Origin of the sequence: Pedobacter sp. ISL-64 (assembly GCF_018613605.1) — a bacterium.
GTDB lineage: Bacteria > Bacteroidota > Bacteroidia > Sphingobacteriales > Sphingobacteriaceae > Pedobacter.
On record NZ_JAGGPU010000018.1, the window covers coordinates 1 to 57,671 of the forward strand.

A 57,671-nucleotide genomic window follows, 5' to 3' on the forward strand; every position below is an offset into this window, starting at 1 on the left:
CGACGTCAACCTGATCGGAGCGAGCATCCCGATTCTTCATCGGGATAAAGCGGAGAGGTACTGTCTTTAAAAGCAAATAAAAGTTGATAAAAATTTAGCTTCTGAGAAGCATTAATTTAAATGGCTTCCATTTGTAAAACAGTACAATAACTTTACCTTTGTTTTAGTGAAAACTTCCTTCTGGAATTTTATCATGTGTAGCTCTGGATTTTTCTGGAGCTATTATTTTTTTCTAAAAAGGTGAATTGGGGATTGTATCTCTGCTCATTTTTCCAAAGATGGTACATCATTACCAATAATTTTTTTTGTACGGCAACATAGCCTTTCATCTTAAATCCTGTTCGCTCAACAACTCTTTCATAAAGACTTTTAAATTGTGGCTGGTCATCCCTTACCGCACAAAATGCTGGCATAAATAGAATTCTTCTGATCCGGGAATTTCCCTTTTTTGATATTTTTGTTTTTCCTATATGCTTGCCTGATTGGTTTTCTATCACATCGTAACCTGAATATTTCACTAAAGATGCCGAACTTTTAAATAATGTAAACCCATTGGTTTCAGCGACAATTACACAAAATGATAGCAGACTAACCCCTTTTATTGCTGTAATATTTTCATAATGAAGATTTAAAATCTTGTCTGTTTTAACAAGCTTTTCCATTGCTTTTTCCATTTCTAATACTTGTTGCTCAAGCAGTCTTATTGTTTTGTTCAGTTGCTTTATAACTTCCCTGCTTTGGAACTGAGCATGGTTGAGTGCCTCAAGCTGGTTACCCATAACATTGATGGTCTCTTTTAGGTTTTGATGCTGACGGGTATAGTGCCTAAGTTCATATAATTTCTCACTTCCGGGTGTCCAGGGCTCCAGGTTCTTTTCTGCGCCAATTTTAGCAAGACCGCGGGCATCTATACTGTCATTTTTAGAGTTTGCTCCGTCTGCCTGTAGGTACTTCTTAGCCTTATTTGGCAATAAAATACTTAACACTAAGCCTTTGGAATGCAGAAACCACGCAAGTTGTTCATGGTAGACCCCAGTGGCTTCCATTACAATGCGCAGGGGCAGCTCTTCTTTCTGGTGCTGTTTGATCCATGCCAAAAACTCTTTAAAACCGCCAGGGCTGTTGGATAACTTACGGCTGGATTTTACAGTTACTTTCTGGCTGCTGTCTATGACCGACAAACAGCAATGAAAATCCTTTTTTGAAACATCAATTCCGATAGAATACTTTAAGTTCATCATACCTTTATTATTTAGATTGAAATAATCAATAATCTCTCTTAGCTTTTGCTCATGGTATAGATGATCCAAATACAGCGAAATGGTCAATAGGTACTGTTCAAACTTTAAGAAATAAAAAAAGGGAGGGTTATCCTCTCACGACGGCATCGATTAATTTTCGTGTCTTGCGGGACTACAAGTTTATCTCCCTCTTTTGATTATTTTTATTATAAAGGTAAAGATATGAGCGGGAGTGCAGCCCTCAAAAAGCGCTGAACTGCTCATTTCCCAATCCTAAATGTTGATATTTTGATTTGAAAACGTATGGTTTGCCGTTCTTAGGTGGGGTTCCGTCCTGCCATCCACTTTATCCCGATGAAAAATCGGGATGCCCGTTCCTGTCAGGTTTATAATGAAAGGCTTGCTCCTGACATGTTGCCACAAGCACCAGCACTTTGTTACTAAATCCGATCGCAGTGGTCCCGACTTTACGTCGGGAGGAACGGAGAGCGGGAGTGCAGCCCTCAAAAAGCGCTGAACTGCTCATTTCCCAATCCTAAATGTTGATATTTTGATTTGAAAACGTATGGTTTGCCGTTTTTAGGTGGGGTTCCGTCCTGCCATCCACTTTATCCCGATGAAAAATCGGGATGCCCGTTCCTGTCAGGTTTATAACCGAAAGGCTTGCTCCTGACATGGCTCAAAAAGGATTTATTTTTTGCACCTAAGCGCTATAAAGGCACTCTTAACTTTACTTCTGAATAAAGCCTATGACGGGCTACAGCTGCCATAAACCATTTCCTTACATTTTCCTGAAAAAACGAACTAAATAATGTGGTTTTAGATTTGAATTCCATTACAATAATATTAGCTTTGCACAAAAAAAATATTGATACATGAGCGTTTTAGTAAATAAAGATTCTAAGGTTATCGTTCAGGGTTTTACCGGAAACGAAGGAACTTACCACGCTGAGCAGATGCTGGCCTATGGTACAAACGTAGTTGGTGGTGTAACGCCTGGCAAAGGTGGGCAATTGCATTTAGATAAGCCTGTTTTTAATACTGTTAAAGATGCCGTTGATAAAACGGGTGCAAATGTATCTATCATTTTTGTGCCACCAGCTTTTGCTGCTGATGCAATTATGGAAGCTGCCGAAGGCGGTATTAAAGTTATTGTTTGTATTACTGAAGGTATCCCAACTAAGGATATGATTCAGGTTAAAGAATATATTGCTGACCGCGATGTTACGCTTATCGGCCCTAACTGCCCGGGTGTAATTACTGCTGATGAAGCTAAAATCGGCATCATGCCAGGTTTTATCTTCAAAAAAGGTCACGTAGGAGTGGTTTCTAAATCAGGAACCTTAACTTACGAAGCGGTAGATCAGGTTGTTAAAGCTGGTTTAGGTATTACAACGGCTATCGGTATCGGTGGTGACCCAATTATTGGAACACCTACTGTAGAAGCGGTTAAATTATTAATGAACGATCCTGAAACTCATGGTATCATCATGATTGGTGAAATTGGTGGTGGAATGGAAGCAGAAGCTGCCCGCTGGATCAAAGAACATGGTACTAAACCAGTTGTTGGTTTCATCGCTGGTCAAACTGCGCCTCCGGGACGTAGAATGGGCCACGCTGGTGCTATTGTTGGTGGTGCTGATGATACTGCAGCTGCTAAAATGAAAATCATGCGCGAGTGTGGTATCCGTGTAGTAGAAAGTCCTGCTGAAATCGGTGCTGCAATGGCAGAAGAATTAGCTAAATAAGATTTAAAAATCTCGTTATAGAAAAGCGTTTCGATTAGGTTCGAAGCGCTTTTTGTTTTTTAACCACAGAGAGCGCAAAGAAAAGGCGCAAAGTGCACAGAGCAGGGCTTATATTCCTGTCTTTTTTGTTTTCATTCCGTCATTCCCGCGCAGGCGGGAATCTTAATGCTTAACTAATGGGTTAAATGAATCTACACCGTCATGGTGGATTTATTTCATGAAGACACAACTATACTATGAACTATAGGTTAAAAGCACCTACTTTGTATCCTTCTCCTCCAGGAGAGGGATAGCGCTACAGTACAAACCCCACAAACTTTGTCAGGGTGAGGTAAACACTACTCCATTCCTCTAAACCTGCAAACCAAAACAGAATCTATAGCGTATATTGAGGTATGAAAACGATGTTAAATAAACTATTTTTGGTTTCTGCTGTTGTTTTAATAACAGGTATTTCTGCTTGTGCCCAAAAGCAAGATAAGAAAGCCGTAAAACAATCGAAGGAAACAGAACAAATCATACCAAAAAAGAAAATGAACTGGAATCCATTAACACCCGAAGAAGAAAGAGTAATTGTAAATAAAGGTACAGAATACCCTGGTACAGGTAAATATGAACATACAACAGATAAAGGAACTTATACCTGTAAACGTTGTAATGCGGCCTTGTACCGTTCGGAAAGTAAGTTCGATGCACACTGCGGCTGGCCTGCTTTCGATGATGAAATTAAAGGTGCTGTAAAGCGTATTCCTGACGCCGATGGTTCCCGTACAGAAATTGTTTGTGCCAACTGTGGCGCGCATCTTGGCCACGTATTTTTGGGCGAAGGATTTACCAATAAAGACACCCGCCATTGTGTAAATTCGATCTCAATGAATTTCGTGCCGGATCAAAAATAAGGTGGATGTAGAAGGGTTAGGTAGAGGCGTACGGCGATTAGCTGTACGCCTTTTTTAATGCACAAAATGGAGCTGTTTTTCTACAAATTGTTGATTATAAACTAAATGCTTATATTTGCAGGCTCGACAAAGAAAATTTAGCCTATGAAGTATCTGCTGTTATTAAGTTTTTGTTTCCTGTTTTTACAGAGCAATGCACAGAATTCTGATTCATCAAATGAACCGGATAGTATTAAAAAAACAGTTCTCGCAACTTATTATCACAGAAAATTCGAAGGCCGCCGCACCACCAGTGGCGCCAAATACCGGGCAAAAAAGCTAACAGCTGCCCATCGTACACTGCCATTCGGCACCATGGTTACAGTAACCAATCCAGATAACGGAAAATCGGTAGTAGTAAAGGTAAATGACCGTGGTCCTTTCTCTAAAAGATTGGCGATAGATCTATCTGAACGTGCTGCAAAACAGATCGGTATCTTCCGTAAAGGCATAGCTAAAGTAAGCCTCAGTTATACGGTTGAATGATACTCCTCTTGGCTCTATTTGGAGCCAATTATACCCCTTAAATTTAAGTTATTAACACTCATTTTGGTTTGCTAAGCCCTTGAAAAGAAACGATTAGCTTTTTTTTCGCTTGAAAATGATATTCGACTGATCGTTTTTCCCCAGCAATTGAACAGGGTGTTAACAACTTTGGTTCACAAAAAAGGGCCACCGTATATATATTTGTTATAACAAAGTTCTTTAACTTCTTGCGCTTGAAAACAAATATAAAAGCTTAGTTTTTAGTAATTTATACGTACATCACCTGATTGCAATTTTAAATTTTCCCTAACTAAAAACTCAGTTGTTTGTCAGGCAATAGGGTTAGCACTTTCACAACAGCGTTTTGATAAAAGACATTACAATCATCATATAAAATTGATGGATGCGTGCCTTTGTCGGCTCTGTTAAAAAAATAGAATTAAAAACATCAGCGTATGGAACAGGAATTATTACTACAAGAAAACAAAGATAGATTTGTGCTTTTGCCGATTAAGTATCCGGCAATTTGGGAAATGTATAAAAAGACCGAAGCTAGTTTTTGGACTGCAGAAGAGATTGATCTCTCTGACGACCAAAAACACTGGGACAATTTAAATGATGGCGAAAGGCATTTCATTTCTCACATCCTTGCTTTCTTTTCTGCTAGTGATGGTATCGTGAACGAAAATCTTGCAGTTAACTTCATGAGTGAGGTTCAATTGCCGGAAGCACGTTGTTTTTACGGTTTCCAGATTATGATGGAAAATATTCATGCTGAAACCTACGCCCTGTTAATCGATACCTATATTAAAGATCCTGAAGAAAAAGACCGTTTATTCCACGCTATTGATACTGTTCCTGCAGTAAAAAGAAAAGCAGAGTGGGCTTTGCGCTGGATCGACAACGGAACCTTTGCCGAACGTTTAGTGGCTTTTGCTGCTGTTGAAGGTATTTTCTTCAGCGGAAGTTTCTGCTCTATTTTCTGGTTAAAGAAACGTGGCTTAATGCCGGGATTAACCTTCAGTAACGAGTTGATTTCGAGAGACGAAGGTTCGCACTGCGAATTTGCTTGCTTGTTATATAGCATGTTGAGCAATAAATTAAGTGAAGAAGCAGTTCAAGGCATTATCAGCGATGCAGTTGAAATTGAAAAGGAATTTATTACCGAAGCATTACCAGTTGCCTTAATTGGTATGAATGCAAAATTAATGAGCCAGTACATTGAGTTTGTTGCCGATAGATGGTTACAGGAGCTGGGTTACAAGAAAATATACCATGCAACCAATCCTTTCGATTTTATGGAAATGATTTCGTTGCAGGGTAAAACCAACTTCTTCGAAAAACGTGTTGGCGATTATCAGAAAAGTGGTGTATTAACCTCAGCTGATAATAATAAACAGGCGTTTTCTTTAGATGAAGACTTTTAAGGTAGAAGGCAAAAGGTTTTAATCTTGATACTTGTTACCTGCTACTAGATACTAATAAATAAATAACAAAAATACAAAGTGATGATTAGGTCTTGATACTTGATACTCACGACTTAATAATAAAACTTAAATCTCATAAAATATGTTCGTACTAAAAAGAGATGGCCGCAAAGAAGCGGTGCAATTTGACAAAATCACAGCCCGCATTCAAAAGTTGTGCTATAGTTTAAATTCAGATCTGGTAGATCCAATCGATGTAGCCAAAAAGGTTATCGAAGGTTTATACGATGGTGTAACAACATCTGAGTTGGACAACCTTGCTGCAGAAACTGCTGCCTCGTTAACAACAAAACACCCTGATTACGCTTTGTTGGCATCGCGTATTGCGGTTTCCAACCTACATAAAAACACCACTAAATCATTCTCGGGTACGATGAAAATGTTGTACGAATATTTCGACCCGAAAGCGCAGAAAGCGGCTCCGCTTATCGCTGATGATGTTTATGAGATTATAGAAAAAAACAAGGATATTTTAGATAGTTCTATCATTTACGACCGCGATTTCGGTTTCGATTATTTCGGTTTTAAAACTTTAGAAAAATCTTACCTTTTAAAAGTTAACGGTCAGATTGTAGAGCGCCCTCAACATTTGTTTATGCGTGTTTCTGTTGGCATCCACAAAGAAGATATCGATAGCGCAATCAAAACCTATAACTTAATGAGCGAGCGTTGGTTTACACATGCTACACCAACTTTGTTTAACGCAGCTACACCAAAACCTCAAATGTCGTCATGTTTCTTGTTAACCATGCAGGATGATAGCATCGAAGGTATTTATGATACTTTAAAACAAACAGCTAAAATTTCGCAAAGTGCAGGTGGCATTGGTTTAAGTATCCACAACATCCGTGCAACAGGATCGTATATTGGTGGTACAAACGGTACAAGTAACGGTATTATTCCAATGTTACGTGTATTTAACGATACTGCACGTTACGTAGATCAGGGTGGAGGTAAACGTAAAGGTGCTTTTGCTATTTATTTAGAACCTTGGCATGCAGATGTTTTCGAATTTTTAGATCTTCGTAAAAACCACGGTAAAGAAGAAATGCGTGCGCGCGATTTGTTTTATGCCCTTTGGATTAATGATTTGTTTATGCAACGTGTTAAAGATAATGGCGATTGGACATTATTCTGCCCGCACGAAGCACCAGGTTTGGCAGATTGTTTCGGTAAGGAATTCGAAGAATTATACGCTAAATACGAAGCAGAAGGCCGTGGCCGTAAAACCATTAAAGCACAAGAGCTTTGGTTTGCTATCTTAGATTCGCAAATTGAAACCGGTACGCCTTATATGTTGTTTAAAGATGCAGCGAACAGCAAATCTAACCAACAGAATTTAGGTACCATTAAGAGCTCTAACTTGTGTACCGAAATTATCGAGTACACCTCTAAAGATGAAGTTGCGGTTTGTAATTTAGCTTCATTGGCATTGCCTCGTTTCGTAATCAATGGTGCTTTCGATCACCAAAAATTATACGATGTAACTTATCAGGCTACTTTAAACCTGAACAAAATCATCGATCATAACTATTATCCAGTACCAGAAGCTGAAAACTCAAACATGCGCCATCGTCCCGTTGGTTTAGGTGTACAAGGTTTGGCTGATGCCTTTATCTTATTGCGTTTACCTTTCGAAAGTGATGAGGCTAAACGTTTAAATAAGGATATTTTTGAGACGATTTATTTCGCTTCTATGACGGCTTCGCACGATTTGGCTGTGAAAAATGGTCCTTACCAAACGTTTAAAGGTTCGCCATTATCTAAAGGTAAATTCCAGTTCGATTTATGGAATGTTACGCCTGATAGCGGCCGTTGGGACTGGAACGCATTGCGCAAAAAAGTAGTTAAAGATGGTGTGTACAACTCATTATTGGTTGCACCAATGCCAACTGCATCTACTTCTCAGATTTTAGGTAACAACGAATGTTTCGAGCCATATACTTCTAACATTTACACCCGTCGGGTATTAAGTGGAGAGTTTGTAGTGGTAAATAAACACTTATTGAAAGATTTAGTGGCATTAGGTTTATGGAACAACGATATGAAAAACCAGATCATATTGGCTAATGGTTCTGTTCAGGCAATTGATTCGATTCCAGATTACATTAAAGAATTGTACAAAACGGTTTGGGAGATCAAAATGCGTAATATCATCGATATGGCTGCAGATCGCGGTGCCTATATCTGTCAATCGCAATCGTTAAACTTGTTTATCAATGCACCAAATACTTCAAAATTAACTTCAATGCACTTCTATGCATGGGAGAAAGGTTTGAAAACCGGTATGTACTACTTACGTACTCAGGCAGCTTCTCAAGCAGTTAAATTTACTGTAGAGAACCAAGGGGGTAAAGCTATTGAAGCGGTTATCCCAGCTGAAATGACACAAGATCAGGTTGCAGAAGAAATCGTTGACGGACCAGTTTGTTCAATGGAAGAAGGATGCATTAGTTGTTCGGGTTAGACTCGCGCAGTCGTCATGCTGAATTTAGTTCAGCACTTGTATAATATAGATCCTGAAACAAGTTCAGGATGATGAATCTAATAATATCGTAAGGTTTTGGGCAAATGCTCAAAACCTTATTTTTTGTTTATACTTTTGTATATGTCTTCACACATTCATAGCGCTAAACACGAAATCATTCCTTGCGAGCGATGTAATGGAGCTATTGAGTGCAAGGCAAATTCTTATACCAAGTGCCAGTGTAGCGTGGTGCAGTTAAGCATTAATGAAGTACAGTATATCTCTGAACTGTATGATGGCTGCCTGTGTGCAAAATGCCTATTCGAACTGCAGCAAGAATATCGTGTAGAAATAGGCGTGTAAAACCCTGGGCCTCTGTGATGCAGAGGAACTAAGCATTTGTTTCATCGGTAGCGAGCGCATTAAGATTGCTTCATCCAATCAAAAATTAGCTTCAATGACGGAGTGCCTAAACGCCTGCTGTATCTAAACCCGATCGGCGTGAAAAACCCACAGGGCCGATTCTTCATCTGCACGAGGATTTGGAACAAAGAGCGGGACTGAAAACCGCCAAGCACACAGAACTGTTCATTTCCTAAAAAGAAGTAATAACCATAAAATAATACAGGTTCTTTTTTATGAAAACGTATGGATAATGGTTAATGGCTACTGTAGTCCTGCCATTCACTTTAGTTCCGATGAAGGATCGGAAGCTGCCGCTCCTGTCAGGTTTAATACCGAACAGATCGCTTCACTTTCACGCAATTCCACACGCTTTCGTTTCAATAACGTTCCATTGCAGTCAGCATTAAATTATCAAGCAAATCATTCTTTACTATAGCTTATAGCAGAGTACCTATAAAAACGACAAATAAAAGTGTTCAGTAAAACATAATAACGTATGGCAAAATAGTCACTTTGTTTGAGTATAAAAGAGGACATCTTTTTTGTCTTTTTGTAACATTAGTCTTTTTACCAAAACCAAAGTATTTATTCGAAGTCCGAAGTCACGCCTTGCCTCTTTTTAAGCGTTAGGTTAAACGATTTAACAAAATATCAAGTGCAGATGATGTTCGGGAAATCAGACGGCTTAATCAATCTCTGAGGCCTTAGGTTCAAAGTAAATATTCTTTCAGAATAGCCTTAATAAGCTGGCATTGAGCACGTGGTTTGCTATCAATTGGCAGACTGATGAATGGTTTATCAGGTACAAAAAAAGAAAAAAATATAATTATGGAAGCGCTCATTTCTAATTACTGGTGGGTTTTAGTGGCACTGTTGTGCATCATTTTATACAAATATATTTTACGTTTCTTATTCGGGATGGTCATCGTACCTGAAGATAGGATCGGGTTGATTACTAAAAAATTCGTACTCTTTGGTTCCGATCGGGAGTTGCCCGATGGCCGCATTATCGCGGTTAAAGGCGAAGCCGGTTTTCAGGGAAAAACACTGGCGCCAGGATTGTACTTCGGGATGTGGTTTTGGCAGTACAGCGTAACGATGGAACAATTTACCATCATCCCAGAAGGGAAAATCGGACTGATTATGGCCAAGGATGGTTCGGAAATCCCGACGGGAAATATCCTTGGGCAAAGGGTAGAGTCTGATAATTTTCAGGATGCAGTGAAGTTTCTCGAAAATGGTGGTCAGCGAGGCCGGCAAACGTCTTACATTACCTCGGGTTCTTATCGTATCAATACGATGCTGTTTCAGGTTTCTGTTACGGATATGATTCGCATTCAGGAAAGCATGGTGGGCATTGTAACCACTTTAGATGGTTTACCGATTGAGGCCAATCAGATTGCGGGCAAGCTTGTTGATGGACACAACAATTTCCAGGATTTCGATGCCTTTATAAAACAAGGTGGTAACCGTGGTTTGCAGCCCCAGGTAATTTTGGCAGGCTCTTATAACCTCAATCCATGGGCAATCCAGTTAGAGGAAATTCCGATGACCGAAATTGCAATCGGTTATGTTGGTGTTGTAATCTCATTTATTGGTACCGACGGAAATGACCTAACCGGTGCAGACTTTAAACACGGTAATATTGTTGGCAAAGGCTCAAAAGGTGTTTGGTTAGAGCCCCTTGGTCCTGGTAAATATCCAATTAACAAATACATTATGAAGGTAGAGCTGGTACCAACAACCAATTTGGTGTTAAACTGGGCATCGGCGCGAAGTGAGGCGCATAATCTGGATAAAAACCTATCAACCATTACCGTACGTTCAAAAGATGGTTTCCCCTTTAATTTAGATGTTGCGCAGATTATCCACGTACCAACTACAGAAGCGCCTAAAGTAATTGCACGTTTTGGTAATATGGTGAACCTGGTTTCGCAGGTTTTAGAACCCACCATTGGTAACTATTTCCGTAACTCGGCACAGGGAAGTGATGTGATTGCTTTCTTAAGTACCCGTAAGGAGCGTCAGGAATCGGCTAAAGAACATATCCGTAAAGTGCTTGATGAGTATAACGTAAATGCGGTTGATACGTTAATTGGTGACATTGTTCCGCCAGAGTCGTTAATGAAAACCTTAACCGACCGTAAAATTGCAGAAGAACAAAAGGTTACTTACGAAACCCAGAAACAGGCACAGGAAACGCGTCAGGGGATGGAGAAAGAAACCGCGATTGCCGATATGCAGAAAGATATTGTGAAGGCACAACAAAGTGTAGAGATTGCCGAACGTACCGCAAGTGCAACGGTAAAAAAATCGGAAGGTGATGCGGCTGGTGTAAAACTCGCAGTGGGAGCAGAGGCTGAGGCTACAAAAATGAGGGCTCATGCTGAGGCTGAAGCAACCAAAGCCAGAGCGCAGGCCGATTCGGAAGCGATAAAGTTAAGGGCATCGGCAGAGGCTGAACAGATTTCGTTAACCGGTAATGCAGAAGCAGGTAAAATTTTAGCGGTAGGTAAATCAACCGCCGAAGCTTACGAACTTGCAGTGAAAGCTCTGGGCGGCGAAAACTTTACCCGTTACAAAATTACCGAAGAATTATCAAAAGGTAATGTGAAACTGATCCCTGATGTACTGATTGGTGGTAGTGGAGGTAACCACGGCGGTTCAGCAATGGATGGGCTGTTGGGATTGAAGTTGATGGAGTTGATGGACCCAGCACAGCGGAAAGAAGTGGTAGCGGTTGCAGAAATTGTAGAAACAAAAGCAAAACCTAAAAAGGACAATATTAATCCTTAGTTTGATTTTGAGTTAGAATGGAAAGCCTCGATGAAAATCGGGGCTTTTTATTTGGTTGATTTTGATCGTAATTTTCGATCTTTATTATGACTAAAATAAAAATGAATAATAAGAGAGATATTTTTTTAATTGCTTTGTTGATTGTGATCTGCGTGTTTTTAATTTTATATCCACTGAAGTTTGATTTATACGAATGCGTTAAAGCCAAAAGAATAATCGACATGCTAGCTCTGCCATTAAGTATACCAGCTCTTGTATATTTTATTTATCGCAAATTTAAAAGTGGCAATTACATTATATGGGGGTCCATGTTGAAAACGTTATTGATGTGCGGAATCGTTTACTTTTTTATAGTACGCAGTTTGTTTGGGTGTGGAATAACGTTTATAAACTCAATATTCGGAAGAAATGAAGTTGTTAAAATTAAGGGTGTAGTAACAGGGAAAATTCAGCGAAAAGGTGGTTACAAGTCTGTTGGCCTATACGAGCTGACAATCTTGGAACAGGGTGGACGGGAAATTATCTTAGATACTAAACTAGACATAATTAAAAACTATTCTACAAATGATAGGATTGAGATTGTAATGAAAAAAGGGATCTTAAACCTGTTGTATAAATAAGCATTAAAAGAGAAGAATCTGGTTCTATATACATCTGCTTTTCAAAAACAATTACACAATTATGCCGTTTTACTTTTAAACAAAATAGTAACTTTGCAGCCAGATTTAGAATGATAGAATTTTGAATGACTGAATGGCTTAATAATTCATTCATTCCATCATTCGCTCATCCAATAATTTTAAAAAATGAAGAAAGTAAAAGTTGGCTTGGTACAAATGAGTTGTACTAAAGATAAACAAGAAAATTTAGATAAAGCGATTGTTAAAGTAAGGGAAGCAGCTGCAAAAGGTGCACAGATTGTGTGTTTGCAAGAGCTTTTTACTTCTTTGTATTTCTGCGATGTTGAAGATTACGACAATTTCGATTTAGCTGAAGCTATCCCTGGCCCATCTACTGATGCTTTGCAAGTGGTGGCCAAAGAATTAGGCGTGGTAATTATTGCCTCTTTGTTTGAGAAACGTGCTGAGGGATTATACCACAATACAACAGCTGTTTTAGATGCTGATGGTTCATATTTAGGTAAATACCGTAAAATGCATATTCCTGATGATCCGGCTTATTATGAAAAGTTTTATTTCACCCCAGGCGACTTAGGCTACAAGGTTTTTCAAACCAAATTTGCTAAAATTGGTATCCTGATCTGTTGGGATCAGTGGTATCCAGAGGCTTCACGTATTACCGCTTTAATGGGTGCCGATATCATGTTCTATCCAACTGCTATTGGCTGGGCTACCGATCAGGATGAAGAAACCAATCAAGATCAATACAATGCCTGGCAAACCATCCAGCGTTCACATGCGGTTGCAAATGGTGTGCCCGTAGTAAGCGTAAACCGTGTAGGCTTTGAGCAAGATGGTGCCATGAAATTCTGGGGTGGAAGTTTTGCCACAAACGCACAAGGCAAAATACTTTATTTAGGTTCTCACGATCAGGAAGAAACCAAAGTAGTTGAGCTGGATTTATCAGAATCTGATTTCTTCCGTAAGCATTGGCCATTTTTAAGAGACAGAAGGATTGATTCTTACCAGCCGATTACGAAAAGATATATTGACGGGGACTAAGCAGAAAGGTTAAAGACCAAAACTTAAAGCGAAAACCACACATGGGTGTCATCCTGAGCCTGTCGAAGGACTTAACATTTCGACAAGCTCAATGTGACACCTTTAAATTAAAAGACTACACGAAATGTCAAACTTTCCTCCAAGAAAAGATTTAAATATCAACCAATTTGATTATTCGCCGAAACAACAAGGTTATGCTTTTCCTGCCGAGTGGACTAAACATGAGGCAACCTGGTTAAGCTGGCCACATAAAGAGGAGAGCTGGCCTGGTAAAATCGAAACCATTTACGAACCATATTGCCAGTTTATCAAAGCAGTTGCCGAAGGCGAAAAAGTACGCATCAATGTGAAAGATGAAGAAATGAAAGCTTTTGCTGTTTCTGAATTAACAAAGGTAGATGCGGATTTAAGTCAGATCGAATTTTATTTTAATGAAACCAACGATGCCTGGTGCCGTGATCATGGGCCTGCATTTTTGCTAAAAGGAAATGAAAAAGCTGTGGTTGATTGGGGTTACAATGCCTGGGGCGGAAAATATCCGCCATTTGACCTGGATGATGTAGTTCCGACAAAAATTGCCAAACATTTCGATTTACCTTTGTTTACACCAGATATTGTGATGGAAGGAGGTTCAGTAGAATTTAATGGCGCTGGAACGGTTTTAACCACTACTGCCTGTTTGTTAAATGAAAATCGTAATCCGCATTTAACCAAAGCGCAGATTGAACAATATTTGCTTGAATATTATGGTCAAGATCAGGTATTATGGTTAGGAGATGGAATCGTTGGCGACGATACAGACGGCCACATTGATGATATTACGCGTTTTGTAAACGAGGATACGGTTTTAACTGTTGTAGAAAGTAATCCGCTGGATGAAAATTATATCTTGTTACAAGAAAATTTAGAGGCCTTAAAAGCCATGAAGCTGAAAGATGGCAGATCATTGAATATTGTTCAATTGCCGATGCCATCGCCAGTTATTCATGAAGATACTCGCTTGCCTGCATCTTATGCAAATTTTTACATCGCCAATGCGGCGGTAATTGTGCCAATTTTTGATGATGTAAACGACCAGAAAGCTTTAGCTATTATTCAAGATTGTTTCCCTGATCGGAAAGTGATCGGTATCAATTCAGTAGATATTATTTGGGGTTTGGGAAGCTTTCATTGTTTGAGCCAGCAAGAACCAGCTGTTTAAGTTTGGAGTTGGCAGTCAATCTTTTGTGGTTGTCATCCTGAGCCTGTCGAAGGACTTTTTGTGGTGTTTCGACTGGTTAGGCATGACATCTCTAGCGAGAAATAATTTTTTGTAACTTTAAGCTACTAAAAAGCTTTCATGGCGAAAATACATAATTACTTTGTTTATATATTGGAGTGTTCGGATAAAAGTTATTATGTTGGCGTAACAAATGATTTAGAAACTAGACTTTCGCAGCATAATGCGGGTGAAAATGTTTTTGCTTATACCTTTTCAAGAAGGCCTGTAGTATTAAAATATCATCAAAGATTTGACTAAATAGAAGATGCAATAGACTTGGAAAAGCAAGTTAAAGGCTGGGGCAGAAAGAAAAAAGAAGCTTTATTTAAAGAAGATTGGAACGAAATTGTAAGATTATCAAACTATAAAAATAAATAACATGTTCGGTCTTCGACACTTCGGCAAGCTCAGTGCAGGCTGAGCTCAGACTGACAAACAATAAAAATAACAAATGAAATTATTAGAAGGAAAAACAGCATTAATTACAGGCGCATCTAAAGGAATCGGCCGTAAAATAGCTGAAAAATTTGCCGAACAGGGCGCTAATGTAGCTTTTACATATTTATCATCAGTAGAAAAAGGTGAAGCTTTAGAGCAGGAATTACAAAGCTTCGGAACAAAAGTTAAAGGTTACCGTTCTGATGCTTCTAAATTTGCCGAAGCTGAACAATTGATCAACGATATCGTAGCCGAATTTGGCACAATTGATATCGTTGTAAACAATGCGGGGATTACCAAAGATGGTTTGTTAATGCGTATGAGCGAAGAAAACTGGGATGATGTGATCAATATTAACCTTAAATCGATTTTCAACGTAACCAAAGCAGCTTCTAAAGTAATGATGAAAGCCCGTAAAGGTGTTTTTATCAATATGGGGTCTATTGTGGGCACTACAGGTAATGCCGGACAAGCAAATTATGCTGCATCTAAAGCTGGTATCATTGGTTTTACCAAATCAATTGCTAAAGAATTAGGTTCGAGAAATATCCGTGCAAATGTTGTTGCACCAGGATTTATCCGCACCGAAATGACAGATATTCTTGATCCGAAAGTTGTTGAAGGATGGGAAAAAGATATTCCCTTAAAACGTGCCGGAGAAACTGAAGATATTGCCAATGTTTGCGTGTTCTTAGCCTCAGATATGAGTGCTTACGTAACTGGCCAAACTTTATCTGTTTGCGGCGGGATGCTGTAGGAGGTAGAAGGCATAAGGTTTAAGGTGGAGGGGTTTCTTTCTAAAGCCATAAAATAGTAAAGGCGTAAGGCGGGTAATAACCCTAAACCTTACGCCTTTTCCTTATTTAAAAGCAGAACTTTACAACATTCCAACCTTAACATTTCCACTACTTCACAACATATTTCCCATTTACCTCACTTACATTAGCTTGGTTTTTATTTTTCTCAAACGCTGAATACCCTAGCTGCAACGACTTCCAGAAACTGGCCTGTGTAGGAAATTGAGCAACATATTTCTTCATATTTCCATCTGTCATTTTAAAAGGATAGATGTTAACCGGAATCTTTTCCTGGCCTGCATTTCTGGCCTCAACCCCTAAAATATAAACTTCTTTAATTTTTTCGTCGGTTAAAGGAATGCAGCCTACGGTTACACAATTACCATGGATGTAAATATCGCTTCCAGGTCTTCTGCCCTTTCCAGTTCGGGCATAATCTGCAGCGTTTGGATAATTCACACCTAACGATAGATGGAAATTACTCATCGGGTTAAAAACGTTAATGTAATAAAAACCTTCCGGTGTTTGCCCATCTCCTTCAATCACTTTTGGACCAATGGTGCCAGAATGTGCACAGAAATCATATGTTCTAAACAACGAATATGTTTTAGCCGAATTATTCTTTAACCAAATCTCTAGTTTTCCTTCAGTTTTATAGGCATTGATCAACATCGAAAACTGATTACCATAGCCAGCTGCCAGAACAAATTTTCTCAATGTTTCCCATTTTTCATTATAGGCCTTTTCTACTCTTTCAAATTTAATTTGAGTGGCTTTAAAATTATTTTGGGCATTTACCATAAGGCTTAGAGACACTAAAAACGTTAAACAGATTAATTTCATAAATTTTGATTTGGTTAAAGCTAATGAATTTATAATTTTTTACCGCAAAGGGCCGCTGAGATTTCCTTATTACCTTAACGCAAAGAACGCTAAGTTTAGATAATTGCAGGATGCACATCGTCTTAGCGATACTTTGCGTAAATTCTTTGTGTGCTTTGCGGTTAAAAATCTTGAAAATTTCCCCAAAATTACCATCTTTATAAAAGTATGAACAGTTTTTTTTCGGGTACATCTATTTTGTTTTTTCTCGGTTGCTTGGCGTTAGGCGCGTTGTATGCCTGGTTGCTGTATCGCGGCAACAAAAATTTGGATAAAAAGCTTCAGTATGGTTTAACAGCATTACGGATTATCGTAGTGACTACCATTGCGTGGTTAATATTTGCACCACTCATCAAAACATTAAATTATACTTTAGATAAACCCGTAATCATTATCGGACAAGATAATTCTCTTTCTGTAGGTCAGGTTAAGGCAGTTGGTTTCGACCAAAAATTATACGAAAATAACCTTAAAGCTTTACAGGATAAATTATCAGATAAGTACGAGGTAAAAACGCTTCACTTTGGCGATCAGGTTGCAGATGGTTTCGATTTTAAAAATCAGGGAAAATTAACAGATGCCTCGGCTTTTTTTCAGAAAGTTAGAGATGAATATACCAATAGAAATGTTGGCGCCATTATTTTAGCCACCGATGGTATTTTTAATCACGGTGGAAATCCGCTGTACAGCGTAAATCAGATCAATGCCCCGGTTTATACTATTGCCCTGGGTGATAGTATCCCAAAGCGCGATGTTTTAATTTCGAACGTAAATTACAATAATATTGTGTACCTGGATGACGATTTTACGATCGAAGTTCAGGTTCAGGCTTTTCAAAGTGATGGCGAAAGTACTTCTTTAGCGGTGAGCCAAAACGGCGCTAAGGTTGAGCAACAGAATATAGCCATCTCCGGCAGTTCGTTTGTTAAAACGATTCCCGTAAAAATCCATGCGGGTAAAATTGGCGTCCAAAAGTATACTGTTCAATTGAGCGCTTTAAAAAATGAGATTACTACGCGGAACAATATTCAAACTTTCTATATTGAGGTTATTGACGGTCGGCAGAAAGTATTATTGGCTGCAGCTTCACCACATCCCGATTTAAGCATATTAAAGGAAGCCATTTCACTCAATAAACATTACGAAGCTAAACTAGCCCTTGCTGATGATCTGAATGCGGCAGATCCTTCTAAATTCGATTTAATCGTATTATATCAATTGCCAGATGCGCAAAATATTTCGTCGGATTTTTTAAAGAAATTAATTGGATTAAAGAAACCGATCTGGTACATTTTGGGCGCTCAAAGCAATGTAAATGCTTTTAATCAGATCCAAAACCAGGTGAACTTAGGCGCTGCCAATGGTTCTATTCAAGAAGTATATGCCGATTTTGCCAATGGATTTACCAGTTTCAATCTCACCGAGGAAGATAAAAAACAAATTTCTGCCTTCGATCCCTTGCTTAGTCCATTTGGAAGGTTAACCGTAAATGCAGGCGCAACACCTGTTTTTAATCAACGTATCGGCAAAGTAAGCACGCAGCAGCCATTACTGTTCTTCGCGAATGAAAATGGCTTAAAGACGGGTTATTTGATAGGAGAGGGGCTCTGGAGATGGAAACTTTCGGAAGCTGAAAATGAAAGCAATCAATCGGTTTTAAACGATCTGATTTCAAAAACAGTTCAATATCTTTCTGTTAAAGATGATAAGCGGAGGTTTAAGGTGTTTACTTCAAAGTCTGCTTACGATGAAACTGAAACCATTCAGTTTAACGGCACCCTTTATAACGATAGCTATCAGCCTGTAAATGAGTCGGAAGTTAATCTTCAGGTTAAAAACGAAGCGGGCAAAGTGTTTAATTATATTTTTTCTAAAACCGAAAATGCTTATCAGCTAGATGCGGGAACCATGCCTGCAGGGAATTATTCTTATCTCGCCAATACAGCGCTGGGTGGAAAGAAATTTACGGCTACAGGTAGTTTCTATATAAATGCGTTGATTGCAGAATTTCAGCAGACAACAGCTAATCACCAGCTTTTAAATACGATGTCTAAACAAAGCAATGGTAAATTGTTTATGCCCGAAAACCTGCTCAAAATAGCTGATGAGATTGCTAAAAACGAAAATATTAAAACCATTAGCTACGAGGACCGTAAATACGACGAACTGATCAGTATGAAATGGCTATTCGGCTTAATTTTAATTTTGCTGGGAGTAGAGTGGTTCTTAAGGAAAAGAAATGGGGAACTCTAAGGTTGGAGTTTGGTGTTCTGAGTTTGGAGTACATGGTGCCGATTTAACCACAGAGTTAGTAGGGAAAAAGCACCGAGTACACAAAGCGTTGCCGTTTTTATCGGCGTTATTTAAGTTCGTCATGCTGAATTTATTTCAGCATCTTTTTAGGATGAGAGACCCTGAAATAAATTCAGGGTGATGACCGCCTTAATAAAAAGGCTCTTTAACTTCACAAAATCAGCATCAAAAAACTGAACATCAGTTAATAAATTCTTTGCGAAAACCTAGCCTTCTTTGTGGTTAAACTTCAGACTCCCAACTAAAAACTCCCAACTCAATCAGTGCCATTCATCACGATAAACGAACTTAGGCATGTGCCATTCGAAGCGGATAGAAAGTAATCTTAGGGCTAATCCAACTACGGCTGCTAAAATAGTAGCCAGCATCTCGCTTCCGTGAAAATGCTCTATGCCTATATAAACCGCGCCGGTAACTATCGCTGCGCTGGCATAAATCTCTTTTCTAAAAAGAAATGGAACTTCATTGCAGAGTACATCACGAAGCACCCCACCGGCACAACCGGTAATCATTCCACTAAAAAGTACAATTAAATAAGGTAAATGGATTTCCTGTGCAACCTGACAACCAATAATCGTGAAAACCACCAAACCTAAAGCATCAAGATAAAGGAAAAGCTTTTTGAGTTTAGTCATAATCGAGGCAATAAACGCTGCCAGTAAGGCTGCTACTGCGGTGATTACCAAATATTCGGGATGTTCTACCCAGCTCATTGGGTAATGGCCAAATAGTACATTTCTAACCGTCCCGCCGCCTAATGCTGTAACCCAGGCAATAATGCAAACACCAACCCAATCCATATCACGTCTTCCCGCAGAAAGTGCAGCAGTCATGGCTTCGGCTGTTATGGCGATAATGTAAAGGATGTGGAGCATTAGATTGGTTAACTGTTTGAGTGGTTAATCGCTTAACTGGAAGAGAATTGTTTTATGGTTTGATTGTTAACTCAAAACTGTAAACTTTTAACTGAACACTGTCTACTGAAAACTAATCTTTCTTCTCTTCCTGAATAATCACGAAAACATCTTCATTGTCTTTTTTCATGAAGTATTTTTCGCGGGCAAATTTTTCAGCCGTATTCAGATTGGTATTCAGTTCGTTTAAATCTTTTTTAACCTGGGCGGTTTCTTTCTCGAAATATTCTTTTTCTTCCTGCAGTTTATTGGCCTGACTGCGGTACTCGTATTGCGACATCATATCGTTTTTGTCGAAAAATAGCATCCACATCGCAAAAGCGACAGTAGCAAGGAAATATTTATTTCGGAAAAGATCTATTAAACGTTTCATATATTGATATGAGATTTTAGATGTGAGATTTGAGAAAACCCAAATCCAACAAACAAATATAGTATTAAAATAAAAACATCCGAAGATTTAAAATCTCCGGATGTTTCACAAATAAGTTTTTCAACTTGTTAACATTATAGGATTGGGTTTAAACCCAATCCTATACATTATTTTTTAGCATATTTAAATTTTGAACCGATGAAACGAGCGTTTTCACCTAATTCTTCTTCAATACGTAATAATTGATTGTATTTAGCAATCCTGTCTGAACGTGATGCAGAACCAGTTTTAATCTGTCCGCAGTTTAATGCAACAGCTAAATCAGCGATCGTAACATCTTCAGTTTCGCCAGAACGGTGACTCATTACCGAAGTGTAGCCATTGTTTTGTGCTAAAGTTACCGCATTGATGGTTTCAGTTAAAGAACCGATTTGGTTCACTTTTACCAGGATCGAGTTAGCAGTAGCCTCATCAATACCACGTTGTAAACGGGTTACGTTAGTTACAAATAAATCATCACCAACCAATTGAACATGGTCACCAATTTTATCGGTTAAGCTTTTCCAGCCAGTCCAATCGTTTTCATCCATACCATCTTCAATAGAGATAATTGGATATTTTGCAGAAAGATCAGCCAAATATTGTGCCTGCTCTTCGCTAGAACGAATTACTCCAGTAGCGCCTTCAAACTTAGTATAGTCGTATTTACCATCTTTGTAGAACTCAGATGATGCACAGTCTAAAGCTAAACAGATTTGAGAACCTGGTTTGTAACCTGCAGTTTCAATTGCTTTTAATACCGTTTCAATTGCATCTTCAGTACCGTCAAAAGTTGGTGCAAAACCACCTTCGTCACCTACTGCAGTAGATAAACCTCTATCGTGAAGAATTTTTTTCAAGCTATGGAAAACTTCAGTTCCCCAACGTAAAGCTTCAGAGAAAGAAGGTGCGCCAACTGGCATAATCATAAATTCCTGAAAAGCGATAGGCGCATCAGAGTGTGAACCACCGTTGATGATGTTCATCATCGGAATTGGTAAAGTGTTAGCGTTAACACCACCAATGTAACGGTATAATGGTTGACCGATTTCATCAGCAGCAGCTTTAGCAGCAGCCAAAGAAACACCTAAAATTGCGTTAGCACCTAAGTTACCTTTGTTTTCGGTACCATCCAGGTCTAACATGATTTTATCAATTGTATTTTGCTCAAAAACATCAATACCTCTTAATGCATCAGCAATTTTAGTATTTACATTTTCTACAGCTTTTAAAACACCTTTACCTAAATATGTAGATTTATCTCCATCACGTAATTCAACAGCCTCATATTGTCCAGTAGATGCACCGCTTGGTACAGCTGCACGGCCAAAAGCACCTGCTTCTGTTACAACTTCTACTTCTACTGTTGGATTGCCTCTCGAATCGAGAATTTGTCTGGCATGGACATTAACGATTATGCTCATTTTTATTTGATTTTTTATTGATTTTTTAACCTGCTTAGTGTATAAAGTACAATTACTAAGTGCAACATCAAAGTTAGTATTATTTTTAAATAAATAAAGCGTTTTAAGGGTTAATGTTACGATAGTTGTTCAAGTTAACCAGCGGTTAATTTTAAGTTAATATTGGTCGGTAAGCCAGTGTATGGCAAGAGGTATTTAGAAGCGTAGGTACATTAATACTTTTTTGAAAAGCAATTTCAGTAATACGTCGGTTTGGGCTGGTCCCGCTCATTTCAAGTCCTCACTCGTTCCTCGTTCCGGGCTTTCATTTCAATCGTGTTTAAATTACTTAGGTTCTGTAATTCTTAGGAGGTAAGCCAGATCTGATTAAGATATGCTATCGGTCGGTGTCACACCGACCGAAACATTACTTTTTATTTCTTTGCTTCAGCCAAAAGTTCTGAGTTTAAGCGTACATATTCATCAACTTTTTGCACTTTTGCGGCATCAATGCCTTGTTGTGCAGTAGCTGTTGCGCCAGCTTTATCGCCCATTTTTAATTGAATACGGCCTTTCCAGTATTTAAACCAGGGTGCTTTCATGTCAGATTTTTCTGCCTCAGTCATCCATTCTAATGCGGTTTTTAAATCTTTTCCATTTTGATAATAATACATTGCAGCATTAAAATAGGGCTTTTTTTCGCCTTTCATCGCCTCAGCAATGTTTGCCATTACTTTTTCATCAATGGAAGTTGTGATATTGATTGAGTACGCACTATTCTCCCACATCATATTTAGCTGCGCCGAAGTTTCGTTAACAGCCGAAAACTGCATGTTAAGGGTTTCTACTTTATCTTTTAAAGCTGTTGTTTTTACTTTTACACGAAGCACATCATCACTTTCCTTATATTCGTAAGCACCCCATTGATCGGCTATTTTATTAAAAATAACCGTCCACTCATTTTTGCCAGGGATACTGAACAGACCGTATTCGCCTGCAGGTAAATCTTTGCCTTCAATTTTAACGGCATCGGTAAATTTAATACGTGTGGCTGCATTTGCCCCGTTACGCCAAACTACGCCCATTGGCTCCATACTGCCAAAAATTTTGCGGCCTTTAACATTCGGGCGAGAGTAGGTTAAAGTTATTTTGCCTAATCCAAAATCCTGGATAATGGTTTGTCCGCTACTCGGTTGCGGGAATTTGGCTCCCTGGGCATTTGCGAAATCTGCTGCACCTAAAAGCGCTAGAAACAGCACTACTGATTTGATCGATAATTTCATTGCTTTGTTGTTTTTGGTTTCCACGAATTTACGCAATAAGCTCCGAGTTTAACAAAATGTTTTAATTCTGTTCTTTGCTTAGCTGATGTTTCCTAAATCCAAAAATCAATTCATCAAAATATTCTCCATTTTTAAAAATAGTACCTTTTAGTGCTGCCTCGAAAATAAAGCCTGATTTCTTTAAAACCTGCTGCGAGGCCAGGTTGGTATGTGTAGTCCGTGCGAAAATTCTTTCAATATCGAAGGTGTCGAAACCATATTTAAGCATTTCTTTTATGGCAAGCGGAACAATGCCTTTACCCCAAAAATCTTCAGCAATCCAATAGCCCATTTCTGCACTTTTGCTGTAAATATCGGCCAGTTGATGCACACCTATGGATCCAATTACTTCACCGTTTAGCACAATGGCCTTGATCTGTAAGGGATCATGACTTAGTGCGAGTTGAATAAAAGCTTCGCCATCTTTTTTCTCATAAGGAACAGGAAATTTATTGGTTAAATATTTCGAAATATTGAAATTGTTAGCATGTTTAACCAAACTTTCAACATCACTTGGTTGGTAAGGGCGTAAAATTAATTGCATCGTATATAATTTATCAGGATGAATAAGGTCTGTAACTTTTCATTAAAACTAAAGTCAGAAATAAAATCCTTTTATGTTACACTTCAGTCAATTTGAAAAATCTTATTTCGATCATCTTGTTTTAAAGATAGATAATATTAAAATTCCTGAAGGTGTTTTCTGGATAAAAGGAAGTAACGGCTCAGGAAAAAGTACCCTGTTGAAAGCAATTGCAGGGATATTATCTTTCGAAGGTGATATAGCAATAAGTACTATTTATATAAAAAACCATGGTGTTTCTTATAGAAAGCTTGTAAACTTTGCCGAAGCCGAGCCGCTATTTCCTGAATTTTTAACCGGATCAGAGATGATTGCACTATTTGCCAAAGCCAAAGGTACAATTTCAGGTCAGGCAGAGGCATTAATCACCGATATGGGAATGAAATCTTATATCAATAATCCATTGGGATCTTACTCTAGCGGTATGCTGAAAAAGCTATCATTGGTATTGGCTTTCTTAGGACAACCTAAACTGATCTTATTAGACGAACCTTTAAATACAATCGATGTAGAATCGTTAGAAATATTATACCGATGGATCAGTGAGAAACACCAAAATGAAAAAATCAGTTTTTTACTATCCTCACATCAGCCATTGGATGTGGAAAAATTGCCCGGACTTAAACAGATCAATATCGAGGATAAAAAATTAACGCTAAATTTTTAATGTTTTCACTTTCAAACGCTGCCTTAAGAAAAATATTTGTTGATGGATTTTACCGTATGCATGCAGGTATGTTGGTATTCATCTTTGTGATATTGATGAGTTATTGTTTGTTTATCAATACCCTGGGTACGGTTCTGCCAGACCAGATTGATTTCTGGCAATTTTTTTTTACCATTAGTTTGGTGAGTAATCCACTAATGATGACTTTCTATCTTATAGGCAGTTCGTTATATGCTTACAAGAGCTTAAAATATGTTTTGAGTCAGCTTGCTTTGCCCCAGCAGGAGTTTTTGTATTATAGTTTCACCTCATCAACCAAAAAACAGCAGTTTGTGGTCTGGTGTGCGGTGCAGACCTGCATATTTATCCCTATATTGTGTTATACGCTGTACGCCATAACCATTGGAATTGTATTTGGGTATTATCTTATTTCTATTGGGATCTTGCTATTTCAGGGTCTTTTGATTGTGCTCAGTGCTTATATCTGTTTAAAAGAAAGTAACCGTTTAATCGAGGCCAATAAACCAAATTGGTTGATCAGGATCTGCGGAAAATGGAACAAACCTGTTTTCTTGTTGTATACTTTTCAGGTTTTCAATCAATCGAAGTTGGCTTATGTGCTCGCAAAACTGCTTTCGTGGGTTTTGATTTCGAGTGTGTTTTTGGTTTTTACAGATCTTAAAGATAATTCGCGCTTGTTAATGCTTATTACCTCCTGTATTGTGGTGGCGCATGTGGTGCTCATTTATCAGGAAAAGATTTTTAATGATCGATACTTATCCTTCTTGCCGAATTTTCCTTTTACCAAAAAAAAGATTTTTTTTAGCTTTTGTTTAAACTATCTCGTTTTATTACTGCCCGAAATCTGTTGGATATTTACCAACTTTGGTGTTTTAACATCGTTTGGGTTAATCGCATTTGCCTTTTCTGCGATTCTGTTATTTAGAAGCCTGCTTTTGTTAAATGCGATGCAGATTAAAGGGTTTTTGATACGGGTTTTTAGCCTGTTTCTCCTTTTTTATGTATTTATCATGTTTGGCTTCGGATTAATCCTTATTCCGTTGAATCTTATTGTGGCTTGGATATTGTTCAGGAGAAATTATTTGAATGATAACTGCATTGGTATTTGAAATGAAGGATTACCTACTACAATCGTCATGCTGAATTTATTTTACAAGTAGAAATAGTATTTTCAACTGTCTTGTAGCTACTACGTGGTCAGCATCTTTTTTGTTATTAAGACCCTGAAATGAATTCAGGGTGACGGCACGAATGATAAAATGTATATTATTAACCAAATAAAGTAGTGGTTTTAAATATTCGAAAACAAAAAGTTTAATCTTGTAAGTTCTGTTTTTACCTGGTTCATACCGATTAAACCTCCAGACATACCGCTCGACTGCTGAAAAACATTTACAGTAAGTTCGTTTTCAGTATTTGGCGACATGGTTGCACTAAATTTATAATATGTTGCAAATGCGCCTAATAAAAGCCGTTTTGTTCGGCTCCCTTTCTCTAAAATTAAATTTCCATATTGATGGTCGAAGACTTTATAGCCTTGTTGTTCCATGAGACCGGTAATTTTTTTAGTCATTTCTTCAATAGAAACGTCTTTATATAAATTCGAAATCAATCCATCAACAGTTTGCAGGTTTTTTATAAAATGTGCCATACTTTTTATATCAATTGGTTTTTATTTGAGTTCATCCAATACTTTAAACAATTTTTTATTAATTCCGCTTCCGCTATAGTTATTGATGTTAATAACGATTACATATTTATTCCCTGCAGCATCAGTGTGGTAGCCTGCAAATGCCGAAACATCATTTATTGTTCCGCTTTTAATTTTCATACCATTGTACTCGGGTAGTGCATTATAATAATCTCCGAACCAGTTTTCTTTCTGGATCTGGAAAAGTATATCCGCCATTGCCGAAGTTGTTATTCTATCTCCCGGAGAAAGTCCACTACCATCAATAATGTTTAATGCCGTTTTATCAATGCCTTTATCGGCCCAGAAATTGATTTCGGTTTCCGCTCCTTTACTTGTTGTACCTGCTTTGCCTGATTTTATCGCAATGGTTTTTAAAAATGACTCGCCATATAAATTGATGCTTTTCTTTAAAAACCAGTAGGTCATCTCGCCTAAACTAGGCGAACTGATGGTGCTTATTTTCTGTGTAAGCGAAGGAATGACCTGATTGTTCAAGGTCATTAACCTTGCCGTTGTGGCTTGCTGACCAGTCGAAATACCCAATCTTTTTAAAGTATCCTGTAAACGATAAGCGCAATCAAAAGCAGGGTCGGGGAGGGCCACAGAGATGCCTGTTTTGGCAATGCCTACTCCCCAGCTTCCGCGGAGGTAAGCAACATTACTGTAAGGTGGAAGAAAAGCGTAACTTCTATCGCCAGAACCCGGACTTCCGGTTTTTAGTTCATTTATGATCTGCACATAAGGCGTTGCTGGAACTGTTTTTCCTACCTTAACTTCATCTGCTGTACTACTTCCAGGTTTCAAATGAATATCAAATTGATTTTCGCGCCAGGATAAGCCAGAAGTCCCGGCACCATAGTAATTGCCAATATCTTGCCAAACCCAGCCTTCAGGAGTTGTTTGTGTACCGAAAATGCGGTCATCGCCAATTACTGTACCTTCAATTTTTTTTATTCCTGCCGATTTTATTGCAGCAACCCATTGTGTTAAAACAGCATTCTCTTTGTTTTGATAACGCCATGAACCTAAGGTTGGATCGCCGCTGCCAATAATGATCAGATTTCCTTTTAGTGTTCCGTCTGTAGTAATCGTTCCGGTATAGGCCAATGTGGTTTGGAACTGAAAATCCTTCCCTAAAATGCTGAAAGCCGTAGCAGCGGTAATGGTTTTTAATGTTGAAGCAGTAGCCAAACCAATTTGCTCATTTTTAGCATACAGGGTTTTACCTGTATTGGCATCCAAAACACAAAGTGATGCGATGGCATGTTTCGCCTGCTCATCATTTAATAAATTATTGAAGGCTTTTTCCAGATTTTGGATTCTGTTTTGGGCAATTGTGGCTGTTGCTGAGAAAACGAATAAGGTTAGTAATTTGAAAAATTTCATTTTTTTGCCAAAGATTATTTATATCAGAAAGCTGGTATAGTTAGATTTGTTTATAACGTATGTTTCATTGGTGCTGTATGCATCTAAAAAGGTTGATGGAAATCTTACTTTTTTGTTTTCATTCCATTTTATCTCCATCGCATTTATTTTTCCATCAATTTCTTCTATTAGATCAATTTCCTGCTGTTGAAAGCTACGCCAAAAATAATATTTTGCATGCTTTCTTTTGTTATTACTGGCCTTTATATATTCCGATATGATATAATTTTCGAAAAGCTGACCAGCATCCTGCCTCAGCGCAAGCATACTAAAGTTTTCGATCACTGCATTGCGGATCCCAGTATCATAGAAATATATTTTTTTGCTCTTTTTTATTTCATTCCGTAGGTTACTACTGTATGCCCCCAGCCTAAATACAACAAAACATTGCTCTAATAAATCGATATAACGCTCAACGGTTAGTTTATCGGCTTCAATCATCTGGCCAAGCTCGGTATACGAAACCTCATTACCAATTTGCAAGGCCAAGGCCTGTACTAATTTTTCGAGCTGTAAAGGTTTTCTGATGCCTGTAAGTGATAAAATATCTTTAAAAAGATAACTATTGGCTAAGTTCATTAAGAGTTCTTTTTCTTCTCCTGGATAATTAATCGCATCGGGATAAGAGCCATAGATCAATCTTTTTTCCAATGCCTGTTCTTCAGTAAGGATATTGGTATCATCAACAAGCTCTGCTACCGAAAAAGGAAAAAGATGATATTCAAATTTTCTTCCCGTTAGCGATTCTTTTATACCAACGGCCAGATCTAATGATGAAGAGCCTGTAACCAAAAGTTGCACATTGGTAAAATTATCTACGATTAATTTTAATGTTAAACCGATATTCGCAACCCGTTGAGCTTCGTCGATAAAAATGAATTTATTTGAACCGATGATTGATTTTAGTCGCTCAATGCTAATGTCGGTTAATGCGGTGCGAACATTGGCTTCATCACAATTAAGAAAAACCAAGGGAAGTTCTGTTTTTTGTACCAATTGCTTTAACATAGTGGTTTTACCTACCTGCCTTGCGCCGGTAACTATAATTGCTTTTTGCTTGAAAAATTTTGATTCTATGTGCGTTTGCAGACTTCTAATTATCATTTCATTATATCGTATTCAATAACAAATATAATGAAAAATTTAATCGTAATCTCTTTTTTATATATAATTTAGTTATTACAATCCCTTTTTTATATATAATTTAGTGATTACAATCTTTTTTTCAGTTTTTATATCGCAGCAAATTATCCATTAAACAGCTTGTTACGTTTAATTTCTTTTCCCTGCCTTAGCTTTACCGCATGATAGATGGTAGGTACATCGTTGGTCCATTTTTTTAGCGTGAAAACGATGGCAAGTATTTCTATTCGGGTTGCCAATCCGAGCCAAAAGCAAATTTCAAATAATACAACCGATTCGCAATGCACTATAATTTCGACCAAAGTGGCAAATATAGTCAACGTCCAAATTTTAGCGCCGATAGAATGCGTAGCGATTTCTTTTCTGAATTTGATATAGCTTAATGCATAGGTTGAAGCTTCGAAAGCACCAAGGACAATCAGTTTTACCAAGTTGACTTTGAAAAAATCGGGACATTGGATATAAGTAGCAACCGCAACCGAGATAAAAAATACCTGATCAATACTGGAATCTAAACGTCTTAATTTTTCTGAGGAGATATTGAGTTTTCTGGCTATTATTCCATCAAATACATCTGTTAATAAACCGATCGATAATAATGTGATTGCAAGAAAAGAATAATGATTGACTTGGAAAAAGCTTAATAGAATTATTATAAAACCAATCAGTAACCTGGAATATATTAAAGCGATTGGAATATGTTTCATGGTGGAGAGCGGGTATAAAAAAAGTCCCCCGATTTTATACCGGGGGACTTCTCTTGAGGTTATTAATTAAACTAATTCTTTCTGAATTAGATATTCGGCAATCTGAACGGCATTGGTTGCAGCGCCTTTGCGCAAGTTATCTGCAACAATCCAAAGATTTAAAGCTTTAGGCGCCGATTCGTCTCTACGGATACGGCCTACAAAAACTTCATCTTTTTCATGAGCATCTTTTGGCATTGGGTATTTTAAGTTGGCAACATCATCAACAACGATTATGCCTGGTGCTTTTTCTAAAATACTTCGCACTTCAGCTAAATCGAAGTCATTTTCGAACTCGATGTTTACCGATTCTGAGTGACCACCCATTACCGGGATACGAACTGTAGTAGCGGTAACTTTAATGCTATCGTCGCTCATGATTTTGTTCGTTTCCTTAACCATTTTCATTTCTTCTTTGGTATATCCATTGTCCATGAAAACATCAATATGTGGAAGAACATTCAAATCAATTTCGTATGGATAAGCTTTAGGACCATCAATGCCTTTACGCTCGTTCATTAGCTGCTCAACCGCTTTAACACCTGTTCCTGTAACCGATTGGTAAGTAGAAACCACAACACGTTTAATTTTATATTTATCGTGTAAAGGTTTTAAAACCACCACCATTTGAATGGTAGAACAGTTGGGATTAGCAATGATTTTGTTATCGATAGAAAGTTCGTGTGCATTAACTTCTGGTACAATTAATTTAATTGCAGGATCCATTCTCCATGCAGAAGAGTTATCGATAACGGTTGTTCCAGCTTCTTTAAAACGTGGAGCATGCTCTAATGAAGTATTTCCACCTGCTGAAAACAAAGCGATATCTGGTTTCATGCTGATTGCAGTATCCATGCTAACAATTGGGAACTTCTTACCCTTAAAAGTAATTTCCTTGCCAACACTCTTTTCTGATGCTACGGGAATCAACTCTGTTAAAGGGAAATTTCTTTCCTCCAATACTTTTAACATGACAGTGCCTACCAATCCGGTGGCACCTACTACTGCTACTTTCATTTTAAATTTTAATTATATATTATTAAACATTTGATATAAGCCCAAATATGCTAAAAATTAAGCTTATATCCCCATTGTTACCAATTAAATTTGCTTTTAATATTTAAAATCTTACTTTTTCAGTAGAAAATAAGGTTAAAAAGATTAGGCATAATTCGATTTAGGAAGGGCTCGGAGGTTTTAATGCCGTTTGCGCTCGTTTCCTAGCGAGTGCATTAATAGCTATACAATTTTATCGTTTGTAAACGACAACCTATTCAACACTCCGTTAGCGAATTGCTTGATGTTTTTGTTTTGGAAAGCATGTTACTGTGTATATCGGTTCCGAAAGTCCTGCTATCCACTTCAAGCCTCCACTGCGCTACGGGCTTTCCGTTACTATCAGGTTTAGATAACTCAGATCAGCAGTTCTAACCTAAAATATATTGTTGAAGAATTGAAGGTTTGCTGTTTTGGAGATAGATCTCTCCATTTCGCTACACTTCAGTCGAGATGACGATAAGCGTAGTCCAAACCTCGCAATTTTAAACTGCGAGGTTTGGATAAATTTTAAATCAAATTGGCTTTGATATAATCACAGCTTGTTTTAATCGAACCAACTGGATCAGGTTGGTAATTGGTTTCGTGCTCTACAAAGAAATGTTGCATGCCTGAAAGTTTTGCCTGAGCAAAAATGCTTTTAAAATCAATAGAACCTTTACCTACCTCGGTATTCCATTCAGGTTTGGCTTTGTCCATATCTTTAACGTGCCACATTGGAAAACGGCCTGGATATTTTTTGAACAAAGCTAACGGATCGTTACCTGAGCGTACCACCCAGTATAAATCCAATTCGAAATTTACCAGATTTTTATCGGTTTCGCTTAAGTAAACATCGTAACCAGTGGTATCACCTAATTTTTTAAATTCGAAATCGTGGTTGTGGTAGGCGAATTTTAAACCAGATGCTTTTGCAATTTCGGCAACCTTATTAAAATCATCAGCAGTTTTCTTAAAGCCATCTACACCTTTGCTCATATCTACATGTGCACCAGCGATGGTAAAGTATTTACCGCCAATGGCTGCTGAAGATTCGATATCGGCCTTTAATCTGTCTGTTTTTCCGGTTTTTACAAAATCATCCATATGGTAATGGCCACTTGGTGCTTTTAAACCATTCGCATTTAACAAAGCTTTGAATTCTTTTGGTGTTAAGCCCCAGAATTTTCCATTAGAAAAACCATAGGTTTCTACTTCTTTATATCCGGCTTGTGCTACCTTTTCGATAATGTCTTTTACGTCCTTTGGCAGTTCATTACGTAAAGAGTACAATTGCAAACCAACATTTTTACTTGCTTTATCAAAGGCAAACGACGGGATTAATAATGCCGCTCCTGCGGCTAATCCTGCCTGTTTTAAGAAAGTTCTTCTTGAATTCATCATTTAAAATTTAAATAATTTCTTTTTTAATGTATGCACAGCTAGCTGCAACAGATTCCATTGGGTTTGGCTTGTAATTGGTTTCGTGTTCTATAAAGAAGTGTTTCATGCCCGAAAGCTTGGCATCAGCAAAAATAGGTTTGAAATTAATGGAACCTGTTCCTACTTCAGCATTTAACGCTGGATTTGCTTTATCCATATCTTTCACATGCCACATGGTAAAACGGCCTGGATTTTCTTTAAACAATTTGATCGGATCGTTTCCTGAACGAACTACCCAATATAAATCAAGTTCAAAATCAACAAGATTTTTGTCGGTTCCTTTTAATAATATTTCGTAACCAGTGGTATCACCTTGTTTCTCGAATTCAAAATTGTGGTTGTGGTAAGCTAACCTAATACCGGCTTCCTTGGCCAATTTTCCGGCTTCATTAATTTTAACTGCAATTTTTTTGTAGTCGTCGGCACTTTTTCTGATGCTTTCATCTAACCAGGGAATGGTTACATATTCGCTTCCAAGCACTTTAGCAGCAGCGATTGCTGCTTTTAATTCTTCAGTGTTTCCATCGGTTAAATAGCTGCCTAAACCGTAGTGACCGCTTGGTGCAGTTAATCCGTTATCATCAAGCAATTTTTTGAATTCGGCTGGTGTTAAGCCCCAAAATTGATCTTTTATCGAAAAACCATAGGTTTCAACCTCTTTAAAGCCAGCTTTTGCCACTTTAGCTATTGTCCCTTTTACATCTTTCGGAAGTTCATCTCTTAAAGAATATAACTGCAGACCAACTGATTTTTTATCGGAAGCCACACAAGCAAATGATGGAACCAAAAGTGCTGCAGCTGCAGCCATACTACTGTTTAAAATAAAACTTCTTCTTGATAACATAGGTATATTTTTAGATGTCGCAAATAGAAACTGCCTTTTTTAGCGAGGCTATTTTATCTGCATTTTTAGGTATAAATTCTTGTGCAACGAAACCTTTAAAGCCAGTTTCGGCAATGGCTTTCATTATTGCGGGATAGTATAACTCCTGCGTATCATCGATTTCATTTCTGCCCGGAACACCAGCGGTGTGGTAGTGGGCTATGTATTGATGGTTATCTCTAATGTTTCTAATTACATCGCCCTCATCAATCTGCATATGGTAGATATCGTATAACAATTTGAAGTTTTCAGATCCTAAGCGTTTGCAAAGTTCAGCTCCCCATGAAGTTCTATCGCATTGATAATCTTTATGGTTAATTTTGCTGTTTAATAATTCCATTACCAACACTACATTGTGTTTTTCGGCCAATGGGATTAATTGTTTCAACCCTTTAACGCAATTGTTCCAGCCTGTTTCGTCATCTTTACCCCGGCGGTTTCCACTAAAACAGATTAGGTTTTTGTAACCTGCCTCGGCAACAAGTGGAATCATTGCTGTGTAGTTTTGAATTAACTTTTCGTGGAATTTTTCGTCGTTAAAACCATCCACTAAATTAATCTCCGCACCATTACACATAGTCGATTCTAAGCCATGTTTTTTTAAAGTCGGCCAATCTTTTGGCCCAACTAAATCAATGCCTTTAATGCCGATCTTTTTAGCTTCAACACAAAGCGTTTCTACATCTAAACCGCTAAAACACCAACGGCAAACGGCATGATTGATATTTCCTTTTAGCCTTAGTGGCTGATCTGATTCTGATTTATCCATTGCTAATGCTGAAAATCCTGAAGAAACACCAATCGCAGCAGTTCCTGCGATGATGTTCTTTAAAGCATTTCTTCTATTTACGTTCGACGCCATATTAAACAGTTTTAGGTTCTATTTCAGCTTTGGATTTATCGTTGAAAACCAATGCAAATAATAAAAATACCACTAATGCAATTCCTGCTGGGATAATCCAGATCATTTTCCAGTCCATTACGCCATCTGCTGCTTTGTAGGCATCAGAAATTTTACCTGCTACGGCAAATCCAATTAACATGCCTACGCCATAAGTAGCTAAAGTAATTAAGCCTTGGGCTGAGCTTTTAAAACGCTCGCCGGCTTTAGAGTTGGTATAAATCTGTCCTGAAACGAAAAAGAAATCGTAGCAAACACCGTGTAATGCAATTCCTAAAATCAGCATAAAACTCAGTTCGCCTGCATTTCCGTAAGCAAATAATGCATAACGTACTGCCCAAGCCAGCATGCCCACCAAGATGGTCATTTTAAAACCGAATCTTTTAAAGAATATTGGGATAAATAATAAGAAAATAACTTCTGAAGCCTGACCAATCGTCATTTTTCCCGTAGGGTTATCCATACCGATATTTGAAAGGAATGGATTTGCATTTTGGTAGTAAAAAGCCAGAGGGATACAGATCAAAATAGATGAAATAAAGAAAATCAAGAAGTTCCTGTCTTTCAAAAGTTTTAAAGCATCTAGACCTAATACATCAGAAACGGTAATTTTTTCGTCTGAAGATACTTTGGGTGGGGTCTTTGGTAAGGTAAAGCTGAATAAACCCAAAGCTAAAGATACTATACCAGCCATTAAGAAAGTATTTTTCAATAAGCCAGCTTCTGTACCTTCTTTTGAATCCCAATGGAAGAAATAACTGATTAATAAACCTGCAGCAATCCAGCCTAAGGTACCCCATATGCGGATCGATGAAAATTCTTTCTCCGGATCTTTCATTTGATTGAAAGAAACTGAGTTTACCAACGCCAGTGTTGGCATAAAAAGAATCATGTAGCCCAATACGTAAGGATAAAAAACACTTACATCTATAGCATTATACATTTGGTACATCAATAGTGCTCCGACAATGTGCAGCACACCTAAAATGCGCTCAGCATTAAAATATCTGTCGGCAATTAAACCTACAATAAAAGGAGCAATGATAGCGCCCCATGATTGGGTTGAAAATACAGCTCCGGTTTCTGAGCCCGTGGCTTTAAGGTTGTTTCCTAAGAAAGTCCCAAGTGTTACAAACCAGGCACCCCAGATAAAAAATTCCAGGAACATCATGGCAGAGAGTTTAAAGCGAGTAGTGCTATTCATTTGGCTTATATAAGGTTGTATTAAGGTATAAGGTTAAAGGTATAGGGTGTAAGGTTAATGCGAAAGCGGATAAACTTTATGCTTTCCCGCTTTCTAACTCAAATGTCTGGTTTAAGCGAAAGAAAAGAAACCTTCATCCCTTTACCTCAGTTATAGTTCTTTAATAGAGATGTTTTTGTACCAAACCTCATCTCCGTGATCTTGTAAGGCAATTTTGCCTGTTTTAAAAGTTCCCCAGTTTTCCCATGTTGCAAATTTGCTGCCCGCAACAATCTTTTTCCAGTTATCATCCCAAAGGCTGGTTTTTACTACTTCAACACCATTTAAAATTAGCGTTAGTTTGCCCTTTTTACTGATGATTTCGGCTTTATTCCATTCGCCAACAGCTTTAACTGGCTCTGATGAACTTTTTACCAGATCGTATAAATCGCCGGCACGGTGTTTAGTGATTTTTCCATCTGGGTGGCCGTCATTATCAATAACCTGCATTTCTAAGCCTGTAGAATAGGTAGCATGGTATTTTGGTTCCTCGTGAACATAAAAAATTAAACCGCTATTTGCTTTTGGAGCCACTTTCCATTCATATTTTAAATGGAAATCGCCGTATTCCTTATCGGTAACCAAATCGCCGCCACCGTCTTTACCTTTGGTCGCTAAATCTAAATGAAGGGCACCATCCTGAACCTGCCAGGCGCTACCAACCGTAGTTTTGTTGTAAGTATGCCAGCCTGTTGTTGTTTTACCATCAAAAAGTGGCTTAAAGCCCTTTTGAGCCTTTGATATTTGTGTTAAGCTTAACAAGATGCAAGCAGAAAGAAAGATTTTTTTCATTTTTTTTATTTGTTGTCATACAAGGTATGAAGCAATCTTAATGCTGAAGAAAAGATATGTTGAACCTTTTGCCAGTTGTAGGATTATTCATTTTTACTTATGTTTTTATAGGTATTCACGAACGCTCTGCGTTCGGTTGTCTTCATGCCTCGCAATGACGAATGTACTTATTAATTAAAGTGTTAAATTGTTCCAGCCTTTGCGGTATTCGCGTTTTACAAATTGGTTGGCTTCGTCAAAATTGGTAACTTTCATATTGTCGTTATCCCAAAGCATTTTAGTGTACCTGCCTGGGTAAGTAGTCTTACCGTTTACTGTTTTTTGGATATCGAAACTTCTGATTGCTAAATTCGCCATCAGTAAAGCTTCAGTTAATGGACCTGCAATTTCGAAAGGCGAACTTACTTCCTGCTTGCCATAACCCGCAATTGCGGCTTCAACCCATTGTTTATAGTGCCCGTTTGCGCCATCTGGTACACGTGTGTATTTTGGTGCTACCTTAATGTCTTTGTTTTTACTTAAAGGCAATAATTTCGGGTTTGCACTATACGTTTCAGACATCATTTTGCCTTTAGTTCCAATAAACAAGGTCCCATTACCACCATCGCCAAAAGTTTCGCTTGCTTCTAATTCTTCAGGGCGTTCTGGTTGGATACCACCATCCATCCAGTGTAAGGTAACATCGCCTTTTGTTTTATCTGTTTTCGGGAATTTTAAGGTAACATGGCTTGATGGAGGGCAACTTTCAGGGAAATAACCGCGTTTAAATTCATCTACATAAACAGAACCTACACTGGCCTGAACTTCTTTTGCATATTTTAAGTTTAATACGCTAAATGGAGCTTCGATTAAGTGACAGCCCATATCGCCCAAGGCGCCAGTGCCATAGTCCCACCAGCCACGCCAGTTAAAAGGAACCAATTTGTCAATATAATCTTTTTCAGGCGCAGTACCTAGCCATAAATTCCAATCCAATTCGGCGGGGATTTCGGCTTTTTTTGTTGGTCGAGGAATGCCTTGCGGCCAAACCGGTCTATCAGTCCATGCATAAACCGTGTGTACATCACCAATTAAACCAGCTTCGTACCATTCTTTCATTTGGCGCGGACCATCGTTTGATGCACCTTGATTTCCCATTTGGGTTACCACTTTATATTTTTTTGCAGCAGCGGTTAGAATCCGTGCTTCATAAATATCATGTGTTAAAGGTTTCTGCACATAAACGTGTTTGCCCAATTGCATAGCTGCTAAAGCCTGAATAGCATGATTATGATCAGGAGTAGAAACAGATACAGCGTCGAAATTTTTATGTTCCTTATCTAACATTTCGCGCCAATCTTTATAGTATTTTGCTTTAGGGAAAGCTTTAACACTATTTGCTGCACGGCGATCGTCTACATCACATAAAAAAGCAATGTCTGCTTTTCCGCTTTTGTAAAACATGCTTAAATCGCTTTGGCCTTTTCCGCCAACACCAATACCGGCAACCAATAAACGATCGCTTGGTGCCAGATAACCGGGGCCACCTAAAACATGTCGGGGTACGATCATAAACGCAGCAGCGGCAATAGCTGTGGTCTTAATAAAATCACGGCGGTTACTCGTGTTTTTATTTTCTTGCTCTGTTTTCATATAAGTAAATCGATTTGCTAATTGGGGTCGATTATTTTTTCTTTAAAGATAAGATATACTTTACCATTAATTTTGCATCGTCTTTTTTAAGGGTAGCGTGAGCAGTCATCGGCATATTGCCCCAAACCCCTGTTCCACCTTTAATAATCTTATCGGCTAACATGTTGATGTTTTTCTCGGTAGCCGGATATTTTTTTGCAATTTCTACGTATGCAGGACCAATAATTTTGTTCGTCTTGTTATGGCAACCCAGACAGTCTGATTTGTTGATCAGTTTTTCTCCTGGATTTGATTGAAAAGCAGCATGGCTTGTTACTGTTGCAGCTGCAACCACAGTTTTCTCCTTCGTTAAATCGGCTTTTGAAAACGACGCCATAAAAATGACTACGGCGCCTAAAATTAAAAATGTTTTTTTCATGTGTGTTGTGTGTTTTGTTAATCTTGTAATCCTAATATTCTTTTATTGAAAGCGCTATCACTACCCGATGCTGCAAAATCATCAAATGCTTTATCGGTTACGTTAATGATGTTCTTTTTAATAAATTCTGCACCTTCACGGGCACCATCTTGCTGGTTTTTGATACAGCATTCCCATTCCATAACGGCCCAACCTTTAAAATCATATTGCGCCAATTTACTAAAAATGGTTTTAAAATCAACCTGACCATCACCTGGTGAGCGGTAACGACCGGCTCGGTTTGCCCAACTCTGGTATCCACCAAAAGTGCCTTGTTTGCCTGTAGGGTTAAATTCTGCATCTTTAACGTGGAACGCTTTTATGCGTTCGTGGTAAAAATCGATGTATTGAATGTAATCCAATTGTTGCAACACAAAGTGTGATGGATCATACAATAAGCATGCCCGAGGATGATTATTTACCGCAGCGAGGAACATTTCATAGGTTTCGCCATCAAATAAATCTTCACCTGGATGTATTTCGTAGCAAACATCAACGCCACATTGGTCGAATTCGTTTAAAATTGGTGTCCAGCGTTTTGCCAATTCTGCAAAACCTTCTTCAACCAATCCTGCTGGGCGCTGTGGCCAGGGATGGAAATATTGCCACAATAATGAGCCGCTAAATGTGGCATGCGCATTTAAACCTAAGTTTTGAGAGGCTTTAGCTGCATATTTCATTTGCTGCACCGCCCATTCTGTTCTTGCTTTTGGGTTTTTGTGTACTTCTTTTGGTGCAAAAGCATCAAACAGATCATCGTAAGCAGGGTGTACCGCAACCAATTGACCTTGTAAGTGTGTAGAAAGTTCAGTAATTTCTAAGCCATAAGAAGCTATTTTTCCTTTCAGTTCATCTGCATAGGTTTTGCTTTCGGCAGCTTTTTGAAGATCGATAAATCTTGTATCTAAGGTTGGCATCTGAATGCCTTTAAAACCTAAACCTGCTGCCCATTTACAAATACTGTCTAGGGAGTTAAATGGGGCTTCATCGCTTATAAATTGAGCTAAAAATACTGCTGGTCCTTTTATCGTTGTCATGCTTGATTGTTATAATTTATAATCTAACCACTTTTGGTCTGAGTGACTAGAAGCCACTACATTTTCGATAAATGCCATTCCTCTAATTCCATCTTCAGTACTTGGAAAGTCTAACATTTCAGCAGTAGGTTGCTCGTTATTCAACTTCGCATCTACTGTTAATGCAAAGTTTTTATAAATATTTGCAAATGCTTCTAGGTAACCTTCTGGATGACCACCAGGAGTTCGGGTATTGTGCTGTGCGAAACTGCCCATATAACTGTTGCCTGTTCTGTAGATTTGAGCAGGGGCATTTAACCATTTTACAATTAAGGTGTTCGGTTCCATTTGGTGCCATTCCATGCCACCTTTTTCGCCATATACTTTAATTTTTAATGCATTTTCTTCTCCGGCAGCAATTTGTGATGCCACAAGAACACCATTGGCACCATTATCGAATTTTAACAATACGTTTCCGTCGTCATCGATAGCTCTACCTGGAACAACAATACTTAAATCGGCACAGATTTTAGTGATTTTTAAGCCAGTGATATATTCTGCCAAATGAGCGGCGTGAGTGCCAATATCGCCCATGCTACCACTTTTTCCGGTTTTAGATGGATCGGTACGCCAGGCGGCTTGAGCATTTCCTTCGCGTTCTGATAAGGTACTTAACCAGCCTTGAGGGTATTCGACCATAATTTTTCTGATTGCACCCAGAGCACCTTCACTAACCATTTGTTTGGCCTGTTTAACCATTGGATAACCTGAGTAAGTATGCGTTAAACACAGTGTTAAACCCGTTTCTTCTACTTTCGCTTTCAGCTGTTTTGCTTCTTCTAAAGTTAAAGTCATTGGTTTTTCAATCACCACGTTAAAACCTTTATCTAAAGCCATCATTGCGGGAGCAAAGTGGGCGAAGTTTGGGGTAACGATGGTTACAAAGTCGATTCTTTCATCTGCTGGCAATTCACTTTCCTTCGTCAGCATTTCTTCGTAATTGGAGTAGATTCTGTTATCTGGAAGAAAAAGGAGTTTTCCAGATTCGTAGCCAATTTCGGGATTTACACTTAAAGCTCCGGCAGATAATTCAATAAGGCCATCCATATTGGCAGCCAAACGGTGTACGGCACCGATAAAAGCGTCTTTTCCACCGCCTATCATGCCCATTCTTAATTTTCTTCTCATTTTTATAAAAGGTGTGAGGTGTAAGGTGTAAGGCTTAGGGCGATTTCCCTTATACCTTAAACCCTACGCCTTTTACCTTGTCTAGATATTTTTTTTCTTTAATTCTTTTACAGCGTAATCGCAAGCACGGGCAGTTAAAGCCATAAATGTTAACGATGGGTTTTGGCAAGCGATTGATGGCATACAAGATCCATCGGTTACAAAAACGTTATTCACTTCGTGCATCTGGTTCCATTTATTCAGTACCGAAGTTTTTGGATCGTTACCCATTCTTGCCGTTCCTTGCTCATGGATGGCCATACCTGGATAACAGCCATTATCGAATGTTTTGATGTTTTTCATGCCGGCTTTCTCTAACATTTCGGCAGCATCATTCATCATATCCACGCGCATTTTTTTCTCGTTCTCTTTATATTCGCAATCAATAGCCAATACGGGTTGTCCCCATTTGTCTTTTTTGGTTTTATCGATGTATACCTTGTTTTCATAATAAGGTAACATTTCTCCAAAGCCGCCCAAGCCCATAGACCATTTGCCTGGAGTAGTCATTTTTTGTTTTAAATCTGCTCCGAAAGATAGTTCGGCTACATCACTTTGCCAGTTTGCCCTGCTTGCACCTCCCTGATAGCCGAATCCACGCAGGTAGTCGCGTTTATCGTTACCAATGTTTTGATATCTTGGTACGTAAATTCCGTTTGCACGGCGGCCATAAGTGTATTTGTCATCAAAACCTTCTGCCTCTCCAGATGCTCCGCAACGGAAATGATGATCCATTAAGTTATGACCTAACTGACCACTTCCATTACCCAATCCATTTGGATGGGCTTCGGATGTTGAATTTAACAGCACAAATGTTGAGCCTAATGTAGAACCGTTAACGAAAACGATTTTTGCATAAAATTCCATTGTTTTGTTGGTCTCCGCATCGATTACCATTACGCCTTTTGCTTTTTTGGTGTCTTTATCGTAAATGATGTGATTTACGATTGAGTATGGTCTAACCGTTAATCTTTTTGTTGCCATCGCTGCAGGTAGGGTAGAAGACTGCGTGCTGAAATAAGCACCAAACGGACAGCCACGGCTACATAAGTTCCTGTATTGACAATTACCACGGCCTTTGTGCGGAACAGTAAGATTGGCAACACGGCCGATCATAATGATGCGTTCTTTTTTATAATGTTCTTCAACGCGGGCCTTTACCGATTTTTCTACAATGTTTAAATCCATTGGAGGAAGAAATTCACCGTCCGGACAGGTTGGCCAGTTTTCTTTCGAACCACTGATCCCTGCGAAACGCTCAACATAATCATACCATGGAGAAAGCTCGGCGTACCGAATTGGCCAATCATTTCCATGACCATCCTTTTTGTTATCCTCAAAGTTATGATCGCTAAACCGATAACTTTGGCGGCCCCACATTAACGATTTTCCGCCAACATGGAAACCACGGTACCAATCGAAACGTTTATCTTCTGTATATGGACATTCTAAATCGTTTACCCACCATTTTTCATTTGCTTCCTGGTAAGGATAATCTCTTTTTTGTACCGGATGAGTACGTTTTTGCTCTTCGGTAAGTTTTCCGGCATGTTTAAAATCCCATGGATTTTTCATCGCCGTTTCGTAACCGGTAATGTGCTCAATGTTCATTCCTCTTTCGAGCATCAACACGCGTAAGCCCTTTTCTGTAAGTTCTTTGGCAGCCCAGCCACCGCTAATTCCCGATCCTATAACAATAGCATCGTAAGTATTTTCTGCTTTTAAATTTGTATTTAAATTCATGATGTTTTGTTGTTGTGGTTAGAAATTAGGTTGCCCAGGATTTTTGACCTGGTTTTAATGGCGCATTGCCATCATATCGGCCTGGAATAAGCACATATTCGCGTGCTTTGGTGCAACCAATTTCTGAAGAATAATAACCAAGTAGGGTTAAATCTCTTGCGGTAATAAAAAAGTAAGCTAAATCTTTATTCTCTTCTGATTTGCTCTCTTTTTGGGCAAGCGCGATTGCCCTTAAATCGATCATTAGTTTTTTACGGTCGGCTGGTGTTAAAGTGATATAACTTTTTCCAAAATCTTTCATTGATTTAGCCTGAAGATCTTTAAAACCTTGCGCAAATGAGGTTTGCATGGTGGCAGGGTAACAATCTTTCATCATCATGGGAATAAACTTCCCTAAACCTGCAGCCTTGGCGCCCGCAGATGATTTGGTAGTCGGAACAATAATATCAGCGAATTCAGCAAAAATTTTTTCATCTTCCAAAGAATAGAGGACAAAGTTCTTTTCGTTTTCCGGTAGCGTAAAACTTTCAAATAAAACGCCCATTGTACTTGCTGAGATTGCTCCTCCCAGCAAAAATGCAACGTTTTTGAGTGCTTCTCTTCTGTGCATCGTCTTTATGATTTTATATATTGGTTACTTATGTGTTGAATTAGTAATATTAGAAAAAATATAACGGAAAGAATAACTTTTTTAAGTTAAATTATCGGTATGCAATGTGATTGTTACTGAGTAGAATTGTTCTAAATAAATTACTTTTTGCCACTCTAATAGTATTTAAACCGTGTTTTTATATCGATTTAACTTGGTGTAAAAAGTACATTTAGTACTGGTAAGTGTATTATTTACTAATAAATCTAAAAACACCGGGTTTTTAAGGGGAAAATCTGCTTAAAGTAGGTTTTTTTTGACGTAGTTGTAGCTTTCTGCTATACTCTCATAAGGTGCTTTCCTGATGATGTCCTGTTCTGTGAAAATATAATCTACTCCGGCCAATTTAGCGGCAGCAAAAATGCGCTTGAAATCTATCCTGCCAGAGCCTACTTCCACGAAAACTGCTTTGTCTGTTTTATCCATATCCTTAACATGAAACATTCTATAACGGCCCGGATTTTTCTTGAACATATCAACAGGGTTTAAACCTGCATTTACCGCCCAAAAGATATCGAGTTCAAAACCTACCAGTTTGGCATCGGTTTCAGCGAGCAGGATTTCGTAGCCTGTAGCCCCATTACCCTGATCTTTAAATTCGAAGTTATGGTTGTGGTAAGCTAACTTCAATCCTGACTTTTGGCAAAGCTCGGCCGCTTGGTTAAATTTTAAGGCCATGCGCTTGTAATCATCTAATGTTCCATTGGCCCTGATATCGGTAGGCAAAGCTGGAATAACGAAATATTTCTGGCCAACGGTGGCTGCGGTTTCGATGTGCGATTTTAGCATTTTATCGTCGCCTGAGGATAAAAAATCAGTTAGGTTATAATGGCCGCTGGGAGAAGTGAGGTCATTTGCTTTTAATAAGGTATTAAAGTCTTTTGCTTCCAAACCCCAAAAACCTTTCACTTCGTATTTGCCAGGATAACCATAATAGGTTTCTACCTGGTTATAACCGATTTTAGCTACCTGTTCTATGGTCGCTTTTACATCTGCAGTTAACTGCTCCCTTAAAGTGAAAAGTCCGATTCCGATTTTTGAAACTTTAGCAGACTCAGCTAAAGCTGTTGTAACTAATGATGGACTTAAAAAAGCTGCTGCACCAGCAAGGCTTACCTTTTGTAAAAATGATCTTCTTGTTGTCATTATGTTTTAGAATTAAAAAAACCGGAGCGTGAACTCCGGTTTTATTTGTTAGAATGAATAAGCTAATGATCCCCAGAAAGTACGTTGAAGTAATGTTCTGCCAATCATTAATGTGCCAGGGGTTACGGTTGAGAAATCTCTGAACTGATCTCCACGAACATCGCCCTCTGTCAGCACTTTTGCATTTAACAAGTTGTCTGCCCAAAATCTTATCGAAATCTTTTTAGTAAAATTATATCCTGCACCTGCTTTCATTACTACATACGAAGGTAATTTATAGCTGTCGCTGGGTGATGTAAAACGGCTACCTACATAATTTGCCGCTACATATAAGTTAAAGTTTTTATAATCGTAATTGGCACCTAATTCGGTATTTAAAACCGGTACGCGTTCGGTTCTATTTCCTGTGAAACTGTAGGTACGGTTGCCAAACTCTGCTGCAACAGCTGCATTGGTGTTTGTATTGGCTTCATAATCGGTGTATTTAGAATCTTGTAAAGTTCCTGTTAGTCTTAAGCTCAATGGTTTAAATATTTTATACGAAACTTCGTATTCGGCACTCCATGTGCGGGTAGAGCCAAAGGCAACCAATGCCTGCTGGCCTGATGAAGTTGTTGGTACATTTATCGTTAACGAAGTGTTTTTAATTGCAGAGTAACTACCTGATGCAAAAATGGCCAGATTGTTTTTAGCATATTTAAAACCCACCTCTCCTAAATAAACCGGACGTTTTTTAATATTTGCAGCATTATAGGCCGAAGCATTATAATCGCCAATATTTGGTGCGTTATAGGCTTTGGTTGCGCGGGCGAACATACTTGCAGTAGCACTGATTTTGTAATTGGCACCAACAGATGCTGCCCAGTTTGTTAAGGTTTCATCATAAGAAGTATAGCCTAAAATGTTTGCTGTGGCAGTTGCAGTAGTATTCACGGTTCCATTTGCATTTAAGGCATAGTATGGTCTATCGCCTTTTACATTCTGGTTATCGATTCTTGCGCCAATATCTAAACGCCATTTTTCGGATATTTTAATCTCATCGCCAGCATAAGCCGATAGCGTTCTGGTGTCCCCAATAAAGGTATTTTTAGTTTGAATGGTGCGTTCTGCACCTGTTGGACTTTGCAAAATAATACTTGGATGCTCTTTAAATTCTGTAAAAGAGCGGAATGCATAACGTAAATCATCACGGTTATATTGGTGAATACCTAATCCGATATTCAGACTGTGGTTTTTTACGGTCTTTTTAAGATCAAGGTAATCAACAACCTGAACATCGCTGTTTATTTGCCCATTAGCATTAGAGGTTACCACATAATCGCCTGCTGCAAAAGGTGCAACTGCCCCACCTGGATAGTAATAAGGTGTAGCTGTTGTTCTGGCAGCAATTCCTGCCGGAACGGTATAAGTAGAGTTTGTATGGGTATTTTGATAACGGAAATTGTTCACAATCTGCCAGCCACTGTCGGTTAGGTAGTTGAATTGGAAACCAGCTGACCCCAATTTGGTGTGGATACCATCTGTTAAACTAAAATTATGGCTTCCGGTTGCGGGATCGTTATAACTCCATTCGGTTTGCATGGGCACAATCGATTGCGAAGCCATATCGTAATCGCGGTAAGTGGTTGGCTTTCCTGTAGCATCGTAAGGGTAATAACTGGTTAACAAGAACTGAACTTTATCGTTGAGGTATTTTCCGTACACCCTGATAAAGCCTTTATTATTCTTGAAATTAAAAGTCATATTGCCTTTAATCTGTCCACCCTGGTTGGCTGGATTAAAACCCTGATCTACCACGCCATTATCGGTACGGTAAAAACCACCAATGTTATATTTAATCTGATCGTTTATTTTTCCGCCGGTATTTCCATCAATACGGTATAAACCTTGCGAAAAACCTGTGGTAAATTTAAACTGGCCATATTGTTTATCAGCGCCCACGTAACTGATATTGTTAACCACAGCACCTGGTGTGTTGGCCTGGATAATAGAAGCGTTACCACCTCTAACCGCTTCGATATTCTGAATGGTTAAATCTGTTTTATAGTATTGATCTACAGATGGGTTGGTGTTGAAACCTGTTGGTAAAAGCGGTAAACCATCTTCCTGTATACCCAGGAAGATATATCCGCCCTGCTGCGGAAAGCCCCTTACCCAAACATTTCCCGGACCGTCACCACCTGTACTTTCTACCGTTAAACCTGGTATGGCCTTTAATAAATCGGTACTGTTTAAAGGTGCCCGGTTGGTAATATCTTTATTACTCACTGAAGTTAAGGCCACACTGCTTTCTAATTTTTTCTTTGGATTACCACCGGTTACCATCACACTTTCCAATTGTAGGTTATCTTCTGATAGGTTGATACTCAGGTTTTCGTCGGCATTGCCAGGTGATAGGTTTACTTCTTTGGAAATGAAACCTACGTATCTTACCACGATTACACGGCTGTCGACAGTTAAGCCTTTTAGTGCAAAGGCGCCATTTTCGTCGGTTGTGGTCCCGATTGATTTTCCTTTAACGGTAACTGATACCCCAGGGATGGCATTGCCTTTACTATCGGTTACTTTTCCGGTAACAATGCCTTCAAAGGCTTTTAATAGTTCGAGGTTGTTATTGGCGGGAATAGAATAGAGCAGAATTTGATCTTTAACTATCCTATATCCCACGTCATAACGTTTTAGCGAATTCTCAAGAAAGTATTTAAGCTTTTGATTAACCACGTTAATAGAAACTTTACGGTTGGAGTTTATTAATTGTGGGCTGTAAACAAATTTAACATTGGCTAAGTGTTCTGTTTTTTCTATAATGGTTTTAATATCTGTTTGATCGGCTTTAATCGAAATTGATTTGTTCAGAAAATCTTGTGCGTCGACATTTTTGGCAAAAGCACCACAAGTAAAAATTATTATTGCAAGTATTTGGTAAATCGAAACTCTCATTGCATATATCGCCAGCGAAATAAGTTGATTTTTTTTCATAAATTTGGTTATTGTTCATTAAATGATTGGATTTATTGGACATAGAAATACCATGAATACATTTCTGATGTATTTAACTCGCCGGCAATGCCCCACATTGTCGGCTTTGTTTTTTAGAAAAATATTATGGAAAATGGCGCCGCGGTTACGGGCTGTTGGTGTTGTGGTTCTTCTTCATCATATTTATATATTTGGTTAGTTTTTATTGGAAACCACAATGCTGGTTCCCTGGATGTAATATTTGCTTGATATGGTTCCACAGATCAGGTCGAGCTGCTCATATAGCCCTTTTTTGCTTAAATCTCCGGTAAAAGTATAGGTCGAAATCTGCTCATTATCCGATTTTATCTCTATCCCATATGCTTCAGATAAGGTTTTGAAAATTTCTTTAATGCTTTCTTCTTTAAAATTGTAGCTCAAGCTTGTGGGTATGTTATAAGCTTCGGCCAATGGAATAGGCTTGCTTACCAATGTTTTATTTAATTTGTGGTCGGAAAAAACACCTTTTTGATTTGGCGTAAGCAGAATTGGTTTCGCCAGTTTTTCTTTAGAGAAAGTAAATAGCGAATTTTTTTGATTTTCTTCTACCTGAACTTTTCCGGTCCTTACGGCAACTTGGGCGGGAAGTTTATCAGTTGATGATTTTACCCAGAAGCTGGTACCCAAAACACGTATAACCAGTTTTTGATTGTACACATAAAACGGCCGCTTTGGGTTTTTGCTTACCGAAAAGAAGGCTGTTCCTTTTAAATAAACCATTCTTTTGTTGGCAGCAAAAATCTTTGGATAAATAATATTGGCCTGCGGTTTAAGTGTTACCGTGCTTTCATCGCTAAGCGCTATAATGATGGGACGATCAGTATCATTGGTTTTGCTGATTAAGCTTAAATTGCTGTTTTCATCAATAAAAGATTGTTCAGCATGGTTGTAATTGGTTAAATATAAACCAGCAATAAAAAATGCAATGATAATAGATGCTGCAATAGCCAATTTTGGCCAAAGCTTTTTAACTTTTAATGCGCTTATTGGTTTCTGTTCAATGCTATTAATGCCAAGCCAGGTATTCATCTGCATTTCTTCGAGCGCAATTGATGATAAGTCTTTAAAATTCTGGTTATTTAAGTTATGGTACCATTTATCTATCCAAAGCTTTTCTGCTTCAGTACAATTTCCGTTTTCGTAACGGCTTAGTAAATCGTAAAATGATTTCTGGTCCATAAAAAAGAATATTTGGTCTTATACTATACAAGTAACACAACAGAGGCGAAACCCTAAAGGTGCGAGGGATAAAAAATGAAATAAACTGTAAATAACTGATAATCAGTTATAAAAAGATATAAAAATTTTTGATGTATTCTTTTATTCTTTTAATGGATTGGGTGATATGGTATTCTACAGCCTTTTCGGAGATGTTTAAGCCAGTAGAAATATCTTTGGTAGATTGGTGTTGGTAACGGCTCAGTCTGAAAACCTCCTGTGTTTTTTCGGGTAGCGAATTAATACCTTCTTCGATGATGGAAGATAGGTCGTGAAGATCGATCAGGTTTGCGGTATCCTGATGATTTTCTGAATAGGTTAGGCTTTGGTACTCCATGTACTTATTCTCCATAACTAAACTCCTGATGTGGTTGATTACACTTAACTTCAGGGCGCCGAACAAATAAGCCTGGAGATTATTGATCTGTGCTTCCTGCCGTTTTTCCCAAAGGGAGATAAAAATATTCTGTACCAGCTCTTCAGCAATTACCTTATCGCCTGTTTTTTTGTAGGCTGCCAATAATAGCTCGTTACTGTAGGTGAAATATATTTTTTCGTAAGCTTGTTTATCGCCTAGTTTTAGGCGCTTAAGTAAATCTTCAGATTTTTCAGGCTCAGCGTGAGTCATTTATTATTTGGTTATTCGGTACGCGTGTAGTAAATGTAATAATTTATTTGGCTTTGACTTTTAAGTTGGGTTAGAATATTGAAAGTTTTAAAGCTGTATGGTTGCAATGTTAATTTGACCGGCCAAGACAATTCAACAATTAACCATTATTCTATACACGAAGTATAAATATTTTATCGCCTTTTATCTCATTTTTTTACCTTTGCTCAATCTCAAAAAAATTATGCAAGAAAAAATTGTTGTTTTAGGCTCTAACGGGCAAATTGGTACCGAGTTGGTAACCATGTTACGTAAAATATATGGTGATGATCATGTTGTTGCATGCGATATACGCAGGCCGGATTATGATATCAAAAACTCTGCACCGTTTGAATTTGTGAATGTGCTTGATAAGGCAATGATCAATGGCATTTTCCATAAATACAGACCAACACAGGTTTACCTCTTAGCGGCTTTATTATCGGCTACAGGCGAGCAAAATCCAAAGCTAGCCTGGGATTTAAATATGAACGGCTTATTGAATGTTTTAGATTTAGCTTTAGAATATAAAACTGCAAAAGTATATTGGCCAAGTTCTATCGCTGTATTTGGGCCGAATTCGCCAAAAGATAATACCTCACAATATTGTGTAATGGATCCGAATACAGTTTATGGAATCAGTAAACTGGCAGGCGAGCGCTGGTGCGAATATTATAACCAAAAATATGGATTGGATGTGAGGAGTATCCGTTATCCAGGATTAATCAGCTGGAAAGCTGCGCCAGGTGGTGGTACAACAGATTATGCGATCCATATTTTTCACGATGCACTTAAAAAAGGTAGCTATCAGAGTTTCTTAAATGCAGATACAGAATTGCCGATGATGTATATGGATGACGCTATCCGCGGAACAATCGAGCTGATGGATGCCCCCGCAGATCAGATTTCAGTACGCAGCAGCTATAATTTTGGTGGGGTAAGTTTTACACCAGAGGTTTTAGCCGCAGAAATCAGAAAACATATTCCAGATTTTACATTAACTTACGGCGCTAATGATCCACGTCAGCAGATTGCAAACAGCTGGCCACGTTCTATAGACGATAACTATGCAGCAAAAGATTGGGGATGGAAACCAGAATTCGATTTATCGAAACTGACAGCAGACATGTTAAAAAATTTAAAGAAATAATATAAAGGTACAGGGTTTGAAAGGTTGAAGGCTTAAGGTCTCCTATCTCCTATCTTATATCTCAATACTAAAATAATGGGAAGAGCATTCGAATTTAGAAAAGAGAGAAAATTTAAGCGTTGGGCCAAAATGGCGGTTCAGTTTACGCGTATTGGTAAAGATATTGTAATGGCAGTTAAGGAGTCTGGACCTCATCCGGAAACCAACTCGCGCTTACGTACGGCGATGCAAAATGCGAAAGCGGTAAACATGCCAAAAGATAGGGTAGAGGCGGCAATTAAACGTGCCTCTGATAAATCGATGGCCAATTACGAAGAAATTGTATATGAAGGTTATGCGCCACACGGCGTTGCCGTTTTAATTGAAACCGCTACTGATAATACGAACCGTACCGTAGCAAACGTTCGTAGTTATTTTAACAAAACGGATGGTTCTTTGGGTAAAACCGGATCGTTAGATTTTGTTTTTAACCGCAAATCTGTTTTCCGCTTTGCGGCTACCGAAGGTTTAGATTTGGAAGAATTGGAATTCGAATTAATCGATGCCGGTTTAGAAGAACTATATGTAGAGGCTGATGAAGAAGGAAACGATATCGCTGTTGCCCAAGGAGCTTTCGAAAACTTTGGATCTTTACAAAAAGCTTTAGAAGAAAAAGGCATAGAGTTAAAGAGTTCAAAATTAGAGCGTATTGCTTTATCTCACCATGAGGTAACGGAAGAGCAGGCAGCTGATGTTTTGAAATTGATCGATAAGTTAGAGGAAGATGATGATGTGCAGGCGGTTTACCATAATATGGCAGAATAATAGCAAGCAGATATTTATAGAAAAGGTCCAGATTTTACATCGGGACCTTTTTTGTAATTTTTATTTTTTAAGACCTCGCAGGTTTTCAAAACCTGCGAGGTCTGGATTAGTCTAGTTTAAACCTGCGAGGTCTTGGAGCTTATGATATTTGATTTCTCTATGAATTTCTTTAAGTTTAAGAATGATTACTACAATTCCTTTAGAATCCTCTCGTCTTAGCGCCTCGCTAAGACCTCCCAATTTATGCGTTTTCCAATTTATACGGTAAAAAACTAAGTAAAAAACTAAGGTCTTAGCGAGACGCTAAGACTAGATGGGTTCACAAAAGCATGGAGTAATAAAAGATTTTAGAGATTATCCATATTCATCATACAGCATAATTTTATCCGGTAAGCCTACATCGCTGAAAAGAGAAGAAGTTATTGATTGGTTTGGTGGATTGTCCTTTTATGAAGAATATCATCAAAAGACATCAACAATTAGTTGATAATAAAGAATTTGAGTATTAGTTTTCTATATATAAACCTCGCAGGTTTTTAAAACCTGCGAGGTTTAATCTACTATTTCTTATGCGAAAACAACCAGCTCAATAACTCTGGTTCTGCAAATGCACTGTCCCAACTATTATGGTTTGCATTTGGATAGAGCGTAAACTTTATTTCATCACCAACGGTTTTTAAGCGCTCGGCAATGGCAATCGAAAAAGCCGGATCAACTACATCATCTTTTGCGCCATGGAAAATCCAAAGCGGTATTTTTTGATATTTTTTAATATTATTGGTGTTATCGCCACCACAGATGGCAATGGCAGCGGCGAATTTGCGGCGTTCTCTTCTTAAAAGCTCATAAGTACCCATTGCCCCCATTGATAAACCGCCCACATACACCTGCTCTTTGTTTATATAAGGTTTATTAAGGAAGTTTTTAACCATGCCTTGTAGCGCATGCATAATTTTGGTTGGTTTGCCACCCTCCACAAAACTGATTCTCCTTTTACCTTTTGCATCTTTCTCAAAATTGGCATTTGCCCAAAAGTCGTTTGATGGGCATTGTGGGAAAACAACAATAGCAGGGAAATTTTTGCGTAAATCATTTTTTAAAAACAATTTTCCACCATGTACCAGTTGACTGGTATTGTCATTCCCCCTTTCGCCGCTTCCATGGAGGAAGAAGATGATCGGGTATTTTTGGTCGGGATTAAAATTCTCGGGAAACAGGATTCTGTAGTAAATAGAGTCCTTTCCTTTGATATAGCTTCCCTTGTCGTATTTTTTTAAGTCTTGGGCGTTTAAAAAGAGTACAGAAAAAAGAATGCAGATGGTAAAAAAAATATTTTTCATCCGTTTTATATTATTTTTAAAGTTGATAAAGCTATCATGATTTGTTATTTCAAGGTGTGTTTTGATCAATCATGATGGTTTCATTTAACAAAAATAGAAAACCCTGGCTACTTTACAATAGCACAGGGTTCATAACCAAACCTAATTGTCTTTATTTCAGTGTAAAAGATGCCTCTTTTACATCACGTGAATTTGTTCCGATAAATACTTTAAAATCGCCAGGTTCAGCCACGAATTTTAGATCGGCATTGTAAAACTTAAGATCATTTTCTGAAATGTTGAAAGTGACGGTTTTACTTTCTCCGGCTTTTAAATTAATCTTTTGAAAACCTTTTAGCTCTTTTACCGGACGGGTAATACTTCCCACAAGATCTTGAATGTATAATTGAACGACCTCTTTACCCTCATATTTACCCGTATTACTTAGTGTAACCGATGCCGTGATCGTTTTCCCTTTGGTTAAGGTATTTGAACTTAATTTAACATCGCTGTAATTAAACGTGGTATAGCTCAGGCCAAAACCGAATGGATATAAAGGATCGTTGCTTACATCTAAATAGTTGGAACGGAATTTTTCGAACCATTTACCCTCTGCCAGCGGTCGACCGGTGTTTTTATGTGCATAATACAAGGGCACCTGACCTACATTTTGAGGGAAAGTTGCACTCAGTTTACCCGAAGGATTAACATCGCCAAAAAGTACATCGGCAATTGCATTTCCTGCTTCACTACCCGGGAACCAAACATTTAAAATGGAAGGAATATTTTCCTGCTCCCAGTTTAATGCCAACGGCCTACCGGTAAATAACACCAGTACCACAGGTTTGCCAGTTTTAGCCAGTGCTTTTAACAGGTTTTTCTGTGTCTCGGGAATCTGGATATCGGTTACACTACTGCTTTCGCCTGTAAATTCAGAACCTTCGCCAATGGTAGCCACAATAACGTCCGATTTTTTAGCAACCTCTAGCGCTTCCTTGATCATTTCTGCCTCGGTTCGAGGATCGCGTTTGTAAGTAGGATTGTGGATGTTTACATAACGGTGCTCCATAGCCGAATCTGCTAAAAAATTAGCGCCGCGTGCGGTTAAAATTTTCGCTTTATCACCCAAAACATTTTTTAAACCTTGAAGTACAGTTATCGATTTATCAAAAAGAGCCGCAACACTCCAGGTACCATACATATTGGCGGTATTATCTGCCAGTGGACCGATTAAGCCAACAGTACCTGATTTTTTTAATGGAAGTATATTATTGTTATTTTTTAGTAACACGAAGCTTTCAGCTGCAATTTCGCGTGCAACCTGACGGTTAGCTGGACTAAAAACCTCTTTTTCTGCTCTTTCTGCATTGCAGAATTTATAAGGATCAGCAAATAAACCCAATTTATATTTTGCCTGAAGCACTAATCGGCATGCCCTGTCTATTTGTGCCATGCCAACTTTTTTCTCTGCCAATGATTTTTTTAAAGTACCTAAAAAGCCTTCGCCCACCATATCCATATCAATGCCAGCATTTAAAGCCAAAGCAGAAACAGTTTGTAAATCGCCCATGCCGTGGGCAATCATTTCAGGGATACCCGTATAATCAGTTACCACGAACCCTTTAAAGCCCCATTGGTTACGTAAAACATCGGTCATTAACCATTTACTTCCGGTTGCAGGGATACCATCAACTTCGTTAAAAGAGGCCATAATACTGGCTGCTCCTGCATCAACAGCGGCTTTGTAAGGAGGGAAATATTCATTGTACATGCGCACTTTGCTCATATCGGTGGTATTATAATCTCTGCCAGCTTCAGCAGCACCATAAAGCGCATAATGTTTTACGCAGGCTAAAATTTCGTTATTGGCCTGAAGTTTACCTTGATAACCTTTCACCATGGCTGCGGCAATTTGTGAACCTAAATAAGCATCTTCGCCACTTCCTTCCGAAATGCGGCCCCAACGCGGGTCTCTAGAAATATCAACCATAGGAGAGAAGGTCCAGTTAATTCCACTTGCACTGGCTTCTATCGCAGCAACCCTTGCCGATTTTTGTACTGTGGCCATATCCCAAACGCAACTCATTCCTAAAGGAATGGGGAAAACGGTATTATAACCATGAATTACGTCCATCCCAAAAAGCAATGGGATTTTCATGCGGCTGTTTTCTACTGCAATCTTTTGAACTGCCTTTATCTTATCTACTCCTTTAATGTTAAATAAACCACCAACTTGTCCATCTCTGATTTTTTTAGAAATGTCGCTGCTGTTAGCCTGGCCGGTGGTGATATCGCCAGAACTTGGCAGGTTCAATTGACCAATTTTTTCATCAACGGTCATTTTCGCCATCAGATTGCTGATGAAGGTATTCATCTTTGCATCTGCTGCCGAAACAGGTTTTTTTGTTTGTGCTGATCCATTCGGTACAAGCAGGGTTAAAAAAACAACCAGGATATTCGCTCTCTTCATTATATGTGTGTTTTATTCTTTTTATTAGTTGGCGCTCGTTTCCAACGAATGCCTAAATAGCTTTACGATTTTATCGTGTTTTACATTAATCGCTTAAAGCGATTGTTTATTTCCACACTCGTTAGAAACGAGCGTGAGCTATGTATTTTATTAATCAACTTTCTTTACCTCGGTTTTTGCCGATACACCATTCTCATTTATTGCTTCAATGGTAAAATAATAAGCTTTTTGGCTGTCCATTGCTTTGAACCAGTACTCGTTAAAATCATGGATCATAATGCAATTGTATAGCTTATCTGGCGCAGTACCGTAGTAAAGATTATAGGCAAATGCATTATCAACAGGCTGCCATTTGATGTAGGCGCTGCGTTTATCTTTTTCTGTCCTCAATACAATCAGGTTTTTAACCTTTGTTGGTTTTTCTCCATTTCCATTGCCGAAAACACGTAAGCCACTAATGGCAAATTTTCCGGTTGGCATATGGATGTTTATCATTTTGATGAATCTGGTTTTTACTGGTGTCTGCAGTTCGATATAATCGTGCGGCACATCGGTTTTGTTCTGGCTTTTATCAACCAGGGTAGTCCATTTTTTACCATCAGTTGATGATAGAATCTTATATTGATGGTAAATTCCGATCTGTTTACCAATAAATTCTGCATCCTGATCAGCATAATTAATCTGGATGGCATTAACGGTTGCCAAGCTACCCAGATCGGTTTGGATCCATTCTCCATTATTAGCGGTTTTGGCACTCCAATAGGTCTTAATGCTTTCATCAACAGCATTATTGGCATTAAAGCTTCCTAAAGTTGAAGAAACAGTAACGGGTTTTTTATAGTTAATTAGCATCCAACCAGGGCCTGCCGGACCACCTTCTTTTCTTTCGGAAGGTAAATAGAGCGGATAATCTCCAAAGGCAGTATTGGTCCACATCACATCGTCTTTATCAAAACCGGTTGGCCAGATACCCATTCTGCGCTCCCAGGTGTTTTTTACACAGATAATGCTCGTAGAAATGTGCCAGTAATTTTTACTGTTATCCTGAAAGGTTGCACCATGCCCTGCACCACGCGAAAATCCACCACCTTTATAACTTAAAGGATCAGATTGAGGCGTAAATGGGCTATCGTAAAACAAAGGTTTGGTTCCAACCACCACTCCATCAGAATAACCACTAAATTCGGTTCCTGGTGCTCCGTATTGAAAGTAATATTTGCCATTATGTTTGGTCATCCATGCACCTTCGGCAAAAGGATCAAGAAATGTATTGTCCATATATTCGCCAAAACGCTGCCAGCCATACCGCCAGCTTTCAAGCAGGTACATTGGTGTGCGGGTACCTTTAGGTTGAAAAGTTTTGCGGTCTAATTCTACACCATACATGGGGTAGTTATTACTGCTTCCGTTATACATGTAAAATTTGCCATCGTCATCGGTAAAAAAGGACGGATCCCAGCCACCAATTTCTAAAGAATCAACCAATGGGAACCATTTGTTCCCTTTTGGGTCGGTACTTCCCCATAAAGTGAAGTTTTTAGTATAGGTACTCCCGAAAACGACCATAGTATCGCCAACGATGCCTACCCCTGGTGCACAGAGTTCATCTTTTGTTTTGTTCCATGGACGGAGAAATTTTCTTTCATGGAATTTCCAGTTCAGCATATCAGCGCTATGCCAATAACCCCATTGGTTGGTGCTGAAAAGATAAAAATCACCCTTATAATTTACAATCACCGGATCGGCAGTGGCACGGTGTTTCCCCCATTCGGTAAAAGATTCGAATGGTGTATAACCATAATCTACATTGATTGGATTGCAATAAGTTTTTTGACTTTGTGCAAATGCCGAAGCAGTGCAGATCATGATTGCTATTGTTATAATCAGCCTTCTCATTTTATTTTTTTAAAGTAGGATGTTCAAAACCTAATTTTTGTAATCCATTTTGAACATCTTTGTTTCCCATAAAAAGTTTCCAAAGTAAGCCTGATCTGTAATTTTCGATCATCACAACCATTGGGCCTTGGTCGATACCTAAATATCTTTTCGGATACCAATTGTCCTGCTCTGAAAAGGCATCGTAAAAACCATATTTCCCCCAAACTTTATCGCCCAGATCTTCGTAAAGATGCCTGATTACCCTCATCGATTCTTTTGGCGTGTATGGGATCGATGATATAGCTGCAGTAGGAGAGATTACGCCAAAATCTTCCTGAGGATTGTGTGCTGCATAACCTTTTACCGAATAACTGGCTGTTAAACCCCAGTTGTTTTCTCCATAACCTTTAAATTTCTTTGGGTTGGCCACACAGTAATCGTGTATGGCAAGTGTGTGGTTTACGTTATTTTCCCAATAATTTGCATAACGGTCTTTTAAACCTTTCGGATTTAGACCTAAATAGGAGTAATGTGCCCAAAATAATGGTCCTACTGAATTTTTCTGACCTTGATAATCAAGTGTAAAAGGATGTCCATAAAATTTGAAATTAGTTTTAATCTGCCCGTTTCTTGCCCAACCTTCGTGATACACCTCTGAAGGGACACCATGCGTGGGGGATGAGGCGGCCATTACATACATAATCAAACATTCATTATAACCTTTAACCTGAAAGTTCATTTCCCATTTATACGCTGGCGACCAATGCCAGTACAATACATTTTGGCCATTGCGGTACCAGTTAAAATCGATTCCTTTCCAAAGTTCATCAGCTTTTTTTGCTAATGCCTTTTCACCATCCGTTCCATTTTTATAATATTCGTTAATACAGATTAAGGCCTGTGCAACAAAAGAAGTTTCTACGAGATCGCCTCCATTATCTTTTTGCCCAAAAGGACGTACTTTGGCAGTTTCTCCATTTATCCAATGCGGCCATGCACCATGAAAACGATCGGCTCTGGATAGAAAATCCAATATTTTGTTTAATCTGTCTAATCCTTCTTTTTTTGTTACATAACCTCTATCAATACCGCTTAAAATGGCCATCAAGCCAAAGCCGGTTGCACCGGTTGCCACTGTATTCTTATCATTTTCCGGGTACACATTATCCACATGAAAGCGTTCTCTACCAGCACCTGATGTGGGTTCAGCCCCATCCCAAAAATATTGGAAAGTCTGTTTTTGCACAAGATCCAGTAATTCAATGTCGGTAAGGTTTTTTTTGATCTTCAGATCAGGATTGTATGCCTGTTTTTCACGCTGTGCACATGATGATAGCGTAAAAAGGGTAAATGATAATAAAAGGAAGTTTCGGAATATAAATTTCATTGCTGAGGTATAATATTAAAGATTGGGACTGTTAAAACCAAGATTTTTCATGCCTGTTTTAACTTCGGGAGCCGACATAAATAAGTTCCAGATTAATTTGGTTCTATAATTTTCGATCATCACTACTATTGGTCCTTGATCTATGGCCAAAGTAGAAGAAGCAAACCATTGATCTTTTAGCGAGAAAGCATCGTAAAAACCATAGTCTCCCCAGGTTTTGTTGCCCAGTTTATAATAAAAATATTTTAGCGCCTGCATCGATTCGGTTGGCGTATACGGAAAAGATGATAAGGCTGCGGTAGGGGCAATTACGCCAATATCATTGTTCGGCGCACTTGCAGTAT

The 57,671-nt window shown here is 38.5% G+C and carries 49 protein-coding genes (1 of these 49 running past the window's edge); 17 read left to right on the plus strand and 32 right to left on the minus strand.

The genetic code is table 11. The annotated features are described in order from the left end of the window. Positions 1 to 191 precede the first annotated feature (191 nt). Positions 192 to 1,241, minus strand: coding sequence for an IS110 family transposase (locus J7E57_RS19510; protein ID WP_215166251.1), 1,050 nt, complete (start codon positions 1,239 to 1,241; stop codon positions 192 to 194). 875 nt (positions 1,242 to 2,116) lie between these two features. On the opposite strand from J7E57_RS19510, the gene sucD reads away from it, so the two are divergent. The 12 genes from sucD to fabG all read left to right on the plus strand — a co-directional run bounded on the left by sucD (position 2,117) and on the right by fabG (position 15,706). Next, positions 2,117 to 2,989, plus strand: coding sequence for a succinate--CoA ligase subunit alpha (gene sucD, locus J7E57_RS19515; protein WP_029279034.1), 873 nt, complete (start codon positions 2,117 to 2,119; stop codon positions 2,987 to 2,989). A 395-nt stretch (positions 2,990 to 3,384) separates the two neighbouring features. Then, a complete protein-coding gene (locus J7E57_RS19520) occupies positions 3,385 to 3,888 on the plus strand; it encodes a methionine-R-sulfoxide reductase (RefSeq protein ID WP_215131388.1) in 504 nt (167 codons plus the stop codon). 144 nt (positions 3,889 to 4,032) lie between these two features. Then, positions 4,033 to 4,413, plus strand: a complete 381-nt coding sequence (locus tag J7E57_RS19525) for a septal ring lytic transglycosylase RlpA family protein (protein ID WP_215131386.1) — start codon at positions 4,033 to 4,035, stop codon at positions 4,411 to 4,413. Positions 4,414 to 4,868: 455 nt separating this feature from the next. Then, the gene (locus J7E57_RS19530) at positions 4,869 to 5,840 is read left to right on the plus strand and encodes a ribonucleoside-diphosphate reductase small subunit (protein WP_215131384.1); all 972 of its coding nucleotides are present in this window, start codon (positions 4,869 to 4,871) and stop codon (positions 5,838 to 5,840) included. A 142-nt stretch (positions 5,841 to 5,982) separates the two neighbouring features. Further along, positions 5,983 to 8,367 (plus strand): ribonucleoside-diphosphate reductase subunit alpha, encoded by a 2,385-nt coding sequence (locus J7E57_RS19535; protein WP_215131382.1) that lies wholly within the window; start codon positions 5,983 to 5,985, stop codon positions 8,365 to 8,367. A 141-nt stretch (positions 8,368 to 8,508) separates the two neighbouring features. Next, positions 8,509 to 8,730 (plus strand): cysteine-rich CWC family protein, encoded by a 222-nt coding sequence (locus J7E57_RS19540; protein ID WP_215131380.1) that lies wholly within the window; start codon positions 8,509 to 8,511, stop codon positions 8,728 to 8,730. Between the two features lie 870 nt (positions 8,731 to 9,600). Continuing rightward, positions 9,601 to 11,568, plus strand: a complete 1,968-nt coding sequence (locus J7E57_RS19545; RefSeq protein WP_215131378.1) for an SPFH domain-containing protein — start codon at positions 9,601 to 9,603, stop codon at positions 11,566 to 11,568. Between the two features lie 101 nt (positions 11,569 to 11,669). Further along, complete coding sequence (locus J7E57_RS19550; RefSeq protein WP_215131376.1) at positions 11,670 to 12,188, plus strand: hypothetical protein; 519 nt, start codon at positions 11,670 to 11,672, stop codon at positions 12,186 to 12,188. A gap of 186 nt (positions 12,189 to 12,374) precedes the next feature. After that, positions 12,375 to 13,250, plus strand: a complete 876-nt coding sequence (locus J7E57_RS19555) for a carbon-nitrogen hydrolase (RefSeq protein WP_215131374.1) — start codon at positions 12,375 to 12,377, stop codon at positions 13,248 to 13,250. 124 nt (positions 13,251 to 13,374) lie between these two features. Then, positions 13,375 to 14,451, plus strand: coding sequence for an agmatine/peptidylarginine deiminase (locus J7E57_RS19560; protein WP_215131372.1), 1,077 nt, complete (start codon positions 13,375 to 13,377; stop codon positions 14,449 to 14,451). Positions 14,452 to 14,589: 138 nt separating this feature from the next. Next, complete coding sequence (locus tag J7E57_RS27175; RefSeq protein WP_251029981.1) at positions 14,590 to 14,769, plus strand: GIY-YIG nuclease family protein; 180 nt, start codon at positions 14,590 to 14,592, stop codon at positions 14,767 to 14,769. 193 nt (positions 14,770 to 14,962) lie between these two features. Further along, positions 14,963 to 15,706 carry a 3-oxoacyl-[acyl-carrier-protein] reductase gene (gene fabG / locus J7E57_RS19570; protein WP_057933957.1) on the plus strand — a complete coding sequence of 248 codons (744 nt, stop codon included), beginning with the start codon at positions 14,963 to 14,965 and terminating at the stop codon, positions 15,704 to 15,706. A 148-nt stretch (positions 15,707 to 15,854) separates the two neighbouring features. Here the strand turns inward: fabG and J7E57_RS19575 are convergent, their stop codons facing one another. After that, positions 15,855 to 16,589, minus strand: coding sequence for a murein L,D-transpeptidase family protein (locus tag J7E57_RS19575; protein ID WP_215131370.1), 735 nt, complete (start codon positions 16,587 to 16,589; stop codon positions 15,855 to 15,857). A gap of 207 nt (positions 16,590 to 16,796) precedes the next feature. Between J7E57_RS19575 and J7E57_RS19580 the strand changes: the two genes are divergently transcribed. Then, entirely contained in the window at positions 16,797 to 18,881 is a 2,085-nt protein-coding gene (locus J7E57_RS19580; protein WP_215131368.1) for a hypothetical protein, read from the plus strand. A gap of 320 nt (positions 18,882 to 19,201) precedes the next feature. Here the strand turns inward: J7E57_RS19580 and J7E57_RS19585 are convergent, their stop codons facing one another. The 5 genes from J7E57_RS19585 to J7E57_RS19605 form a co-directional block, all read right to left on the minus strand. Beyond that, positions 19,202 to 19,816, minus strand: coding sequence for a trimeric intracellular cation channel family protein (locus J7E57_RS19585; protein ID WP_215131366.1), 615 nt, complete (start codon positions 19,814 to 19,816; stop codon positions 19,202 to 19,204). Positions 19,817 to 19,928: 112 nt separating this feature from the next. Then, positions 19,929 to 20,228, minus strand: coding sequence for an FtsB family cell division protein (locus tag J7E57_RS19590; RefSeq protein WP_025145767.1), 300 nt, complete (start codon positions 20,226 to 20,228; stop codon positions 19,929 to 19,931). A 167-nt stretch (positions 20,229 to 20,395) separates the two neighbouring features. Continuing rightward, positions 20,396 to 21,691, minus strand: coding sequence for a phosphopyruvate hydratase (gene eno, locus J7E57_RS19595; RefSeq protein WP_029278432.1), 1,296 nt, complete (start codon positions 21,689 to 21,691; stop codon positions 20,396 to 20,398). Positions 21,692 to 22,104: 413 nt separating this feature from the next. Then, positions 22,105 to 22,953 carry a DUF2911 domain-containing protein gene (locus J7E57_RS19600; protein WP_215131365.1) on the minus strand — a complete coding sequence of 283 codons (849 nt, stop codon included), beginning with the start codon at positions 22,951 to 22,953 and terminating at the stop codon, positions 22,105 to 22,107. Between the two features lie 61 nt (positions 22,954 to 23,014). Continuing rightward, a complete protein-coding gene (locus tag J7E57_RS19605) occupies positions 23,015 to 23,536 on the minus strand; it encodes a GNAT family N-acetyltransferase (RefSeq protein WP_215131363.1) in 522 nt (173 codons plus the stop codon). A gap of 73 nt (positions 23,537 to 23,609) precedes the next feature. On the opposite strand from J7E57_RS19605, the gene J7E57_RS19610 reads away from it, so the two are divergent. Both J7E57_RS19610 and J7E57_RS19615 read left to right on the plus strand, forming a co-directional pair. Next, complete coding sequence (locus J7E57_RS19610; protein ID WP_215131361.1) at positions 23,610 to 24,242, plus strand: ATP-binding cassette domain-containing protein; 633 nt, start codon at positions 23,610 to 23,612, stop codon at positions 24,240 to 24,242. Further along, a complete protein-coding gene (locus J7E57_RS19615; protein WP_215131359.1) occupies positions 24,242 to 25,372 on the plus strand; it encodes a hypothetical protein in 1,131 nt (376 codons plus the stop codon). The genes J7E57_RS19610 and J7E57_RS19615 overlap by 1 nt, the downstream gene beginning before the upstream one ends. A gap of 182 nt (positions 25,373 to 25,554) precedes the next feature. Here the strand turns inward: J7E57_RS19615 and J7E57_RS19620 are convergent, their stop codons facing one another. From J7E57_RS19620 to J7E57_RS19715, 20 genes are all read right to left on the minus strand, one after another. Continuing rightward, positions 25,555 to 25,914, minus strand: coding sequence for a hypothetical protein (locus J7E57_RS19620; RefSeq protein ID WP_215131357.1), 360 nt, complete (start codon positions 25,912 to 25,914; stop codon positions 25,555 to 25,557). A gap of 21 nt (positions 25,915 to 25,935) precedes the next feature. Continuing rightward, positions 25,936 to 27,342: a D-alanyl-D-alanine carboxypeptidase/D-alanyl-D-alanine-endopeptidase gene (gene dacB, locus J7E57_RS19625; protein WP_215131355.1), complete on the minus strand. Its 1,407-nt coding sequence runs from the start codon at positions 27,340 to 27,342 to the stop codon at positions 25,936 to 25,938. An 18-nt stretch (positions 27,343 to 27,360) separates the two neighbouring features. Then, complete coding sequence (locus tag J7E57_RS19630) at positions 27,361 to 28,485, minus strand: ATP-binding protein (protein ID WP_215131354.1); 1,125 nt, start codon at positions 28,483 to 28,485, stop codon at positions 27,361 to 27,363. Between the two features lie 143 nt (positions 28,486 to 28,628). Next, a complete protein-coding gene (locus tag J7E57_RS19635) occupies positions 28,629 to 29,231 on the minus strand; it encodes a CDP-alcohol phosphatidyltransferase family protein (RefSeq protein WP_215131352.1) in 603 nt (200 codons plus the stop codon). A 66-nt stretch (positions 29,232 to 29,297) separates the two neighbouring features. After that, the gene (locus tag J7E57_RS19640; protein WP_116251655.1) at positions 29,298 to 30,287 is read right to left on the minus strand and encodes an aspartate-semialdehyde dehydrogenase; all 990 of its coding nucleotides are present in this window, start codon (positions 30,285 to 30,287) and stop codon (positions 29,298 to 29,300) included. Between the two features lie 549 nt (positions 30,288 to 30,836). Next, positions 30,837 to 31,709 (minus strand): sugar phosphate isomerase/epimerase family protein, encoded by an 873-nt coding sequence (locus tag J7E57_RS19645; RefSeq protein ID WP_251029982.1) that lies wholly within the window; start codon positions 31,707 to 31,709, stop codon positions 30,837 to 30,839. A gap of 7 nt (positions 31,710 to 31,716) precedes the next feature. Then, positions 31,717 to 32,592, minus strand: a complete 876-nt coding sequence (locus tag J7E57_RS19650; RefSeq protein ID WP_215131348.1) for a sugar phosphate isomerase/epimerase family protein — start codon at positions 32,590 to 32,592, stop codon at positions 31,717 to 31,719. A gap of 10 nt (positions 32,593 to 32,602) precedes the next feature. Then, a complete protein-coding gene (locus J7E57_RS19655; protein WP_057933971.1) occupies positions 32,603 to 33,493 on the minus strand; it encodes a hydroxypyruvate isomerase family protein in 891 nt (296 codons plus the stop codon). Position 33,494: 1 nt separating this feature from the next. Next, positions 33,495 to 34,736, minus strand: a complete 1,242-nt coding sequence (locus tag J7E57_RS19660; RefSeq protein ID WP_215131346.1) for a nucleoside permease — start codon at positions 34,734 to 34,736, stop codon at positions 33,495 to 33,497. 150 nt (positions 34,737 to 34,886) lie between these two features. Continuing rightward, positions 34,887 to 35,567 (minus strand): DUF1080 domain-containing protein, encoded by a 681-nt coding sequence (locus J7E57_RS19665; RefSeq protein ID WP_215131344.1) that lies wholly within the window; start codon positions 35,565 to 35,567, stop codon positions 34,887 to 34,889. 174 nt (positions 35,568 to 35,741) lie between these two features. After that, a complete protein-coding gene (locus tag J7E57_RS19670) occupies positions 35,742 to 37,199 on the minus strand; it encodes a Gfo/Idh/MocA family protein (protein ID WP_215131341.1) in 1,458 nt (485 codons plus the stop codon). Between the two features lie 31 nt (positions 37,200 to 37,230). Then, positions 37,231 to 37,617, minus strand: a complete 387-nt coding sequence (locus tag J7E57_RS19675; protein ID WP_116251648.1) for a c-type cytochrome — start codon at positions 37,615 to 37,617, stop codon at positions 37,231 to 37,233. Positions 37,618 to 37,634: 17 nt separating this feature from the next. Next, the gene (locus J7E57_RS19680; protein ID WP_057933975.1) at positions 37,635 to 38,693 is read right to left on the minus strand and encodes a sugar phosphate isomerase/epimerase family protein; all 1,059 of its coding nucleotides are present in this window, start codon (positions 38,691 to 38,693) and stop codon (positions 37,635 to 37,637) included. Positions 38,694 to 38,702: 9 nt separating this feature from the next. After that, positions 38,703 to 39,860, minus strand: coding sequence for a Gfo/Idh/MocA family protein (locus J7E57_RS19685; RefSeq protein ID WP_215131339.1), 1,158 nt, complete (start codon positions 39,858 to 39,860; stop codon positions 38,703 to 38,705). Between the two features lie 81 nt (positions 39,861 to 39,941). Then, complete coding sequence (locus J7E57_RS19690) at positions 39,942 to 41,642, minus strand: GMC oxidoreductase (RefSeq protein ID WP_215131338.1); 1,701 nt, start codon at positions 41,640 to 41,642, stop codon at positions 39,942 to 39,944. Between the two features lie 25 nt (positions 41,643 to 41,667). After that, entirely contained in the window at positions 41,668 to 42,252 is a 585-nt protein-coding gene (locus J7E57_RS19695) for a gluconate 2-dehydrogenase subunit 3 family protein (RefSeq protein ID WP_215131336.1), read from the minus strand. Between the two features lie 279 nt (positions 42,253 to 42,531). After that, positions 42,532 to 43,437 (minus strand): TIM barrel protein, encoded by a 906-nt coding sequence (locus J7E57_RS19700; RefSeq protein ID WP_215131334.1) that lies wholly within the window; start codon positions 43,435 to 43,437, stop codon positions 42,532 to 42,534. Positions 43,438 to 43,485: 48 nt separating this feature from the next. Beyond that, positions 43,486 to 46,416, minus strand: coding sequence for a TonB-dependent receptor domain-containing protein (locus tag J7E57_RS19705; RefSeq protein WP_215131332.1), 2,931 nt, complete (start codon positions 46,414 to 46,416; stop codon positions 43,486 to 43,488). A gap of 195 nt (positions 46,417 to 46,611) precedes the next feature. After that, positions 46,612 to 47,634: a FecR family protein gene (locus tag J7E57_RS19710; RefSeq protein ID WP_215131330.1), complete on the minus strand. Its 1,023-nt coding sequence runs from the start codon at positions 47,632 to 47,634 to the stop codon at positions 46,612 to 46,614. A 106-nt stretch (positions 47,635 to 47,740) separates the two neighbouring features. Then, a complete protein-coding gene (locus J7E57_RS19715) occupies positions 47,741 to 48,301 on the minus strand; it encodes a sigma-70 family RNA polymerase sigma factor (RefSeq protein WP_215131328.1) in 561 nt (186 codons plus the stop codon). Between the two features lie 223 nt (positions 48,302 to 48,524). Between J7E57_RS19715 and J7E57_RS19720 the strand changes: the two genes are divergently transcribed. Both J7E57_RS19720 and J7E57_RS19725 read left to right on the plus strand, forming a co-directional pair. Beyond that, positions 48,525 to 49,469 (plus strand): NAD-dependent epimerase/dehydratase family protein, encoded by a 945-nt coding sequence (locus J7E57_RS19720; protein ID WP_215131326.1) that lies wholly within the window; start codon positions 48,525 to 48,527, stop codon positions 49,467 to 49,469. A gap of 75 nt (positions 49,470 to 49,544) precedes the next feature. Continuing rightward, a complete protein-coding gene (locus tag J7E57_RS19725) occupies positions 49,545 to 50,273 on the plus strand; it encodes a YebC/PmpR family DNA-binding transcriptional regulator (RefSeq protein ID WP_215131324.1) in 729 nt (242 codons plus the stop codon). A gap of 560 nt (positions 50,274 to 50,833) precedes the next feature. Here J7E57_RS19725 and J7E57_RS19730 read toward each other — a convergent pair. From J7E57_RS19730 to J7E57_RS19750, 5 genes are all read right to left on the minus strand, one after another. After that, complete coding sequence (locus J7E57_RS19730) at positions 50,834 to 51,613, minus strand: prolyl oligopeptidase family serine peptidase (RefSeq protein ID WP_215131322.1); 780 nt, start codon at positions 51,611 to 51,613, stop codon at positions 50,834 to 50,836. Between the two features lie 151 nt (positions 51,614 to 51,764). Further along, positions 51,765 to 54,062, minus strand: a complete 2,298-nt coding sequence (bglX, locus tag J7E57_RS19735) for a beta-glucosidase BglX (protein WP_215131320.1) — start codon at positions 54,060 to 54,062, stop codon at positions 51,765 to 51,767. Between the two features lie 150 nt (positions 54,063 to 54,212). Beyond that, the gene (locus J7E57_RS19740; protein ID WP_215131318.1) at positions 54,213 to 55,958 is read right to left on the minus strand and encodes a discoidin domain-containing protein; all 1,746 of its coding nucleotides are present in this window, start codon (positions 55,956 to 55,958) and stop codon (positions 54,213 to 54,215) included. Between the two features lies 1 nt (position 55,959). Continuing rightward, entirely contained in the window at positions 55,960 to 57,327 is a 1,368-nt protein-coding gene (locus J7E57_RS19745; protein ID WP_215131316.1) for a glucoamylase family protein, read from the minus strand. Between the two features lie 15 nt (positions 57,328 to 57,342). Then, positions 57,343 to 57,671 carry the end of a glucoamylase family protein gene (locus J7E57_RS19750; RefSeq protein WP_215131314.1) on the minus strand. The gene runs 1,336 nt beyond the window's last position, so 329 of the gene's 1,665 nt are visible here — the last part of the coding sequence; its start codon lies beyond the right edge, outside the window; it ends in the stop codon at positions 57,343 to 57,345.

Coding starts and splice junctions, on each gene's coding strand:
- J7E57_RS19510 (WP_215166251.1), bottom strand. CDS start 1,241: ATGATGAACTTAAAGTATTCTATCGGAATTGATGTTTCAAAAAAGGAT.
- sucD (WP_029279034.1), top strand. CDS start 2,117: ATGAGCGTTTTAGTAAATAAAGATTCTAAGGTTATCGTTCAGGGTTTT.
- J7E57_RS19520 (WP_215131388.1), top strand. CDS start 3,385: ATGAAAACGATGTTAAATAAACTATTTTTGGTTTCTGCTGTTGTTTTA.
- J7E57_RS19525 (WP_215131386.1), top strand. CDS start 4,033: ATGAAGTATCTGCTGTTATTAAGTTTTTGTTTCCTGTTTTTACAGAGC.
- J7E57_RS19530 (WP_215131384.1), top strand. CDS start 4,869: ATGGAACAGGAATTATTACTACAAGAAAACAAAGATAGATTTGTGCTT.
- J7E57_RS19535 (WP_215131382.1), top strand. CDS start 5,983: ATGTTCGTACTAAAAAGAGATGGCCGCAAAGAAGCGGTGCAATTTGAC.
- J7E57_RS19540 (WP_215131380.1), top strand. CDS start 8,509: ATGTCTTCACACATTCATAGCGCTAAACACGAAATCATTCCTTGCGAG.
- J7E57_RS19545 (WP_215131378.1), top strand. CDS start 9,601: ATGGAAGCGCTCATTTCTAATTACTGGTGGGTTTTAGTGGCACTGTTG.
- J7E57_RS19550 (WP_215131376.1), top strand. CDS start 11,670: ATGAATAATAAGAGAGATATTTTTTTAATTGCTTTGTTGATTGTGATC.
- J7E57_RS19555 (WP_215131374.1), top strand. CDS start 12,375: ATGAAGAAAGTAAAAGTTGGCTTGGTACAAATGAGTTGTACTAAAGAT.
- J7E57_RS19560 (WP_215131372.1), top strand. CDS start 13,375: ATGTCAAACTTTCCTCCAAGAAAAGATTTAAATATCAACCAATTTGAT.
- J7E57_RS27175 (WP_251029981.1), top strand. CDS start 14,590: ATGGCGAAAATACATAATTACTTTGTTTATATATTGGAGTGTTCGGAT.
- fabG (WP_057933957.1), top strand. CDS start 14,963: ATGAAATTATTAGAAGGAAAAACAGCATTAATTACAGGCGCATCTAAA.
- J7E57_RS19575 (WP_215131370.1), bottom strand. CDS start 16,589: ATGAAATTAATCTGTTTAACGTTTTTAGTGTCTCTAAGCCTTATGGTA.
- J7E57_RS19580 (WP_215131368.1), top strand. CDS start 16,797: ATGAACAGTTTTTTTTCGGGTACATCTATTTTGTTTTTTCTCGGTTGC.
- J7E57_RS19585 (WP_215131366.1), bottom strand. CDS start 19,816: ATGCTCCACATCCTTTACATTATCGCCATAACAGCCGAAGCCATGACT.
- J7E57_RS19590 (WP_025145767.1), bottom strand. CDS start 20,228: ATGAAACGTTTAATAGATCTTTTCCGAAATAAATATTTCCTTGCTACT.
- eno (WP_029278432.1), bottom strand. CDS start 21,691: ATGAGCATAATCGTTAATGTCCATGCCAGACAAATTCTCGATTCGAGA.
- J7E57_RS19600 (WP_215131365.1), bottom strand. CDS start 22,953: ATGAAATTATCGATCAAATCAGTAGTGCTGTTTCTAGCGCTTTTAGGT.
- J7E57_RS19605 (WP_215131363.1), bottom strand. CDS start 23,536: ATGCAATTAATTTTACGCCCTTACCAACCAAGTGATGTTGAAAGTTTG.
- J7E57_RS19610 (WP_215131361.1), top strand. CDS start 23,610: ATGTTACACTTCAGTCAATTTGAAAAATCTTATTTCGATCATCTTGTT.
- J7E57_RS19615 (WP_215131359.1), top strand. CDS start 24,242: ATGTTTTCACTTTCAAACGCTGCCTTAAGAAAAATATTTGTTGATGGA.
- J7E57_RS19620 (WP_215131357.1), bottom strand. CDS start 25,914: ATGGCACATTTTATAAAAAACCTGCAAACTGTTGATGGATTGATTTCG.
- dacB (WP_215131355.1), bottom strand. CDS start 27,342: ATGAAATTTTTCAAATTACTAACCTTATTCGTTTTCTCAGCAACAGCC.
- J7E57_RS19630 (WP_215131354.1), bottom strand. CDS start 28,485: ATGATAATTAGAAGTCTGCAAACGCACATAGAATCAAAATTTTTCAAG.
- J7E57_RS19635 (WP_215131352.1), bottom strand. CDS start 29,231: ATGAAACATATTCCAATCGCTTTAATATATTCCAGGTTACTGATTGGT.
- J7E57_RS19640 (WP_116251655.1), bottom strand. CDS start 30,287: ATGAAAGTAGCAGTAGTAGGTGCCACCGGATTGGTAGGCACTGTCATG.
- J7E57_RS19645 (WP_251029982.1), bottom strand. CDS start 31,709: ATGATGAATTCAAGAAGAACTTTCTTAAAACAGGCAGGATTAGCCGCA.
- J7E57_RS19650 (WP_215131348.1), bottom strand. CDS start 32,592: ATGTTATCAAGAAGAAGTTTTATTTTAAACAGTAGTATGGCTGCAGCT.
- J7E57_RS19655 (WP_057933971.1), bottom strand. CDS start 33,493: ATGGCGTCGAACGTAAATAGAAGAAATGCTTTAAAGAACATCATCGCA.
- J7E57_RS19660 (WP_215131346.1), bottom strand. CDS start 34,736: ATGAATAGCACTACTCGCTTTAAACTCTCTGCCATGATGTTCCTGGAA.
- J7E57_RS19665 (WP_215131344.1), bottom strand. CDS start 35,567: ATGAAAAAAATCTTTCTTTCTGCTTGCATCTTGTTAAGCTTAACACAA.
- J7E57_RS19670 (WP_215131341.1), bottom strand. CDS start 37,199: ATGAAAACAGAGCAAGAAAATAAAAACACGAGTAACCGCCGTGATTTT.
- J7E57_RS19675 (WP_116251648.1), bottom strand. CDS start 37,617: ATGAAAAAAACATTTTTAATTTTAGGCGCCGTAGTCATTTTTATGGCG.
- J7E57_RS19680 (WP_057933975.1), bottom strand. CDS start 38,693: ATGACAACGATAAAAGGACCAGCAGTATTTTTAGCTCAATTTATAAGC.
- J7E57_RS19685 (WP_215131339.1), bottom strand. CDS start 39,860: ATGAGAAGAAAATTAAGAATGGGCATGATAGGCGGTGGAAAAGACGCT.
- J7E57_RS19690 (WP_215131338.1), bottom strand. CDS start 41,642: ATGAATTTAAATACAAATTTAAAAGCAGAAAATACTTACGATGCTATT.
- J7E57_RS19695 (WP_215131336.1), bottom strand. CDS start 42,252: ATGCACAGAAGAGAAGCACTCAAAAACGTTGCATTTTTGCTGGGAGGA.
- J7E57_RS19700 (WP_215131334.1), bottom strand. CDS start 43,437: ATGACAACAAGAAGATCATTTTTACAAAAGGTAAGCCTTGCTGGTGCA.
- J7E57_RS19705 (WP_215131332.1), bottom strand. CDS start 46,416: ATGAAAAAAAATCAACTTATTTCGCTGGCGATATATGCAATGAGAGTT.
- J7E57_RS19710 (WP_215131330.1), bottom strand. CDS start 47,634: ATGGACCAGAAATCATTTTACGATTTACTAAGCCGTTACGAAAACGGA.
- J7E57_RS19715 (WP_215131328.1), bottom strand. CDS start 48,301: ATGACTCACGCTGAGCCTGAAAAATCTGAAGATTTACTTAAGCGCCTA.
- J7E57_RS19720 (WP_215131326.1), top strand. CDS start 48,525: ATGCAAGAAAAAATTGTTGTTTTAGGCTCTAACGGGCAAATTGGTACC.
- J7E57_RS19725 (WP_215131324.1), top strand. CDS start 49,545: ATGGGAAGAGCATTCGAATTTAGAAAAGAGAGAAAATTTAAGCGTTGG.
- J7E57_RS19730 (WP_215131322.1), bottom strand. CDS start 51,613: ATGAAAAATATTTTTTTTACCATCTGCATTCTTTTTTCTGTACTCTTT.
- bglX (WP_215131320.1), bottom strand. CDS start 54,062: ATGAAGAGAGCGAATATCCTGGTTGTTTTTTTAACCCTGCTTGTACCG.
- J7E57_RS19740 (WP_215131318.1), bottom strand. CDS start 55,958: ATGAGAAGGCTGATTATAACAATAGCAATCATGATCTGCACTGCTTCG.
- J7E57_RS19745 (WP_215131316.1), bottom strand. CDS start 57,327: ATGAAATTTATATTCCGAAACTTCCTTTTATTATCATTTACCCTTTTT.